Genomic DNA, 57671 nt, shown 5'->3' on the forward strand with positions numbered 1-57671 from the left:
GTTTCGTCCATCCGCTGCTGCAGGATTTGGGATCTCCAGAGAAAATTCGACAGGAACAGGCAGGGAAAGACTGGTATATGCCAGAAAAAGAAGAATTACTGAAATACACTGCCAGTGGGTACATCGAAAAAAATATTCCTTATGAGGAGCTCAAAACAGCTTTAAAACCGAATTTTTCGAAACTGCAACCGGTCGATGTGGATCAGGTTTTATGGAACTTCGGTATGGATCTGCAGATTGCTGACTCCTTCAATACTGCGATGACCGCCATGCTTTCACATCTTCCACCTTTTGAAAATATGGAAGACGTCAATAAAGTCGCGCAGAAAGCAATGAATTTCGCCAATAACCAGCGACTGTGGGCCAATTGCGGCCACACTCCTCGCGAAATATCAAGATTGAAACCATTGTCGCCGCTGTCTAAAGAGCAGCGTCCCGTGGGCGGAAGCGATCAGAAGATGGGACGCAATGATCCGTGTATGTGCGGCAGTGGGAAGAAGTATAAGAAGTGTTGTGGACGAGGGATTTAAAATCAAGATTAATCCAACGCTTTAGAGGAATAAGTGAAAATGCGCAAAGGCAGCCGCCTTTGCGCATTTCGGTGTTTTGGCTTGTTATTTCTCTTTCTTCTTTTTATCCGGCATTAATGGCGCGGTATTATTGGCGACAAAGGGAACCGGCGAAGAAGTTTCGTCATGGCCGTTTTCGTTGTCGTCTAATTCTTCCTGGATGTCCAGGTTGGCTTGTGTGGCTTCCTCTTCGGAACGATGTTTTTTATTGTCTTCCATCTGAATTCCTCCTTACGTCGTTTTAATGGTTGGCGCTGCCAATGGGATTGCGTATTTCACGTCGGCTTCTGATCCGAGCCGATGTGTGTTGAGGCTGAAATGATCAATGGCATTGCCGATGTTTCGGGCCTGTTGCCGCAGGTTGGGATCGACAAATGGGACATAATCGATGGAAATCATGGCTTCTGAAATGTCGATGACGCGGACGGCCTGTTCATCCAGTACAGCCGCTATCTGCAGGAATGTCCATTGTTCACGCGCGGCGATGGAATTGAAATGGTTATGGCCGTTCACGTACAGACCGGCATTTTGTTTATTATTCAAAAGATCCCACATGGGAATATCGGGTGAAATGGAACGTTTTTCTTTGCTGGAGTTTTTAGTGGTGCCGTAAACGGGATGATGGCCAAAGACGAGCAAAGGGCGATTGCCGGAATCTACAACGACATCCGCGAGCCAGAACTGCTGCTCGAGATCTAAGGTTCCGCCCCAGTCTTCATAGTTCTGTTCCTGCGCCGTGTCGAGAAAGGCCAGCACCGCGGAATCAGTCGACAGGGAATGGAAGCGGTCCTGCTTTGTGATCTTCAGGACTTCTTCCCGTGGCAGCGCATAGACATCATGGTTTCCAAGGACATGGACGAACGGTTTCTGGTGCTGGTCGATGATTGTATAGATGCCTTCCAGTTCATCCTGCGTGCCAAAATTGGTCAGATCACCGATCGATACGTAGAGGTCAGCCGGTACCGAGAAAAAATGCGCCATGAAGCTTTCATAAAAATCCTGCCGTTCCCGCTGCGACAATGCATATTCCTCTTTCACCGTCGGATAATGCAAGTCGCCAATCACTGCAATTTTCATGCTTTCTCCAGCTCCTTTCATTCTCTTGCCAACTCCATTATCCCCATTGGATGTAAAGCGTTTGAAACAACCGTGTTAAGAATTGTAAAGGAAATAAAATCGGCGGCTGCCGTCAATTGCAGGCTCGGATTAATTTACAGCCGAATGGGTAAATAAAGAGAAAACGTTTCTATGGGAGGAATCTGTAATGACAAGAAAAGGGACAGGCGGCAGCGGCAATGATTCATATATCGATAAAATTCTTGATAGCGTGAACGAAAAAGAAAATATAGACGGTGAACGCCATCGTCATGGACACAACGAAAAGCATTCAATCGGCAACGAGCATGAAAATGCACCGGACGAGGGCAAAGAAGACGTGCCGACGGAAGATAAAATCATCCGTGATCCGGAGACAGGCGAGGAAACCTTCATAAAAAACGACAATAAGAATTGGAAAATGAAATAGATTAGCATGAAACCGCTTGTGGAGAAAATTCTGCAGGCGGTTTTTACTGTGTATTGTTTAATTCCAGTGGCTGACAGGAATGAGTATAAGAGAAGCATTAGTGGGAGGGGGAACAGAATGAAAATTTACACGATTGGCCATTCAAGCCATTCTAAGGAATTCTTCGAGAAGATGCTCAAGGAGAATTCAATTGAAGTGCTGGCGGATGTGCGGGCTTTTCCCGGCAGCCGCAAATGGCCGCAGTTTTCGAAGGACGTTTTTCCAAAATGGCTGGAGGCTGAGAACATCACCTATCAGCATTTTCCGAAGCTCGGCGGACGCAGGCGCAAGTCGAAGGAAATTGACAACGAAGTTAACGCAGGCTGGAATAATCGTTCATTCCATAATTATGCCGACTATACATTGACGGATGAATTCAAGGAAGGCATCGATGAATTGCTGGCACTGGCATCAGATCGGCGTGTGGCCTACTGCTGCTCGGAGCGGCATCCTTCGCGCTGCCACCGGTTTCTGATCAGCAATTGGCTCGTCGCGAACGGCCATAAAGTTTTTCATATCATTGACGGGAAAGATGAAAGCATCGAGCTGGTTGAACATGAGGTAGGTATGTGGGGTGCAGAGGCTGAGGTGAAGGAAGAGGACGGCGCGGTGGTCGTCTATCCGGAAACCGGTCAGGATGAGGCGGCAGAATAAAACCTTGCAAGCTGGAAGGAAGACGGATTCTGATTTTCGGGTTTATTTGGCATGGATTTAGAGAATACAAAGTAAGGAAGACATCCTACATATGGGTCAAAAAAGATGAATGGAAGGGGACATGAAACGATGAGTATGCAAAATATCCAGACCAACGATTTGGTGAGGGACGAATACGGCAACCATTACCTGGTGGTGGGGACGAACGAAGAGGAAGGCACATTGAAGAATATCCAAGTGTCGAACCTTTGGTACGAGCAGGCTTTCCGTGAGAGTTTCGAAGATGCGAGCGGCGGCAAGTCGGTTGGCATCCAGCTCCAGGAAAAGGTCAATTCTTATATAGAGGAAACGGAGCGCAACGAGCGTCCGATTTATGGCATCCGCGACCTGATCGTCAACAAAATCGACGTGTATGCGGTCGACATCACGAAGCCGCATCCGAATAGCGTGTTATAGAAGATAAATTTTAGGTTTTAAGCCATCTCCGGCAGACTTTCGGGTCTGTTGGAGAGGGCTTTTTTGTTGGCTGGATTTTTGTGGGCGGGAGAAGAAGTTTTATGCGTGCGACACGACACTTTATGCGCGGGAAAAGCCATTTTATGCTCAACAAGATAACTATGTGCTTGAAATGATAAAAATGCTTCTTTCTCCGTAGACTGCCGATTACCAAGGATTCCCTCCACCCAAGGTCAAGCCCCTGTAATGGATGCATTTCGCCAAAACCAGGCGAAATGCGAAAAAGCCCACGCCCTTAGCGGATGGTTTTCGCAAAGCGAAAACCGTCCAATCTTTAAAAGGAAGCTTTCGCGGACCGCGAAAGCTTTTTTCATAACAAAAGCCGTCCCTCAACCAAAGAAGGACGGCTTTTCTCTATCGATTATTCTTTCTCCATACCAACCGCAAACCCGAGATACATCAAAGCGTTGCGGGCTTTGAACGTGGTGGACAGCGCCAGGCGCTCAAGCTCGGCCTGTGTCATCTGATGTTTGCGGAGCTCGCCCGTTTTGGCGATTTCCTCTTGTTTCGTGATGACCTGAACGAAACTGCGTTCCATCTGATCACGCAATTGGAGGGAACGGATCATGGCGAGGTTCTGGGATTCAGAACGCTCGTAGCCGTAGACTTCTTTGGATAACCAGTACAATGCCTTCAGGGCGCTGTTCTTCGTATCGCGGATAAACGGCTTCAACGGATTTTTCGGATGTTCTTCCTCGAACCAGATGCGCTGCATGACCGCGTGCTGGTTCTTCACTTCAAGTTTATAATAATGGTTGATGAATTGAGCGGTTTTATTGAATAACGAGAACGATTCACGGTAAACGGTCTTCAGCTGCTCATTGCGCATCGGCTCGGTTTTGTCGAGCTCGAGTGCGTCATACAATTTCTCGCGGTGCCCCGTGAATTCCGCAATGAGGGAATCCATGAAAGCCTCGAGGAACACGCCGCGGTCTTTATCCTCGCCTTTGTAGCGATAGCGCAGCGTATCGAGTTTCATCGTGCCTTCAGGGTCGACTTCGTTGTCGGGATTGAGCAATAAATGCTGTTTCGCGCACCAGTCGCGATATTCTTTCTCACGGCCTTCGAAAAAGTTCGGCTTATAATTCCCTGTGATATCGACCGGCCCGATTTCACCCAGCATTTTCTGCGCCAATTTGAGGCGGTCCGCATAAAGTGCGCTGCCATTGGCGTCGGTGATTTTCTCCGCACCTTCGCTCAGCAATTCGCGCGCTTTATGAAGCGCATCGGCTTTTTCTTCCTTGCCTGTGAGGAATGTGGAATAAAACAGGAGCCCCCAGCCGCGTTCCGCTTCTTTGCGCTGATAGGAGGGATCGTCATTCTCATGTTCGACCATCTGTTCGAGTACGTGCATTCCGTCCATCGAACGGCCGACATAAATGAGCACTTCTGCATAATTCAGGCAGATCTGATTCCAGATGGTCGGCGGGACCTTGCCGCGGAATTGGAAGAACAGGCTTTCGAACAGGAAAAGCTGACGCTGTTTCATCGGGCTGTTCCATTCATTCTGCAATTGATGGCGGATGCCGAGCTGGCTTGATTCCAATAGGATTGCAAGCGGATAAGCCGCTTGTCCTTCAAGGCGTTTCTTCAGATGGTCAAGTATATCTTGCAGCTTTTCAGGTTCTGTTTTCGTTTTTTGGAAATCCTGCAAAAGCATTTGGGTAGCTTGGTATAATTCTTTCAATTCAAATTGCCCGTAATCATCTGACTGGGCAATTTCCTGTAAATTCGTCATCGGGAAGCCTCCTTGGGTGTATGGTCCTTGGTAAAAAGAGATTCTTGGCGTCACGTTTTCACGTTCACTTACTATTGTAACGAAAAGTTGGGGACAGGTCACCAACTATTATCAGAATTGTGTGGTATTTGTAATGCGCGTTGTCGTCATCAAACTAATTAAGGTATGATAAGTATACATGCACAAGATTCAGTCATCTCAGAAAAATGAATAAGCAAACAGGGGGCCACGATGTGATTAATTTTCCAAAACCGACAGTAGAGCAGTTTTTCCGTACATATACGATTTCTGATTTTGCGGTGAGCCGCGATGAGAAACGATTGATTTTCAGTTCGAATCTGAATGGCAATGTGAATTTATGGGCAATGGATTTGCCGAACGGGTTCCCTTATTTATTCGCGCAGCGAGACGAGTCGGTAAGTTTCATCAAATTCGATCCGGAAAACCGTTTTGTGCTGGCGGGGTATGACAAAGACGGCGATGAAAACCATCAGATCTATGCGCTGCCATATGAAGGCGGACTGCCGCAGCCGCTGATCACGGGTGAGCCGGATGAAAAATATTTCTTTTCCCATTTGAGCGATGATGGCAAACGGGTGTATTACATGACGTCGAACGGTAATCCGACTTACTTGAATACGCGCGTCCGCAACCTGGAAGATGGCTCAGATACGATTTTGCTTGAAGGGGAAGGCGGTGCTACCGAACTTGCGGCTGTGTCCGACAATGAAAAAGCGCTTGTTTATTCGCGTGCCTTCGCTAACACTTACGTAACGTCATTCGTGAAAATCGGTGATGAAACATATAACCTGACGCCGGATGCGTCACAGGTGCATGTTGCGTCAGACCCAGTATTCACTGATGATAACACGATTTATTTCGTAACGAATTTCGACAGTGAATATAATTATGTGGCGAAGTTTGAAATCGATACGAAAGAGTTTTCACGTATAATGTCGATTGAGGATGAAAGCGTGGAAAGCTTGAAATGGCATAAGGAAAGTGAAACATTTTATATCACGACGGAAAAAGGGGTCACCGATTATCTTTACCGTGCGGATCTGAAAATGGAAAATCCGGTGAAGCTGGATGCACCAGCAGCCAGCATCGATAAAGTGGTGGTGACGAAATCAGGTACCGTATACGTATTAGGCCGCAGCGCAACTGTGCCCCATAATATTTTCCATTCGGAAGATGGGGCAGAATGGACGCAATTAACGAAGAATAATGTACTTGGTCTGGAATCCGAAGATATGGTGGAACCGGATGTGGTCACTTATCAATCATTTGACGGGATGGCAATCGAGGCTTTATTATTCAGAGCCAAGCCGGATAACGATAATGGCCATACGATATTCTGGCCACACGGCGGGCCACAGGCAGCGGAGCGTAAAATTTTCCGCTCGATGTTCCAGTGCTTCCTGAACCGGGGGTACACGATTTTCGCGCCAAACTTCCGCGGCAGCACCGGCTACGGTGCGTCATTCGTCAAACTGGTCGAGCAGGACTGGGGCGAAGGGCCGCGCCTCGATTGCCTCGCGGGAATCGAATGGCTGTTTGAAGAAGGCATCAGCGACCGCGATAAATTATTCCTGGTCGGCGGGAGCTACGGCGGCTATATGGCGCTATTGCTGCACGGCCGCCATCCGGAATATTTCAAAGCCGTCGTCGACATCTTCGGCGTATCCGACCTGTTCACGTTCTATAATTCGGTGCCGGAACATTGGAAGCCGATGATGGAACGCTGGATCGGCAACCCGGAACGTGACAAAGAACGCTTCATCAAAGACACGCCGACGACGTATCTCGACGGCATGGTCAAGCCGATGCTGGTCATCCAAGGGGCGAAGGATCCGCGTGTCGTCAAAGAAGAATCCGATCAGATTGTCGCGAAGCTGCAGGAAGCGGGCCGCGACGTGGAATATCTGGTATTGGATGACGAGGGGCATGGATTCTCGCGCAAAGAGAACGAAATTGAAGTTTATAGCCGGATGCTGGAGTTTTTAGGGAAGCATCAGGGGTAGAAACGAATAGATTGTGTGTGGAAACCGGTTCCGGCGGATTCTGATCTGCTGGCATCGGTTTTTTGAGTGGGTGAAAAGCGGAAAGATACAGCTATCTGTTGACGGAATTGATTTGTTTGCGCAGAATCAGATTTATTTGCTTAGAATCGAATTTGTTTGCGGTAATCTGGATTTACTTGCGCAGTGATACTTTTCCGCTTATTAGATAGTCTATTTAAGTATTATTTTGATATTTCTGCCCTCGCACGAATAAGAAAAAGACCCCGCCTAGCGGAGTCTCATCATTCCTGTCATATAATCGCATACGCCAAATCCTAAAACGCTCCCGATCCGCCGCCACCGCCGCCGACCCCTGCTCCGGATCCGGCAACGCCGCCGCTCGCGCTAGCGCTGGTAGTCGTGCCGGCGGAGACGAAGATGGCCGTCATGAAGACCGGGTTCATGACGAAGCTTGAACCGTCCACTTGCGATTCGGCAGCAGTGAAGACGGATGCTTTGCGTTCCGCAGTTTTCTGGTCGCTGCCAAGCAGGTAGGCATAAGCCCGCTGCTTTTCATCTTTCGTCAAGCGGTTCCATTGTTCAGCGGGCAATTCCTGCATCGCCGATTTTAATTTCCGCCAATTGCGCCGCACTTCATGTCCTTCGAATGTAATCGGTGAATAGCCGATCGCAAAGCCGAATGCCAGCATGGCCAGTACAATGGAAGCGGCCATCCACGGGAAGATTTCGTAAATGCCGGTGTAAATGGCGAGACCGATAAACAGCAAGCTCATGGCACCGGCCGTCCAGCGCAGCGCCGGATGCTTCTCGCGGAAATTCTTCGCCTTCACTTCAGCACTGATGCCTTTATTCCATTCAGCGACCGCCTCGTTATAAGCAGCGTGATTGTCCTCGTTCATGGTATATTCCTCGACTTGTTCGAGTGTGAACTCACGGCCGTCGCCGATTTGGTCGAACAACAGCCTGATCAATGTTTCTTCGTGCGCATGATCGGTATTCCGGTCGACCAGTTCGAAATGGTTTTCCGACAGCTGGCGGACATTGCCTTTTCGCATCAGCTCCATGATTGCCGCCGAAATCGCGTTTGGCGACAGGAATGCAGAGTTGGTGAAATAGAGCAGCGCCGGAATGCTCATCGACTCTTTCGGCACGAAAAATTCATACGGATAATTATTAATTTTCCGTTTACGCTGAGCGGCCCGCAGCCATGCGAATAAAATCCCGGCGAGCAATACCGCACCGGCTATCGCGATGGCCGGGATTCCGATAGTCTTGGCGGTTTGCTGATTCTGGGCAAAAATCGCCGCTTCGTTTTCCAGTTCTTCACGGTCTGTCGCCAAGTCATCCCGGATCGTTCCGTCCTGCGCAGTCAGCGCCGGGAAAAGTTCCGGGTTGAAAATTGCGCGGACAGTGACATTCTCCCCGTCCGGCACCTGGCCCATTTCGTAAACCGCGGCGCCTTCGTTGGTGATCATTTCCGTATTATAGGCTTCGTCATAGCCCAGCGCCAGTGTATTATTGGACTCTGCAGGCGGGATGACAGAAATGGTCATGTCACCGTATCCGCTTTCATTGCTTTCATCAATGAATGACCAATAGAACTGGGCGCCATCTTCAAACTTTTCCACTGCACCGTTGATTTGGTAAGTCAGCTCAACTTGAATGGTTTCATCATCTTCACCAGACCGGTAAATCTTATAGACGCCGTCTTCCATCTCGACTTTCAGGGGGTTGTCATTTTCCGTGGCAGAGAAATTTTTGATGGTGGTGCCTGTCTTCTCGATCAGGCCACGCGTGATTCCCTCAAAATCATCTTCAAATTGATAAGTGAAGTTTTCGATTACGTCTGCTGTGCCGTCTTCATTCAATTGCGCATCAATCCGGACTTCCGTAATTTCAAAGTCGACAGCCAGTACTTGTGCCGGTATCAGCAGCATCAGAATGAATGCCAGCAAAAAAGGGAATATTATTCTGCTTTTCATGATTCATCACCTCTTGCATAGTAATACGGGTGACCCGGTTTAAAGTTTCATGATAGTTTGCTCGAAAAACATGGTTGTCGCCGGATGGCTGCTATATAATGCAGGTAAAGGTATTGCAAGAGAGCCGGAAAGAGGGGAAGACAACTATGAAAAAGCGGAAGTTCTTCAAGAAAATCGGATTGTCTGTGGCTGCTGCGGTGCTGCTGTCACCGTTCATGCCGACGCTCGACAAGTCAGGATTCACTGCGGAAAAGGCGGAAGCCGCCGTCACGTTCCCGGACTTGAAAGATTTTAAGGCGGAAATCGAATACCTGACCGGTTTGGAAATTATCCGCGGCTATCCGGACGGCACGTTCCGGCCGGCAGCGAGCATCACTCGCCTGGACGCTGTCCGCATGATTTTACGCGAAATGAAAATTGAGGACCCGGCGGCATCAGATCCCGGATTTTCAGACATGGACAGCAGTAGGGAAGGCTATGCCGAAGTGGCAAAAGCTGTAGAGATCGGTTTCATCAACGGCAAGACCACGAAAGACGGCGAGCGTATTTTTGATCCCAAAGGCAAGCTGACGCGCGCTGAAATGGCGAAAATCCTGACCGAGGCTTATGCGCTCGATGCCAACAATAACGTGAAGTTCGTCGACGTTAGTACGGGGCACTGGGCGAATGCTTATATCAGCCGATTGGCTACCGCTAAAGTGACGGACGGTTTCCCAGGCGGCTACTTCAAACCGGAAAGCAGTCTTGAACGCCAGCATTTCGCGGTATTCATGGCGCGTTTATTGAACCCTGCAAAATTCCAGGCTGGTCCAGTGGTCATTCCGCCACCGCCGGAACCACCGAAGTATCCGGCGCCATCCACGAACACGCCAGGCAAATATGCCGGTGGTCTCCTGGTCGTCAATAAAGTCTATGCTTTGCCATCGACCTATAATCCAGGAATCATCCCGGTTGCCCAAAAAGGTGTCGATGCGATGGTGTCTGCAGCAAAAGCGAATGGCGTCTACTTAAGTGTCATCAGCTCCTATCGTTCGTATTCCTACCAAAAGACACTTTATGAAAATTACGTGAAGCGTGACGGCCAGGCCGCAGCTGACCGCTACAGCGCACGTCCGGGACACAGTGAACACCAATCCGGGCTGGCGTTCGATTTCGGCGGAACGAACCAGAATCATTGGCTGGAATCTTCGTTCGCCGATACGGCAGAAGGCAGATGGCTGGCAGCGAATGCGCATAAATACGGTTTCATCCTGCGCTATCCGAAAGGCAAGGAAAGCATTACAGGATATATGTTCGAACCGTGGCATTTCCGCTATGTCGGTTCCGGTGAAGCGCCGAAAATCAAAGCCAGCGGCAAAACGCTTGAAGAGTATTTGAATGTGAGAGGGAATTAAAGGCATAGTGAATAGTTATCATTAAAAAGCGGCATCCACTCGAATTGGTGGATGCCGTTTTCCGATTGCCCTGAAAAAAGATGTTTTGATGCTGACCGCCCGATTATTTTCCTGAGCGCCCTAATATCGAGCTGAACGCCCGAATATTACGCTGAGCGCCTGATTAATTCCCTGAACGCCCGATTATCAAACTCAACGCCAAATTCTCCCAACGCCGAGTGACTGTCGACTCCAAAAATGGTACAATAGCAGGAAAATGTTCTGTTTTTATTACATAATTGGTATTGAAAACGAAGGAAAGAGTGTAGAGTTATCATGAAATTACCTAAACTTAACAAAACAGCCACCCGAATTTTGACCATTCTCTTCATGGTCGCTTTACCGATAGTGACGTTGATCGTTTCGGAACTGATTGTGCGGCAAGTGTTGACACTGCCGATCGGCCAGTGGTTCGCGGATTTCGACAAACGTGTATTCGTTAACGCGTTCCTCGTCCTGGCATTATTCAACCTTTTCTATATCCTGCCGCGGCGCTGGTTCATGCTGTCGGGTATCATCCTCAGCATACTGCTGCTCGTTTTTGCAGTCGCGAATAAAATCAAGATGGAGCTCCGCAGTTCTCCGGTTGCGCTCGGTGACTTTTATTTATTGGATGAACTGGGCGGCTTCGAATTGCCGGTGGACTTCAATATTCCATTGCTGGCAGTTGCGGGCATTGTATTACTGCTGCTGATCGCGGCGATCTTCCTGGCAGTGCCGCGTATAAAAGAGAATTGGCTGCTGAAGGCAGGCGTCGTTTTATTGTCGGCCTTTTTCCTGTTCGCCTTGTGGACGGATAAACCATTTTCGCCGATGAAGCAGGCGAATTTCCAGACGTCGTGGTGGAAACTTGAAATTGCGCTGATGCAAAACGGCGTACTCGGTAATTTTGTCATGCTGGCGAAAGAAGCAGAAGTGGAACCGCCGGAAGGCTATTCGGTTGATAAGCTCGAAGAGATCGGGGCGGCCTACGAACCGGCTCCGGCTCAGGAAAATTCCGAGAAGCCGAATGTCATTTTCATCATGAGTGAATCGTTCGCCGACCCGTATTTCTTCGGGGAGCAGCATTTCAAGCAGGACCCGATTCCGAATTTCCGTAAGTACTACGATGAATCGCTGCACGGTTCGATGTATTCGTCTGAGTTTGGGGGAGGGACTGCCAATGTGGAATTTGAAGCATTGACCGGTTTCAGCATGCAATTCATGCGCGCTGACTTTGTTCCATATCAATTATTCGTCAAGAAGCCGCTGCCCTCAGCGGCCCATACTTTCCGGAAAGCGGGCTACGAAACCACAGCGATCCACACTTATTTCGGCTGGTTCTACCAGCGTGAATCGGTCTACAAGCAATTGGGGTTCGATCAGTTCATTTCAGGTGATTTCATGGACCTTGACCGTCCGAACGATCCGTCGCAGTCTTTCCCGGAAGATAAGCACATCACCGATTCCACTCTCGAAACGCTGGATTATACGGAAGGCCCTGACTTTATCCATGCGGTGGCTGCGGAAGGGCACGTGCCGTATTGGCAGAAAGAGAAGTCCGATTTTCTGAAAGACGGCACCTTGCCGCCGGAAACCCAGCCGTATTTGAACTACTATACGGCTGTCATCAATAATGTCGACAAGGAGCTCGGGCGCCTTATCGAAAATCTCGAACAGCGCGATGAACCTTCGATTGTCGTATTCTTCGGCGACCATTTCCCGGCGTTTCCGAACGGCAACGAATTATATGGAGCGAACGGTGCAGGCGTGGTGGACGACATGCTGAACGATTATGACGATTACCTCGCTACGCATAAAGTTCCTTATTTCATATGGAAATCCGATGGCAATGAAGCGCGGCAACTCGATTTGTCACCGAATCAATTCGGCCCGATCACGATGGAAATGGCCGGTGTGGAGGGGAATGTGATCACCGCTATTCTTGACCGCATGCGCGAAAAAGATGAGGCAGTCGTTCCTTACGCCCAGTGGCAATCGAAAATGGGCGGTAATACAGAGGAAATGGAAGATTTGAAGATCGTCCAGTATGACTGGCTGCATGGCAAACGCCATATCGCCGATCTGCTGCCGGATATGAAAGTTACAGCTGCACCTGATTATCATCTGGGACTCTATCCGGAAATGACAGTCCAGAAAGTCACAGAAAAAGGCGGCCTCTATGAAATCTTTGTGGAAGGCGCACCGAAGTACGCAAAACTTCTGGTCGATGGGGAGCCGATCGAAGAAATCGCCTGGCGCAAAGCGGAAGAAGGTGTAGCCGCCTTTTCCGTCAGCCAGGATCTAATCGGCGCGGGAGCGGATATCCAATTGGCTGTCCTCAATTCACACGGCGCGGTGCTCAGCAAAACAGAGATGTTCAAGATGGTGACAGTTTTGCAGGAATAATTCAATCGCGTTTACACGCATAATTCAACCCCCGATATCTTGAGAGATATCGGGGGTTTTATCATGTCCATATTTTATTGGGAAGCTTCAATTGTTGCCAGCAGCTGTTCACCTGTAAAAGCACCGTTCGCTGTGATGCGGTCCAGTTCGAAATGGGCATCGGTTTCCCTGTTCACCAGACCGGATTTGACGGTGAAAGCCATTTGATAACCGGCTACTTGGGCGAGACGGATGGTATCCTCCGAATAATGGCCGTATGGATAGGCCAGTGTGACGACATCATAACCCATCTTTTCTTCAATTGTTTTTTTGCTGAGCAGGAGATCTTCAAAAACTCTTTTTTCAAATTCCTCCTGTGATTCTAAGCCGGAGTCATCTTGCATGCGTCCGGCAAGTACGCCTTTTAATTCATTTTCTGCATCAGCTTTCTTATAATGTGAATCCCATGTATGCACCTGGACCATGACCGTGCCTTCCATCGAGCGGGCTTCTGGCCAGGTGAATTTCTCATATTCTTCCGGATGCAAGGTGCTTGGTGTTTCAAAGATTCTGCTGGCAATGACGTTTACCGTCGCTTTCATGCCGAGCTCCTCCAAAACAGGAAATGCTTCTGTATAAACACTTTTATAGCCATCATCAAAAGTGATGAGAATGGGCTTATCAGGCAATTTGGTTTTATTTCTCAGATGATCAGCCAGCTGGTAATCCGTAATGGTTGTAAACCCGGCTTCTTTGAGCGCAGACATCTGTTCCCTGAAACGCAGCGGATCGACACTGATTACATCGTTCCGTTCCTCCAATAAAATATGGTACATCAGAACAGGAATCGATGGAAAAGCCGAAATATCCACAGCCGGTTCAGCTTGCACTTCAGGAACAGCGTCAATCGCAGCCGAGGCCGGAGCGGTATTGTCAGGTGCTTCTATGGTTGTCGCAATATTTTCTTCTTCAATTTCAGGATCCATATGTATCGGCAAAAAGATTAACCCCAATAAGACCAGGAACAAGCAGCCGGAAACATAATATTTTCTCAAATTTTATCCTCCTAAAGCAGAAATTTAAAAACTTCTTAGGCGGATTATAACTTTAGTCATAGGTAAATGTAAACAGTCCACTTGATATATTTGGGATAAATTTGAACTTTTTACACATTCGAAGATAGGGTAGATTGCTTCTAATTGTATGATCCGGATAGAATTCCGCCATTAATATAGATGGAATAAAAGCCCATAAAAAAACGACCGGCTATTTACCCGGTCGATGACATTTCTTATAGATCTTGTGGTTCATAGATGGCAGTTATCAATTGCTTGGAAGACCGGCCATTTGAATAAGTATTCCAGTGGCGGCAAAATCGTTCAATTTTTTCCTGGTCAATCCGGGGATCGACAATATGCTCGATCACTTCGGCCGTACTGGTGACCATCGGGCCAGGGAAGAACAAGTCATTGACTTGCCAGATTCCTTGGGTGCGGTTGTATTCTTCGATATCGTATGTGAAGAAAATCATCTTTTTGCCGAGCATCGAAAATTCAACCGGAATGGAGGAATAATCGGAAACCAATATGTCACTTGCCAGCAACAGCTCATTGATATGCGGATAATCGCTCGCCAGTATGACTCGCGGATGATCCGGTACTTTAGCGGCGGCATGTACTGAAGGGTGCAGGCGGACCAACAGGACGTAATCTTCGTCCAGGGTCTCCAAAAACATTTGGATATCGAATGCCACAGCCATTCGCTGCAATTCGTCTTTACGGAAAGTCGGAGCATACAGCACGACTTTTTTGCCTTTGATTGAGGGGTAGGTCTCCAAAACGTTTTTCAGTCCGGCAGCTTTTAGCTCTTCATCATGATAAAAATCAGTTTGCGGCACGCCTGTATAGAGGAAATGGCTCATGTCGACCTGGAACGCTTCCGAGAAAATTTCGGCCATTTGGCGTGAGCCGACGGGAATGTACTGGAAACGGTCGTATACTTCCTGGAAACGCACTTTAGCGCGTGCGCTCCTGCTGTCTGTTTCAGGGTCGCGCCAGCCGAATTGCTTGATTGCGCCAGCCGCATGCCATAACTGGATGCATTTGACTTCTTTTCGGAATTCGATGACCGACAGGACCCCAGCGTAATTGTCGACAAAGACGTATTTGGATGTCGCCAGGTGGTAGATTGAAAACAAGGTATCTACTATATTAAGTGATTCAAAGGTATAGATTTTTTTATTGGGAGTGGGAATCGTTGAGAACTCCATTTTGCACCTGGTCTGGTTGATAAAAACCAGGCGGTGGTTTCCGGAGGATGCCAGTTCGTTGGCGATGAAAAAAGCGTTATCGCCAAAAGAGGACAGGAACACCGTTTTGTTTTTCAAGGGCAGCAGATTGAATAGGGAAAAAGCGATCTTGAAGAAAAACAGGTATATGGAAATGATCAGTTCGCTTTTCATTGTTTGTTCAGAAGATCCGTTTTGATTTTGGAAGTCGAGATGCCTTCAGTTCTCGGCAGGTACACGACTTCGCAATGTTCTTTCAGTTCATCGAATTTGCCTTCCCAATCAGAGCCCATTACAAAAACCTGCACTTCATTCTGCTGGATGTCATCCACTTTTTGACCCCAATTTGTTTCTGGTATCACTTCATCTACGTATTTGATGGATTCAAGGATCAATTTTCGTTCTTCATAGGAGTGGTAGGCGGCTTTGCCTTTAATATCATTGAATTCGTCAGAAGATAAGCCGACGATCAAATAGTCGCCGAACTCTTTTGCCCGTTTCAGGATATTAATATGCCCGTGATGAATCAAATCAAATGTACCGTATGTTATGACTTTTTTCATGTTATCTACACTCCGCATCTCGTATATGTTTTGCCGCTTAAGGTATAGTATCATCATTCGTCTGCAAAGAAAATATTCCCGCGGCAAATACGATCTCACTCTTATCTGCTGATGGCTTCTTCTGCCATCATCCGTTCACAAATTCCGTCCGTGAATTCAGCCTATTCGCTATTGTATCACAAGGCTTGGAAGAAGAACTATTTTATATTTGAATTGTCCCGCAGCCTTTGGCCATGCTTAAGACAGTGGAAAAGCATTGGTGAATCATTCTGTGAATATCAGTATGTGTTACAAGCAGATGATTCTATTCCCTTATGCTTAAGAAAATGATAAGATGTTTTATTGTTAGTAAAAAATGTTTTTAAGATTTTCTTCAGCTATACTGATTTAGTTTCCTATATAGACACTGCTGAAACATTATTTACATCCTTAGACGAAAATAGGCTGGTTTAGTTTCAGCTTCACCGGATTTCTTCATTATAATAAAGGCTTTGACTAAGGTTCGGTAACGCATGATTTCAGGATTGCAGACAAAAACTGTTTAATACAGATGAAATGAAGGAATATCCATTAAGACGCGTATTTGATTGACATTATTACTCAGAATCGAGGACTGGCAGTGATTAGACGTTTAAAGAACAATGCATTGGTGTTGAAACTATTCCGCATCATTTTCGTCCTTCTCGGTGGCTTGCCGAAAAAAGGCAATCTGGTCATTTTCGAAAGTTTTCATGCCAAGCAATATAGTGACAGCCCCCGGGCCATATATGAATATATGAAAGAACATTATCCGGATTTTCAGCTTGTATGGAGTGTGGATAAGCAGGCAGCACCATTATTCGACCGTTTCGGCGTACCTTATATACGCCGCTTCAGTTTACGCTGGTTCATGGAATTTCCTCGCGCAAAATATTGGATAAATAATGTGCGGCTGCCCAATTGGATGCCGAAGCCGGATGAAACAGTCTATATCCAGACCTGGCATGGCACACCGCTGAAAAAACTGGGCACCGATATAGAAGAAATCCATATGCCGGGGACGGACACGGAGAGCTATAAGCGAAATTTTATCCTCGAAGCGGACAAATGGGATTATCTCGTCTCACCGAATGCCTATTCCACGGAAATTTTCACCCGTGCTTTCGACTATAGCGGCAAAGTCATCGAATCCGGTTATCCGCGCAACGATGTACTGTCGAATTATTCGGATACGCTGCTCAGCAGCATAAAAAAAGACCTGGGTATTCCGGAAGAAAAGAAAGTCATGTTATATGCGCCGACTTGGCGCGATAATGAATTTTACCAAAAAGGCAAATACAAATTTGAATTTCAATTCGATCTGGAGCGGTGGAAACGGGAATTCGGCGATGAATGGGTCCTGCTGTCGAGGATGCATTACCTGGTAGCCGAGAATTTTGATTTCAGTGCTCACGAAGGGATTGTGTATGATGTTTCGACTTATCCTGATATCCGGGATTTATACTTGGTATCGGATCTGTTGATCACTGACTATTCGTCAGTGTTCTTCGATTACGCCATCCTGAACCGGCCGATCGTTTTCTTCATGTATGACCTTGAAAGTTACCGCGATCAATTGCGCGGATTTTACATCGACATCGAGAACGAAGCGCCGGGTCCGATCGTCCAGACTGAAGCCGGGCTATTCACGGCCATCAACGAATTAAAGGACACGGATATCCGGACCCATCCGAAATTCGATGCGTTCAGAAACAAATTTTCCTCATTGGAAGACGGTCATGCTGCTCAGCGAGTGGTAGAAGCCTTCCTCGAGTAGTATGATAAAATATAAGTAGGTGAGGAATTTATATGAAATCAGCTTTTAAAGTATTGCAGGAACAAATTCAATACTTCTATCTTGTCAGAAGGCTTTCGATTTATGAACTTCGCAGCCTGGCAAGCGGAAATTACCTGGGCATGGCCTGGGAAATCATTAATCCCGCAATTCAAATTACAATTTACTGGTTCGTCTTCGGATTCGGTATACGGGAGCGCGAACCGGTCGGTGATATTCCGTATCTTCAGTGGATGTTTGCCGGAATCCTGGTGTGGTTCTTCATCACACAATCCGTCATGAAGGGTTCGAAATCGATATACAGCAAGATCAAAATGCTCGCCAAGATGAATTTCCCCATGAGTGTCATACCAAGTTATGTTATCTTCGCCCAGTTTTATCCGCACTTGATCATCCTGGGATTAGGTATGATATTCCTGCAATTCATCGGCTATCCGGTATCGATCTATTATCTGCAATTGCCATTATATACAGTCGGCCTGCTGGCGTTCCTGTTCAGTTTGACATTGATCACCTCGACACTTGCGACCATTGTGCGGGATGTTCAGATGCTGCTGCAATCCGTTATGCGGATGCTGTTATACCTGTCTCCGATTCTTTGGCCACCGACGCTTTTGCCTGAGAATTGGCAGCCATATATGAAATTGAACCCTTTCTATTACATCATTGAAGGTTATCGGTACTCCTTGCTGGGAGAAGGATGGTATTTCCTTGAAAATCCGATATACACACTCTATTTCTGTGGGGTGGTATTAGTCACCTTCATCATCGGCGCTTATCTGCACGTGAAATTCAGAAGTCAATTTATTGATTTCCTATAAAATGGGAAGTGAGTCATATGCCTAATTCAGTCGAAGTACGAAACGTTTCAAAACGCTATAAATTATATAAGAAAAGCTCTGAAAGGCTGCTCGACCTGTTGATTCCGCATAAAGAATACGGCGAAGCCTTCTATGCTCTGCAGGACGTTACTTTTGATGTTGAACAGGGATCGATCGTCGGCCTGGTCGGCATCAACGGGTCTGGTAAATCGACGCTGGCCAATATCATTGCCGGCGTAATTCCCGCAACAGATGGGAAAGTCGTGAGCAACGGAAATGTATCGCTGATTGCGGTCAATGCCGGTCTGGACAATAAACTCACTGGCCGCGAGAATATTGAATTGAAGCTCCTTATGCTTGGTTTTTCAAAAACGGAAATCAATGCAATGGAAGAAGAGATCATCGAGTTCGCGGAGCTGGAGAAGTTTATCGACCAGCCCGTTAAAACGTATTCAAGCGGAATGAAGTCGCGTCTCGGCTTCTCGATTTCCGTGCGCGTCAATCCTGATATCCTGATCATCGATGAAGCTTTGTCGGTAGGGGATAAAGCTTTTGCGGAAAAAAGCCTGAACAAAATGATGGAGTTCAAAGAACAAGGCAAAACGATGTTCTTTGTCAGCCATTCCATTTCCCAGATGAAAAAGTTCTGTGAAAAAATTCTTTGGCTGGAGTTTGGAGTCGTGAAAGAATACGGACCGGCTTCTGAAGTGTTGGCAAATTACGAAGAGTTCCTGGAGGAATTCAAGAACATGTCCAAAAAAGAGAAAAAGAAATATCGCCAAAACGCACTCGACAGACAATCGAAAATTGCGTCCAAGGCTTGATGGAACCGGCTCCTAAATTGGAGCCGGTTCTTTCTTTTTTCTATTAACAGAGCTTATCCAGAATTGTAAAAAATGCTTAAATATCTTAAAATTCAGAAATTTTATTGACATTTAATGATTTCCTTGATAATTTAATAGTTATTAAGATGCGCAGACACGCAATTTTAATTGATGACTTCAATGAAATTAGGTATATATAACTTATTTCTGGAAATTTAAAGGGATTTAAACAGAGAGTATTGAAAGTAGGCTAGTGAAATCAAGGAGGTCTGGGAAATGATGAAGGTTGACCAGAAGAAGATTCTTGTACTTGGTGGGACCAAACATATGATCAATGTGGTGGAAACCGCTAAACGGATGGGCTTGTCGCCGATTGTTGTCGATAATGTCATCGGTTCGCCGGCTAAGAGCTATGCCGACAAATCCTATAATACGAGCACTGCCGATATTGAAGGCTTGGCGAAGATTGTCCAGGAAGAAGGGGTGGATGGTGTATTCACAGCCTTTGAAGATATAAATACATGGAATGCTGTTGCTTTATGCAAAAAGATGGGTCTGCCGTTTTATGCGACAGAAGAGCAATTGGCAATCACATCAAACAAAGATAAATTCAAGGAAATCTGCCGCCGTTTTGATGTCCCTGTCATCGAGGAGCAAGAATTGGCTGGTGAACTCGAGGAAACAGCTGTTGCATCCTGGGAATTTCCGGTCATCATCAAGCCGGTTGACAGTTACGCCAGTAAAGGGATAACTGTTTGCTACGATATTGAAGAAGTGAAACAGGGTTTTGCAAAAGCGATGGATTTCTCCAAATCAAAGAGGGCTATTGCTGAACGGTTCATCGATAATTCCTACGGTGTTCAAATGTTTTATACTATACAAAACAGCAGCATCATCCTGACTGCAGTTTGCGATCGCTATTTCTATAAGCATTCAAAAGAACATCCGCCATTGCCGACCGCCATGGTATTCCCTTCAAAACACCAGAATCTGTTCATCGAAACGCTGGACGGGAAAATCCGCGATATGATCAGCGGCATCGGAATACAAAACGGCACTGTCTTCATCCAATCCCTGTATGAAGACGGTAATTTCTATATCTATGAAATGGGCTTTCGCCTCAGCGGGGAACAGCATTATCACATCATCAAAAAGCAGACGGACATCAATATCCTTGAAATGATGCTCGATTTCGCCGTCAGCAATCCAATTGATCAATACGATTTACGTGAATTTGATAATGGATCCATGCCTTTGCCATCCTGCAATCTGCCGATTCTGCTGAAAGGTGGAATCATTGGGGAGATCATCGGGCTGGAAGAGGTCAAAGCGATGCCGCAAGTCATTTCATGCGTCATCAATGTGGATCAGGGGGATGAAGTCGTCGTCACCGGTTCCTATACGCAGATGTTCGGACGTTTTAATATTGTCGCTGACACGACAGAAGCACTTTATGAAACGATTGAAAAGATTTATATGACGCTCCGTATAAGCAATCAGGCAGGCGAAGACATGCTGCTGACGAAATTTGTGCCCGAGCCGCTGGCGATCGGAGGAAAATAACGGAGGCTGACAGAAAGCGGTGATGATGCCGCTTCTTTTTTATGGGCTCTCACAGTTTAACCGTTATCCAATCGAACGCTTCCTTTTGAATTATGTGATGATATAATGGAAAACAGCTGTTTAATTGATTGGGAAAAGGATGTACATAGATGAAAAATAAAAAAATGGCCTGGGCATTGGCGATTGGCTGGATGAGCCTGATTTTCATCCTGTCACATCAGCCGGCGTCCGTATCGAGCGGACTGAGTTCAAGCATCACTGAATTTCTTCTCGGTGTAATTACTGAGGTATTCCCGGGAAGCGATGCGCGCGTCGAGGAATTCCATACATTGGTGCGGAAGAATGCGCATTTCATTGCCTATCTGATTTTGGGCGTTTTATTGGTTAATGCTCTTGGAAGCTGGGGGCGATTGACGCTAAAGGTGTTTTTGGCTGCGTTCACCATTGCCGTTTTGTATGCGGCTTCCGATGAATTTCATCAGCTGTTCATCGATGGGCGAAGCGGCGAAGTGCGTGATGTGCTGATCGACAGCGCCGGCGCGGCGGCAGGGATTATAGGATGCTGGGTGGTGGACTTGTTGATTCAAAGAAAGGAAAGAAAAGACTGAATGCACTGTAAAAATAAAGAGTTGAAATAAATTTTAACCCCCATTTAACCTGACGGGAATAACGTATGGTTACAGCAATTCAACCACACGATATCCCAGAAGGGGGCGGTTAATTTGATTGATATATATTTTGAGCCGGACTATGGCCGATTGTATGAAAAAGTGGAAAATGGCACTTTTGAAATTTTTGACTTTGAGCATACCTTCGGAAAAATTCAGCATATGTATATAAAACGTAAAATCCCAGAGCAGATCGATGCCGGGGATTATTATGACATTGTTACACCATATGGTTATGGTGGACCGGTTATCCTGGAGAGCCATGGGGAATACCGTGAGGAATTGGTGCGCGAGTTCCATAAAGCTTTTGCCCGTCATTGTGCACATCAGCGAATTGTCAGTGAATTTATCCGCTTTCACCCTTTATTGGATAATGCAAAAGACTTCCAGGAAGTCTATGATGTCCATTTCATGCGGCCGACAGTCGGAACAAATCTTCTGGCACACAATAATCCGGTGAATGTTGAACTTTCAAAGTCAGCCAGGAAAAATATCCGGCGAGCGTTGAGGGAAGGCGTAAAATACAGAGTTAATGAAAATCCGGATAATCTCGAGGCTTTTAAACAGGTCTATTACACAACGATGAATCGAAAAAATGCAGATGCTTACTATTATTTCAACGATGAGTATTTTGATGCTCTGATAAATACACTTGGGAATTATCTTATCGTCACTGAGGCTTTGTATAAAGGAAAGATCATCGGTATGATGCTGACTTTCAAATACAATAAAATCCTTCACACCCATCTCTCCGGAACATATGAAGAATACCATCATCTTTATCCTGTTTATGTTATGCAATATGCCATTACCCGCTGGGGAAAAGAAAAGGGGTACCATCTGCTTCATGGAGGCGGCGGACTCACCAATAGTCTGGATGACAGTTTGTATCTCTTTAAAAAGCAATTTGGCAAACATGAATCTTCCGGTTTTCAAGTAGGTAAAAAAGTTTGGAACTCTGAAATTTACTCTGCATTATGCAAATTTACCGATGCTAATTCGGATGACGGCTTTTTTCCTGCTTATCGTGCAAAAGCCAGTTGCAAAGTTTAGCGGAGCAGAAATGCAAAATCCCGTACAGACCACATTATCTGTACGGGATTTTGCATATTGAAGTTTTGCTTACCTGACGTAAGTCGTGACATAGGATGGGCGCGGGAAAATATTGGGAACCTTATCGATGCCCTCTGCTGTGCCCCGTTTGGCGTGAGCGCTGCCATAAGCATTCGACTGCTGCCAGTCCTTAAAGGATTTTTCATCTTCCCAAAGCGTGAGGATCACATAAGTATCCGAATTCAATGGACGCAGTACGCGAATCGCCTTGAATCCCGGCTCGTCTTCAATTTTACGGGCGCGGTTGCGGAATCTTTCTTCAAATCGTCCCTTGCCTTCTTCAGTTACCGGAATATTATTGAAAACCGCATAGAATCCGGCATTGATGTCGCCGCTTGCATCGAGGATCTCATAAGTATCGACGTCGCGTAACAACGCTGCACCTTCCGTTTCATACAACAGGACTGCATCCTCACCATTCATGAGGTAAATCAGCCGCGCGTTCGGCATGCTGGCGATATAGCCCATCGCCTGGTCGATATGGCCGCTCCATTTATGTAATTCCATCTCCAAGACCTCCCGATTTCATTTCTTATCATCAATCTTATCTTTTTTATTTCCTTTAGCCAATTTTTTTACCTTAGTTTAACCATTGACGTCTAAAATCAGAAACTAAGCATAATTTCTGATTTTTGACGTCAATTCAAACAGGTGAGGTGAATATAGTGAAGGATATTTATTTCAATCAAGATTATGGGCTGCTTTACGAAAAAATCGAGAACGGAAAATGTGAAATTTATGAATTTCAAAACACGCTGGGGTCAGTCCGCCATTTATTCATAAAACGGGAAATCCCGATCCGGCTGCCGGACGGAGAAAAGTATTATGATCTGACGACGCCATATGGCTACGGGGGGCCGGTCATGGAAACCGCGGACGGAACGGATAAGAGGAAACTGGCACAGGCTTTTGTGCTGGATTTCGGACAGTACTGCAAAAGGGAGAATATCGTCAGTGAATTTGTCAGATTCCATCCGGTGCTGGAGAATGCTGTGGATTTCGGTGAGTTCTATGATACGGCCTTTATGCGGAATACGATCCAGACCCGCCTTGCAGCTACAGAAGATCCGCTTTTGAGCGAATATTCCCCTTCAGTCAGGAGGTATATACGGAAAGCCTTGAAGCAGGGAGTCGAATACCAGGTTTATGTAAATCCGGAAAGTCTGGATAAGTTTCGGGAATTATATCTGCAGACTATGGAACGCAATAAGGCGGATGACTATTATTATTTTGATGAAGATTATTTTAACCAGTGTCTTAACCTGTTGGGGCCTCAATTGGTCATTGTCGAAGTGAGCTGGAAAGGGACGGTCATCGCCATGAGCCTGAATTTTGTCAGCGACGGTGTGCTGCATGTCCACCTGACGGGCAGCCTTGAGGAATACCATGGCCTATATGCGCCGAATATCCTGCAGTATGCCCTGCTCAGATGGGGGTTGGAAAACAATATCAGGCTGATTCATCACGGCGGCGGCCGGACGAATGACCCCGATGATAAATTGTATCTCTATAAGAAGAAGTATGGCCGCGCTCAGGAACTCGAGTTCCATGTCGGCAGGAAAATCTGGAACAGCGAAATCTATGAGCAGCTTTGCAGGGAAGCGGCAGTGGAAGTGGGAAGTTGTTTTTTCCCTGCATACCGGCAGAATCTTCGGGTCAAGGAAGAAGTTAAGTGAAGGTGAAAAGGACAAATTGAAAAACAGCAACCGGGTCTGTCTGCTATAGACCCGGTTGCTGTTTTCATTTGTGTAAAGCGGTCATCCCCGGTAAATCGGAAAATGGCCGGTGTTTGTGTCGGGATCCGCCGCTGTTTTGGCGCGCGAAATCTTTTCGTAGACAGCGGGATTCCGGATTTTCTTGCCGGTCAGGATATCGAGCGGCTCCGTTTTGGTGAAGCCGCTTTTGAAACGGTACAGCGCTTCGGTGCTGGCTCCTCCAAGATGCAATTGCTTCTTGCCGTTGTCGACGCCCCAACGGCAGGCCTCTGAAATCACCAGGCTGTTGGCGGCGAATTTGAAATAGGCCGGGTCATTGGCCGCAAGATGGTAATGGACGTAATCACCGTGATGGACCATCAAAGCCGTTGAAATCCGCGTGCCTTCATGGATTGCGTTGATGATGAATTGATTGCCCGCAAGCGAGCGGAAACTGTCTTCAAGAAATTCTTTGCTGAACAGGTAATATTCCGGAATGCTGTTCCTTTGGGCCATCAATTCATAGATGCGGCAGAAATCATCCAGCGTTTCACCGGTAAAATCATATTCGATGGTTACACCGTTCTTTAAGGCGCGGCGCACTTGCTGACGCGTGCCGGATTTGAACTCATCCATGAAATAATCATCGGTCGATAAATCGACATACATGGCAATGCCGCGTTTATCGATTCCGTAAAATTCACCGAAATGCTGGATATTGCCGATCCACGGATTGAAACGGATATATTCAGCGATAATCCGGTGATCCCGGCAATATTGCCCGAAAGCTTCATCAAATGCCGCTGCCAGTTCCTTCTCGCGCCCAGCCTCGCATTCCACAATAAGCGGGCCATTCAGCCCGAACGGCGTGATCGTATCGAAATATCCGGTTGTGCCCGGCACTATGCGTTTGATGAAAGTGTACTGGATGCGGCCCAGGCTGTGCTCGAACTCAAACACCTGCGCCACTCCGCCGTCCTGGCTTTCGTATGCGCCCGCCCATTCCGGCAAAAAGAAGATATCAGGTATTCCTGTTTTTGTGGTCACACTCAAAATTCCCTCTCCCTTCACCTTGGTTAATGATCAATTTCCATGCTAATGAAAGCGGGTTAAATCTGGGTTAAACGGCTCTGAGCGAATAAAATAAATTCCTTTTTCCCTATTTAACTCAGTTTTAACCTGCTTATCGGATGATGTTCACATATAGTCGGAAAATCCATTGCGAAAAGAGGTCTTGATTATGTCGGAACTATTCTTTACCCAGGATTACGGCAAGCTCTATGAGAAGATGGAAAAAGGGGTTTGCGAAGTATTCAAATTCAGCCATCCTCTTGGCATTGTGCATCATTTGTTCATTAAACGGGAAATTCCGTTCACTTTGGCAGGGCAGAAATATTATGACGTGATCACGCCATATGGCTACGGGGGGCCAGTCATCAAAAATTGCAAAAAGGGAGGGAAAAGCGAACTGGTCCACCAATTCCAGCAGGCGTTTGAAAATTATTGCAGTAAGCAGAACATCGTCTCTGAATTCATCCGTTTTCATCCTATCCTGAAAAACGTGGAAGACTTCCGTGAATTCTACGAAACTGCGTATATGCGTGAAACGACAGGTACCACTTTAAAGGATTACGAAGACCCGGTCGCATCTGAATTTTCAAAGTCCGCCAGAAAAGCAATCCGCAAAGCGCTGAAGGCGGGCGTCGAATACCGCGTAACGGTTAATCCCGCATCGCTGGACAGTTTCAAGGAAATCTATTACGCGACGATGAAACGCCTCAATGCGGAATCCTATTATTATTTTGATGATAGATATTTCGACAATTGCCTGAAATATTTCGGCGACAGGATCGTTTTGGTTGAAGCGCTTTTCGAAGGGGAAGTCATTGGAGCTGAACTGCATTTTCTGTGCGGAAGCTTCATGCATACCCATCTGTCGGGGACGGTTGAGAATTGCAGCCATCTTTCCCCAGTCTATGTGATGACTTATGCAGCTGCCATTTGGGGTAAAGAGAACGGCGTCGACCTGATCCATGCAGGCGGGGGTGTCACCAATAATCCCGATGACACTTTATACCTGTTCAAGAAGAAATTCGGCCAAAACACTAATTTTCAATTTCATATCGGCAAGAAAGTCTGGAATCCTGAAATTTACCAGCTGCTGTGTGAAGAAGGGGGGATCAGAGGAGATGAAGACTTTTTCCCGGCATACCGTGCGAAAACATCGAAACTCTTCCCACAGGAAGATGGCATATTGATCGAGCAATAGGAATTCATGCTTGATAAGAGCTGGGCAGCCATATGCCTGGCTCTTTTTGCGTTTGCCATGAAATAAAACATCGATAATGGATATCCGTGATTCAGGTTATTTTTTGATGGTAAATATTTTTTTGCCGAAAAGAGGATTGTCCGGGGAGTTTTCGAGGTATAGAATAAGAACAAATGTTCTTATTCGAAGGAGGTTGCGGTATGAAGATGGAGGAATTGCCTGAACGGACTATTGCCTGCCTCGATATGCGCAGCTTTTACGCCAGTTGTGCCGCTATCCAGGAAGGGCTGGATCCGCTTGCAGCCCACATCGCTGTCGTCGGCAATCAGGAACGCAAAGGAAGTGTGGTGCTGGCGGCATCGCCGCGGATGAAAAAAGACTTCGGCGTCAAAACCGGCACCCGGCTGTTCGAGATTCCGGACGATCCCCGGATCCGGCTGATTGCGCCCAAAATGGAATTCTTCTTGCGTGTCTCCATGGCGATCACCGAACTCATTACAGAATTCGTTCCGAGAAAGGCCATCCATGTTTACAGTGTCGATGAAAGTTTTATTGACTTTACTGATGTCGGGACGCTGTGGGGAGATGCCGAAATGCTCATCGCCCATATTCAGGACGCTTTGCTGCGCCAGTTCGGTTTGCCTTCTGCAGTCGGTGTGGGACCGAATATGCTGCTCGCTAAATTGGCGCTGGATCAGGAAGGCAAAAAAACGGGCTTCGCCAGATGGACTTATGACGATGTGCCGGAAAAATTATGGCCGCTCGCGCCGCTCAGCGAAATGTGGGGAATCGGTTCACGGACTGAACGCACCCTCAACAGCATGGGCATTTTTTCGGTGGGGGATCTCGCCTGCACCGATATCAAAACATTGGAAGAACGTTTTGGCATTCTGGGGCATCAGCTTTATCAGCATGCAAACGGCATTGATCTGTCTGATCTCGGTTCGCCGATTGTGAGCGGACAGGTCAGTTACGGCAAAGGCCAGATTCTTTACCGCGATTACATAGAAGTGGAAGACATCATGACCATCATCCTCGAAATGTGCGAAGACATCGCCATGCGGACCCGCCAGGCCAGAAGGGCGGGACGCACCATCCACCTCAGTGTCGGCTACAGCAAATCCGCATTCGGCGGAGGTTTTTCCCGTTCCCGTTCCTTGGAGGAAGCCACCAACGAAACCCTTCAGATCTACAAAGTCTGCCAAGTGATTTTCAATGAGCATTTCCAAAATAAACCCGTACGCCAAATTTCGATTTCCATCGGCAATCTGGAAGAGGAATCTTCGATGCAATTAAGTCTTTTTGAAGCGCACAAGTGGGAAAAGCGCCGTCTCGGAGCAGCCATGGACCAGATCCGCAATAAATACGGCTACTCCGCCATCTACCGCGCAGTCTCCGGCACCGAAGCCGGCACCGCCATCGCCAGGACCCGTCTCATCGGAGGACATCAGAAGTAGAGACGTTGTGATAAAAAAATATGTGGACAGAAGAAGCCGGTACAGGAATTAAATTTCCTGTGCCGGCTTTTTAAATGGATAATTTTTGTTAAATTCAAATAATTCTTCATTCCTTAACCTCTTTTTAACCTGCTTTCCTTAACATGAGCCTTAATTATAAAACTATGGTTCTCAAAGGAGCGGTAATATGGAAGTTATTTTCGTCACATTGGGGTATCCCGACAATGGCCGGCATGGCAATCTCTATTACGACCTCATGCAGGAATTCAAACGCAACGGCCACGGGGTCACCGTCGTTTGCCAAACTGAAAAGCGGCATAACCAGCAGACAGAACTGAAGGAAGTGCACGGTGTTCCGGTCCTGAAAGTGCGCACCGGCAACGTCACAAAGACCAACCTGATGGAAAAAGGGGTCAGCACGCTGCTGCTTGAAGACCAGTTCATCAATGCGATCCGCACCTATCTCGTCGGCAAGAAATTCGACCTTATTCTTTATACGACGCCGCCGATCACATTTGAACGCGTTATCAAATACCTGAAAAATATGCACGGCGACGGGATGACCTATTTATTGCTGAAAGACATTTTTCCGCAGAACGCGGTGGATATCGGCATGTTAAAGGAAAACAGCCTGCTTCACAGCTATTTCCGCCGAAAAGAAAAACGGCTTTACGAAATCAGCGATATGATCGGCTGCATGTCGGATGGCAACAGGCGCTTTGTGCTCCAGCAAAATCCGGATATCCCGACAGATAAAGTTGAAATCAATCCGAATTCGATCCATCCGGCAGACAGGCCGCAAAAAGTCGGCCGCACCCATATAAGAAGAAAGCTCGGAATTCCGGAGCATGCGCTCCTGTTCCTTTACGGAGGCAATCTGGGAAAACCGCAAGGCATCGACTACCTGATCCGTTCAATCGACCTTTACCGCGACCAGGATGATGTATTCTTTCTCATAGTCGGTTCCGGAACGGACTATCCAAAAATCGAAAATTATGTCCAGCAGCGAAGACCTTCAAATGTCCGGCTGGAGAAATTGATGGAGAAAGAGGATTACGACAAGGTGGTGGATTCGGCAGACATCGGCATGATTTACCTGGATCGGCGTTTCACGATCCCGAACATCCCTTCCCGGCTGATGGCTTACATGGACCGGGCTAAACCGGTGCTGGCAGTGACCGATCCGTATACCGACCTGAAGGACATCATCCACGACGCGAGATGCGGTTATTATGCGGAAGCCGGCGAGTTGGCGGAATTCAGGGATGCTATCGAACAGGTCAAAAGGGACCGCGGAAAATTGCAGAAGCTCGGCGAGAACGGCCGCCGCTACCTGGAAAAAGAGTTCAATGTAACTGAGTCATACGACATCATCATGCAGCACTTTATCAAAGATGGGAGTGGGGAATATTGTTCAAAGACAAAATATTACTCATCACAGGCGGCACAGGGTCTTTTGGAAACGCCGTAATGGAGCGGTTCCTGTTCACGGATATCAAGGAAATACGGATCTTCTCACGGGACGAGAAAAAACAGGACGATATGAGAAAACGCTACAACAATGACAAATTGAAATTCTATATCGGCGATGTGCGGGATCTGGCCAGCGTGAAATATGCCATGAACGATGTGGATTATGTATTCCACGCAGCGGCGCTCAAACAAGTGCCATCCTGTGAATTCTTTCCGATGGAAGCGGTCAAGACGAATATCATCGGCACCGAAAATGTCCTGAACGCGTCAATCGGCTGCGGTGTCAAAAAAGTCATCTGCCTGTCGACGGATAAAGCGGCTTACCCGATCAATGCAATGGGGATCTCGAAGGCGATGATGGAAAAGGTATTTGTGGCGAAAGCAAAAACCGTGTCTCCGGACAAGACGCTCATCTGCGGCACACGCTACGGCAATGTTATGTGTTCGAGAGGTTCCGTGATTCCGCTGTTCGTCGAGCAGATCAAGGCGGGCAAGCCGCTGACTGTGACGGATCCGCATATGACAAGATTCCTGATGAGCCTCGAGGATGCAGTGGAATTGGTGGTCTTCGCTTTCCAGAATGCGAATGCGGGCGACATCATGGTGCAAAAAGCGCCAGCTTCGACAATAGAGGACCTGGCCCAGGCGCTGAAAGAGCTGTTCAATGCGGACAATGAAGTGAAAATCATCGGTACGCGCCACGGCGAGAAGGAATTTGAAACGCTGCTGACCCGTGAAGAACATATTGTCGCGCAGGATATGGACGGTTTCTACAGGGTGCCAGCCGACAGCCGCGACTTGAATTACGAAAAATATTTCAATAAAGGCGATGAAAAGCTTTCAACTGAAAGGGAGTATAACTCGCATAACACGAAAAGGCTGAGTGTGAATGAAATCAAAAACTTGCTGCTGCAACTGCCGTATATCCAGGAAGAATTGAAGACCATCAATCCGGCGCTGCCGGCTGCAGTCAATTACGGGATTCCAAGTTGAAGATCCTGATCACCGGCGCGGAAGGCTTTGTCGGCAGGAACCTGGCCGCGGAACTGAAGAATCAGGGTTACAAGGATTTATTGCTTTATTCCAGGAAGAATACAGCCGCCGATCTGGAACGGTACACACAGGAATGTGATTTCGTCTTCCATTTGGCGGGTGTCAATCGCCCGGAAAAAGAAGAAGATTTCCTGAAAGGCAATCATGTGCTGATTACAGAATTACTCGCGCTGCTGAAAACCCACGGCAACCCGTCACCCGTCGTTGTCACTTCGTCCATCCAGGCGGAACGGGATAATCCATATGGCCGCAGCAAAAAAGCGGGGGAAGACGCGGTTTTCGAATATGCGGCGCAAACCGGAAGTGATGTCTTCGTATACCGGCTGGTGAATTTATTCGGCAAATGGAGCCGTCCGAATTATAACTCGGTGGTTGCGACTTTTTGCCATAACATCGCCCGTGATCTCGAAGTGCAGGTGAATGACCCGGAAGCGGAGCTTCAATTATGCTATATCGATGATGTGCTGGAAGAGTTCAAGCGGGCACTGGCCGGCCACCCGTCACGGGATGGGCAGTTTTGCCGGGTGCCGGAAACGTATAAGATAACCGTCGGTGAACTGGCTGGCAAACTGCAATTCTTCAAAGAAAGCCGCCGGAATCTGGAGCTTCCGGATATGAAAGACGCATTGACGAAGAAATTATACAGCACTTATTTAAGCTATTTGCCGGAAGACGGCTTCTCCTATCAATTGAAGGTGAACCGGGATGACAGGGGATCATTTACGGAATTTCTTCGAACCAAAGGGCACGGCCAGGTCTCGGTGAACCGCTCCAAACCGGGCATTACGAAAGGCAACCACTGGCACCATACGAAAAACGAGAAATTTCTGGTGGTAAGCGGTAAAGGTGTCATCCGCTTGCGTAAAGTCGGATCGGATGAGGTCATCGAATATTTTGTTGATGGCGAAAATATGGAAGTGGTCGATATACCGGTCGGCTACACACATAATATCGAAAACCTGGGAGACACCGAAATGATCACGATCATGTGGGCAAATGAGCTGTTTGATCCGGAAAGGCCGGATACGTATTATATGGGGGTTTAGCATATGGAGAAATTGAAGGTCATGACAGTGGTGGGCACAAGGCCGGAAATCATCAGGCTATCGGCAGTCATCAATAAACTCGAAGCTTCAGAAGCCATCGACCATATCCTTGTCCATACCGGACAAAATTATGATTACGAATTAAATGAAGTATTTTTCAAGGATTTCAACCTCCGCAAACCGGATCATTTTTTGAATGCCGCAAATGGAGCGGCGATTGAAACGATCGGCAATATTCTGGTGAAAATCGATCCGGTTCTTGATCTCGAGAAGCCGGATGCATTCCTGGTGCTTGGCGATACCAACAGCTGCTTATGTGCGATCGCCGCCAAAAAGAGAAAAATCCCTATTTTCCATATGGAGGCAGGGAACCGATGTTTCGATCAACGTGTTCCGGAAGAAACCAACCGGAAAATTGTAGACCACGTGGCGGATATCAATCTCACTTACAGCGACATCGCCCGTGAATATCTGCTTCGGGAAGGGTTGCCGGCAGACCGTATCATCAAGACGGGAAGCCCGATGTTCGAAGTGCTGGAGTCGCGGAAAGCGGAAATCAGCGAATCAGACATTCACGAGAGACTGAAACTTGCTAAAGGACAGTATTTTGTCGTTTCTGCTCACAGGGAAGAAAACATCAATTCGCCTGAAAACTTCGAAGCTCTTGTGGAAAGCCTGAATGCGGTAGCGGAAAAATACGGGATGCCGGTTATCGTGAGCACACATCCGCGGACCCGCAAAATGATTGAAACGGAAGGTACGGAATTTCATCCCTTGGTGCAGACTGCGAAACCGCTTGGATTCATCGATTACATCAGTCTGCAGATCCATGCCAAAGCAGTGCTCAGCGACAGCGGCACGATCAGTGAAGAATCATCCATTCTGGGATTGCGGGCATTGAATATCCGGGAGGCGCATGAGCGGCCGGAAGCGATGGAGGAAGGCAGTGTCATAATGGCGGGACTGCAAATGGAACGGATACTCCAGGGATTGGCAGTGCTCGAGACACAAGAGCTGCAGACATTGCGTCTTGTGCCGGATTACAGCATGCCGAATGTATCAGACAAAGTGCTGCGCATCATTCTTTCTTATACAGATTATGTAAATCGGACAGTATGGCAGAAGAACAGTGGTAAAGGGAGGGCGTTGGCGTGTATCGAGTGAAGGAATTGCTTCGTAAGTTCGCACAGAATTCAACCTATGGAAAAAAGCTATGGACGTTTCTTGTAAAAGTGAAGCAAATTGTCCACAACGACCGCAGATTCCGGAGGCTTCCACGGAACATGACGGTTGCGCAGTTCATCGAACAATTGAATAGAAAAGGCTGTCGCTACGTCATACTTCGATGGTTCGAAGATCTGCCCCATGTCGAATACGGAGGGGATATCGATCTTCTCGTCCACGACGATGACGCGGTTATACTGGACAGCATTTTGACCTGGTCGCCGCGAAAAGGTGGTATCCCCTGCGATGTCTACAGTGTCAGCGGATTACCAAGTTACTCCTATAAAGAGATAGCCTATTATCCGCCTGCCGTCGCCCAGCAAATGCTGGAGCGGGCGGTCCTGCATGATTCCGGCGCAAAAGTCCCTTCTGAAAATGACTATTTTTACAGTCTTGTATTTCACGCGCTTTACCATAAAGGGTATGAATCGGGGTTATCGGAAGACGGCATCCAAGCGCCGAAAGTAAACGATCCCGGCCATGATTTTCAGGGGATCCTGGCCAAGATGGCAGACCAGCAAGGTGTGGCAGTCGATATCAATATGGCTGCACTTGATGAACTATTGGAGGAAAAAGGCTGGCGGCCGACATTGGATATGCTCGAGAAATTGGGCCATGACAATGAGTGGTGCGCAAAATTAGCCAATGACATTTTAAAGGATATGCCCAATGTGCCAGGGCTTGCAGTTTTTATCATCCGGGAGGCGGCTGCGTCACCGTCGGATGAAAAAGATGTAAAAGAAGAACTCGAAAAGCATGGTTTTCAAATTGTCAGAAGCAAAAAATTGAACGAGCAGGAAAAGCAGCATGCCGCTCAGCAATTACGCGGCGGAAACTGGGGAGAGAAATCCAGCGTACTGTCGGGAGGCTTACCCGCGACGCTTGTCACAGCAATTGATTTTGAACCGATCGAACCGTCGAGTGAACTGAAGAACAAATATCCGCTGCTTGATAACCGGCGGATCGCGGATGTCAAAAAGAATATGCGGGAAAAATACTTCAAGAACATTATCCATTCGAGTGACAGTTCGAGACAGGCCGCGCATTATCTTGAAACGGTGATGCCGCATGAAACCGCTGAAGTGCTGGAAGCGGCCAGGAAGGAATTGGCCGGCCGCCAATCGGCATCTGTCGGAATTTTAGCAGAAAAAACTTTGTGAAAAATATAAGGAGGTTCGCTGATGAAGATTGCGCTGGTGTGTCCGTCGAATATGCTGTTCATGCCATATGTCGGTAATTATACAAAAGTGCTGGATAGTGCCGAGATTGATTATGACGTCATCAACTGGGACCGAAACGGCACAGAAAATCCGGACAATCCAATGACGTTCCGGGACAAGAAAACTGCTCTGCAAAGGGGATTTCTGGATTATCTTAAATTCCGCAACTTCGCACTCGGGATTCTGAAAAGGAATGACTACGATAAAATCATCATCTTCGGAATCCAATTATCTTATTTTTTGAAATCTTATTTATTAAAAAAGAAAAAAGGCAATTATATCCTGGATATACGGGATCATAACCGGATCCTGAAAGCTTATGATATCCGGAAAGTGGTGGAAGGGTCGGCATACACGGTCCTTTCTTCACCGGGATTTAAAAAATGGCTGCCGGACAGCCAAAAATACCTGATCAGCCATAACACGACCATCGACAATGTAGAAGAGCTGCAAGATTGCGCAAACACTTTCCTCCAGAAGGATAAAGTGAAAATCGCTTTTATCGGCGCATTGTCCGATCTTCAGGTAAATATCGATTTCATCAATTCCGTCAAGGACTGCAATAAAGTTGAACTTGTCTATCACGGAGAAGGGCTCTTCAATAAAGACCTGCAGGATTATATTTCGCGCAATAAAGTCGGGAATGTGGCATTGACTGGCCGTTATACAAAAGAACAGGAAAACGGCCTTTATAATGATTCGGACCTGATCCATGGTTTGCGCTATAACGAAAACATCAATTGCAAAACGCTGCTGCCGAACCGGCTCTATAACGCAGCCTTACATGGAAAACCGCTCATTGTAGCTGAAGATTCCTACCTGGCGGAGCTGACACAGCAATATGGACTCGGCCTTGTTGTCGACTCATTGGCGGACCTTGAAAAGAAAGTCGGCAATTATTTGGCGGAATTCAATTTCGAAGAATACAAAGAAAAACGAAAAGCTTTTTTCCAGAAAGTCGTGGAAGATAATCTGCTGTTCAGGGACAGCGTCAACAAATTCCTGGAATTCTAAAAAACTTCTCCAAGAAATGGCAGGGCTGGCTATGATCATATACATTGCATTCTTAAGTGTCATATTCGGATTATTGCTGTTCGAACTGGTGGCTACATGGAAGATGTCCTATAACGGAAATTTATCGCTTGATAAAGGGAGTTTTGTGGAACCTTCGCCTTTGGCTGAAGGAGCTGCGCAGCATTCTCCGCAGAAAACGGATGGCAGCTATACAGTGACGCTGATTCTGGCATGGACGGTGATTTTCCTCTTTTCATCCCTTCGGTATAACGTCGGATGGGATTACGAGGCTTATTACGCCACTGTCCGTTATAACCTGGTAACGAACATCGTCAGCAACGGAGAACTCGCGACCATCTTCCTGATTGAACTTGCCAGGGATATGAATATGACCAACCTGTATTTTTTCCTCAATTCATTAATATTCATTACGCTCGTGGCTTTGACAGTGAAAAGGTACAGCCAGGATTACTGGATCAGCATCATTTTCTTTGTCTGCTTCCCGTTGTTCTTCCTGAATTCCCTGAGTGTGATCCGGCTCTTCACAGCTCTCGCCATTACGTTCTATGCGTTTAAATTCATCGAGCGGGGGCAATTGCTGCGCTATCTGATTGCTGTGGCATTAGCGGGCATGTTCCATGCTTCGGCGTTTATCGCGATAGCTTTCTATTTTATCCGCAACGTCAAACTGGACATTGTGAAACTGGTGCTCGTGCTGCTGGCTCTTCCATTTGTCGGCCGGGCGATCAACTCATTCATCGTCGCATATTTGCCGACTTATGCTCCCTATACGGAGGCGGCGGGGGGACAGGAAGGGACCAAGGCCATTTTCGTTCTGCTGTTCATCGGCATCGCAGCTTTGTTCTTCCGTGACAGGATCCTGGAAAATGACCGCATCGCCAATATGTATTTCAACTTCTATTTTGTCGGACTCGGCATTTACCTGATGTTCTTTTCACAAGGGACAATGGGGCATCGCTTATCGCTGTACGGGACGTTCTTCTCGCTCCTGCTGATTCCAAAAATCGTCTCCTTATTCAATCTCGACAGCAATAGGGTTCTGTTGAAAGTGGGGATCTCCCTTTTCAGTATTGTGATTTTCCTTTATATCGTCTATGTCGGTTCAGCCACCTATGTTCCGTATAAAACGATATTCCAGATAAGGTATTAAAATCCAGATGAATTTGGAAGGTGTGAGGAATGTGCCGAAAGTTTCAGTGATAATGCCTGTATATAATAAAGCCGAAAGACTCCGTTTCAGCATCGAATCGGTTCTTAAGCAGACATATAAGGATTTCGAACTGATCATGATCAATGATGGATCGACCGATAACAGCCATGAAATCGCCATGGAATACAAAAGGAAGGATTCGCGAATCGTTTATTTCCGGCAGAAGAACCAAGGTGTCTCAATCACCCGCAATAACGCGATCGATCTGGCGAGAGGGGAATATATTTCATTTTTGGATGCCGACGATGTGCTGCATCCTGATTTCCTGTCGAAGATGGTCTGGAAGGCGGGCGGAGAAAACGTCTGTTATTGCGGTCATTCCTTTGTGACGGCTAAAGGCAGGAAAAAAGCCCGTATTCATTTCGCGGAAGGCGACATCCTTGAAAAATTCCTGCTTAATTCATGCAATCCGCATTTGAATTCCTGGCTGATCAAAAAAGAGTTTCTGGATAAATTCGGCATCCGCTTCAGTCCGGGGGTCAGTTGGGGGGAAGATATGATTTTCTTCTCGAAAGTCCTGACAAATGAAATGAAAGTGCTGGCAGTCCATGACTACCTCACCGAATATCATATTGGCCAGCCAGGAAGCCTGAGTGAAAATTCGATGGACAAAATCACAAAGGATATTGAATGGATGGATACGGTCAAACAATATATCTGCAGCAGGGTAAAAGATCCCAAAAGGAGAAGCGATGCGATTTCAGCGATTGATTCCTATCGCATTGCCGGTGCCATCCTATACAGGCTGGAGCGTAACAGGAACCTCCTGGATAAAGAGGATCTGAAGGAGCTTTTCAGCAGTTATGAGGATTTCATCCGGATTTTCAATCTGTCGAATGGCATCAGAAGCATCAAACTTATGCTGGTCTACCTGAAAATGCGGGTCCAACTTTTGTTTTAGGCGGCTTGTCCGTTAAGGAAAGGAGGGGATGGGATGAGACGGCTGTCCAATTATTACACACAAAAAAAACAGCTGGTTGCGGGTTTTGACAAGAGAAAGGAATTTCTGTCATCCGGCAGCTATCAGTTCGATGAATCGATGACTTACATCCATCTGGATGATATTGAAACTTCGAGGAAATCAAAAGAACTGTTCAGCCATGGCCTTCACATCATCAATTTCGCCAATGGCGGATTTTTTGTGAAAACAGCAGTCACCAAAGTTCTCCGGTTTTATTTCAATAAGAAGCTCTTTAATGACCGGAAAACGAAAGAAGCTTACAATGGCACGGTTTATCTGCCAGGCGGCAATGGCAAAGACGTGAAAATCTTTGATTTTGACCAGAATGAAGTGCTGATCACATACAGCGACAGGGAAATTTTTCAGCAAAAACTGGACACTTACAGCCAGTTCAGGAATTGGTTTCCGATTCCTCCAATCATCGATAAAGATGAAAAGAGGAAACTGATCATTGAACGCTATATCGATTATAAAAGCAGTGAACAATGGGATGACTACGATACCAAATTTATCGTCAATGAAGTATTCCGCCGCTACCTCGAGTATTTCAAGGAAACAGGTGCAAACGACAAGGCGGACTGGGTGCCGTCGATTGAAATCAGGAGTTTGCTTCCGGCGAACAGCGTGTTTTTGGAGGAAATAGAAGGGGGCATCAGCCAAGGGTTGTCTGAAACACCGCTGCCGATGCTGCCTGTACACGGCGATTTATGGTCGCCAAATATTCTGATCGATAAGGAAGATTCGAAAAAAATCTTTTTCATCGACTGGGAAATGGCAGGGGATATGTATTTCTTCTACGACTTTTTCGTCTTCATGTGGAATGAAGCGATCATCAATAAGAATTATTCCTTTATCCGGTATTACATGGAAGGCGATTATGATTCGTACTTCGATCATGCTTTCGAGTTGTTCGGACTCGAATTCGATAAGGGCCGAAAGCAGGAATACCTGAACATCTTCTTCCTGAATATGTACGTGAGAAGATGGCTGGACGCGGATGACAGGTATTTGGAATGGGTATGGGGCGAATACCGGAAATTCATGGAATATGTGATTTCACTCGATGCGCTGCCTGATATGCCCAGGCGAACATAACGAATTTCATGATAGAGAGCGGACGTGAGCGGACTATGAAAAAAACAATCATTGCCCTAATGGCTGTCACCATCATGGTGAAAATAGCAGGCCTGATAAAGGAAATCGTATTTTCCTATTATTACGGGGCTTCCAATATAACTGATGCTTATATTATCTCTTTGACAATTCCTGCAGTCATTTTTGCACTGATAGGTGCAGGCATCGCTACCGGCTATATCCCGCTTTATAATAAAATCGACAGCGAAAAGGGGAAAGAGGCAGCGAACGAATTCACGAACAACGTCCTGAATTTTGTCATGCTGCTGTGTACAGTCATCGTGGTTGTGGTGTTCATCTTCACCAAGCCATTGATTTTCCTGTTCGCTTCAGGTTTCCAGGGGGAAACACTCGAAATGGCGATTCTGTTCACAAGGATCAGCATCGTTTCCGTTTATTTTACCGGCATCATTTATATCATTGACGCCAATCTCCAAGTCAAAGACGCCTATAAAATCCCACAGCTTGCGGTCATTCCCATGATTCTGATCACTATTGCTTCAATTGCAGCCAGCGCAACTTATGGCGTCTATATTTTAGTTTATGGCAGTGTGCTCGCCGTCATAGTACAGGCTTTGATCGTTATCGTATATGCTTATAAAAAGGGATACTCCTATAAGCTCAAAGTGAACTTCAATGACTTTTACCTGAAACGGATGATTTACCTGTCACTGCCGGTCATCATCGGCTCTTCCGTTCTTCAGGTGAATAAAATCATCGACCGCACACTCGCATCGCAAATAGCGGTCGGAGGAATTTCCGCTTTGAATTACGCTTATAAAATCGAAGGGTTCATCACCGGGATTTTCGTCATCTCAATTGTCACGGTCATGTATCCGAACATCTCAAGGATGGCAGTCGCCAAAAACTTCAAAGGCATGAAAAAAGCATTATCCGAGGCTGTCACCGGCATCAGCCTATTCGTCATTCCGGCGACGATCGGAGCAATCATATTCGCGAGACCGATCATCGTGCTGATGTTCGGCCGTGGGGAATTTGGTGAAACGGCGATAGCCATGACTTCCATTTCACTGGTCTTCTATTCTGTCGGCATGATCGGAGTGGGTATCCGCACAACTTTGGTGAAAGCATTCTATTCATTGGAAGACACGCGGACACCGATGATCAACTCATCGATTGCCGTCGTACTTAATATCATCTTGAACATTGTGCTATCCAGATTTCTCGGCATTGGAGGACTTGCCCTTGCGACATCGATTTCTGCACTGGCGGCAACAGGACTCATGTTCTTCAGCTTGAGGCGGAAAATCGGCGCACTGGGGGCAAAGCAGATGGTCGTTTCATTTGCCAAGATCGGTTTTGCCTCCATTGTCATGGGCATCGGCGCCAAACTTATTTTCGAAACGCTGACTCCGGCAATTCACCAGAACATCGCGCTGCTGCTGTCGATTGCCGCAGGCGCGGCCATCTATTTCACAGTGATACTTTTCATGAAAATTGATGATGTCACGGTTATCGTCAATGAACTCAAGAAGAAATTCCGTAAAGCGGATCCAGTTGTTGGGCAAGGGAAAATATAAGAAGCCAGGAGGAAAAAAATATGAAAATCAGAAAAGCGATTATTCCAGCTGCAGGTCTTGGGACTCGATTCCTGCCAGCGACTAAAGCATTGCCGAAAGAAATGCTGCCGATTGTCGATAAACCGACCATCCAGTATATCGTTGAAGAAGCGATCGCTTCAGGTATTGAAGATATCATCATCGTGACGGGTAAAGGCAAGCGGGCGATCGAAGATCATTTCGACCACGCCTATGAGCTAGAAGATACACTCCGCAATAAAGGCAAGCTCGACATGCTGGATTCCGTTACGGAAACATCCCAAGTGGAAATTCATTACATCCGCCAAAAACAGCCGCTTGGTTTGGGGCATGCGATCTGGTCAGCGCGTAAATTCATCGGAAATGAACCTTTTGCAGTATTACTCGGTGACGATATCGTAGTCAATGAAGAGCCGTGCCTTGCACAATTGATGGATCAGTATGACAAAACGGGAAAAAGCATCATCGGCGTCAAACAGGTTCCTGAAGAGGAGACGAGCCGTTATGGAATCGTCGATCCACTGGAACGGGACGGCAAACTGATTAAAGTACGCAATTTTGTTGAAAAACCGGAGGCGGGCACGGCCCCATCCAACTTTGCGATTATGGGCCGCTATATCCTGGATCCTGAGATTTTCGATTACCTTGGCGAACATAAAATCGGCGCAGGCGGTGAAATCCAGTTGACCGATGCCATTCAGCGCTTAAATGAAAAACAGCAAGTTTACGCGTATGAATTCGACGGCCAGCGTTATGATGTGGGGGAGAAGTTCGGCTATATCGAAACAACCATCGAATTTGCGCTGAAACGTCCAGAGCTGCGTGATAAATTATTGGAACTTTTCGATAAAAAATTAAACGAATCATTATTACTGAGAGAGTAAAAGTATTTTTTAAGCAATGAAGTTGGGCAATTGGCTTGGAGGAGGGAAGGATCCTGCATGATGAAAGAAAATTTAATAATTGGTGTTATTGGATTAAGGTTTGCCGGCTTGCCGATTGCCAATGACTTTGCCAAAAAATATCCCGTCCTGATATACGATATGGAAGAGGAGTTTGGTGGAAATCCGCAAAGTGGACATGCCTCTTATAAGTTATTGGACGGATCCACAATTGAAATTCTGGTGGACCCGGAAAGGCTGTCGGAAGCAGGCTTACTGATTATTGCGGTGCCTGTCACCATCAGTGTCAGCAAGCATCCTGATATGTCTCTGCTGTTGAACGCTTGCCAGGTTGCCGGCTCCCACATGAAAAAAGGCGCCGTCGTGATTATTTCATCAGCTGTTTATCCGGGAGTAACTGAAGAGAAGTGCATACCAGCTTTGGAACGTTATTCCGGTATGGAAGCGGGCAAGCAGTTTTTTGTCGGCTTTTCTCCAGATGATCTGCGGGAGCAGACGGATAGCCCAGCTGCTTCTAAACCCCCCAAAGTCATTGCTGGGCAAAACACTGCAGTGTTGGATTATATCACTGACATCTACGAGGATATATTCGGGAACAAGGTTCATAAAGCGGTATCAATCCGAGTCGCTGAAGCAGCTGAACTTGTCGGTACGGTGCAGCAGACTGTCAATACAGCTTTAATGAATGAACTGGCGGCGATATTCAAATTGATGGAAATAGACACACAGGACGTTTTGCGCACAGCAGCGGTCAAAAAGGATTTTTTGAAATTCAGCCCTGGCTTCAGCAGTAATTATGGTAAATCACAGGATTCCTATCAGCTGACTCACCGTGCGCTTGCAGTCGGCCATCACCCTGAAATCATCCTTTCGGCATTGCGGGTCAATGATGGAATTGGCCAAACCATCGCCAATGCCATCATCAAAGAAATGAACCAGCTCAATTTGCCGCTCCAGTCAGCAGCGGTCGTGGTGCTCGGCGTCACCAATAAAGAAGATTCTTCCGGAATCGAGAAATCCAAAGTCTTCGACATGATCGAGGAATTGCAGCAATTCGGCCTTCAAATCCAAGTGGCTGACAGTCTGGCGAATCCGGAGCAAGTGGAGCTTGAATTCGGTATACGACTGACACCGTGGGAGGAGCTCTCACCCGCAAATGCTGTGATCTTGGCTGTACCACATAAAAAAATTCGTGAAGCCGGATGGAAACCGATTAAAAAATTACTGAAAAATGATACCTGTATCGTTTTTGACATCAAAAGCGTATTGGATAAAAAGAGCAAACCGGAATCCTTGAATCTCTGGAGACTGTAGAAACTGGAAAAAGGGGAGGTCATGCAATTGGTTGCTGAAAATATACGGTCTGCACAAAAAAGGCGCTCCATATGGTCCATTCACATTGGACGTATAGTTGAAGTCTTCTGCTCATTCCTGTTGCTGGTTCTGCTTTCACCGCTTTTTGCCCTTATCGCCATCGCTGTAAAAGCCGAATCAAAAGGACCTGTGTTCTTCACTCAGAAACGCGGAGGCAAAGAAGGGAAGCATTTTCTTATTTATAAATTCCGTACCATGTATAAAGCGAATGTGGACATCCATAAAGTTTTGGTCGAGAACGATCCGCGCATTACAAAGGTGGGGAATATACTGCGGAAAACAAGTCTCGATGAGCTGCCGCAGCTTATTAATATCCTGAAAGGCGACATGTCTTTTATTGGCCCGAGGCCTACAGTCACCGGCCAAACGGATAATTACAACGAGTATCAGATGCAGCGGCTGGAGGTAAAACCTGGCGTGACGGGGTGGGCGCAGATCAGCGGCCGCAACCTGCTGACATGGGACGAGAAAATTGACCTGGATATTGAATATATCCGTAAAAAGAGCTTCCGTATGGATTTATATATCCTCATGAAAACGTTCATCAAAGTCTTTAAATCCGATGAAGTATATATTGCACCCAAACCTGAAGAAAAATAAGGCAGGCACATACCGGAGTCCACCGGTACGTGCTTGCCTTATTCGTTTAAAGGGTATATGGATAAAGAATATGTCATTTATATATAGAAGAAACTACTTGATCGGAGGGAGGTGCAAACCATGGAGACCATACTTGCCATCTGCATCGGCCTTGCTTTGAGCGCGACAGTGGGCTTTCGGATATTCACGCCATTATTGATAACCGGTATATTTGTAAGAGCCGATTGGATTACTTTGTCCGAAGGCTTCAGCTGGATCGGCAGCACGCCGGCATTGATCGCTTTTGGCGCCGCCACCTTATTTGAAATTGCCGTGAATTATATACCGGCAATCGGATCCTTCATGAAAGTGCTTGCTACACCACTCGCGGCAATCGCGGGAATCTTGCTGACCGCTTCTTTCATCGGAGATATGAATCCGCTGCTCGAATGGAGCATCGCCATCATCGGAGGCGGAGGTGTCGCGACTGCATCTCATACAGCAGTCACCGCTGTGAAAGGCGTCAGCGAAGCGGCATTTCTCAGTCCCGCTGTTGCGGCGGCTGAAGACGCTACTGCAACATTGGTGCCGATATCGATTTTTCTTATTCCATTTTTAGCAATTATATTCGTGGTGCTGATTCCACTTTTGATTTTCAGATTCTACAGAAAGCGGGAGCAGCGGAGCGTCTAGCTCAGAGAGTAGTTACTCGACCCCATGAATTAATCGCAAGCTGCACCCAACTGTAAATTCCCATAAAAAAGCCAGGCAAATCGCCTGGCTTTTTTACTTAATGTCTTCATCATCGTGGAATGATCAGCACCTGTCCAATGCGCAGGAAGTTGACATTCGTGATGTTATTGGCGGCAGCGATTTTTGCAACAGTCGTGTTATACCGTAAGGCGATGCTGTAGAGGGTGTCGCCTGCTTTAACCGTATATTTGACTGTTGTGGCTGGCGGCGGCGCTGTGCTTGTGCCTGGAATCTTCAGCACTTGTCCGATGCGAAGCAGGTTGACGTTCGTGATATTATTGGCGGCTGCAATTTTAGCGACAGTTGTGTTAAAACGCTGGGCGATGGAATAAAGCGTATCGCCGGCTTTTACAGTATAGGTTGTTGAAGTGGCTGGCGGCGGTGCGGTGCTTGTGCCAGGGATTATCAACACTTGCCCGATTCGCAACAGATTGACATTGGCGATATTATTGGCGGCCGCAATCTTGGCTACCGTTGTGTTGAAGCGCTGAGCGATGGAATACAGCGTATCGCCCGCTTTAACGGTATAAGTTGTGCCTCCGCTTGCAGGAGGAGATGACGGCAAGTTCAGCATTTGGGAAACAGTGACGAACGAATAGCCTTTTGCTTTCAATTTAGTGATGATGTTCGGCAGTGCAACTGGAGTACCAGGGGCCCCGGCGCCTGTATGCATCAGCACGATTGAGCCAGGAACGATATTGTTCACCACTTTATTGGTGATGGTGGTGGCGGAATCACCGCGCCAGTCGATGGTATCGATATTCCACTGGATGGTATAGCCATAGCCCGCTGCTCCCACACCGGCAAGTACATTCGAATTCACTGAACCGTATGGAGCCCGGAAAATAGGTTTGGTCGTTTTTCCGGTCAGATTTTTGATGATCGTTTCAGTACGGTCAAGCTGTGACTTCATCTGGGTGGCTGACAAGGTGCGAAAATCCGGGTGGGAATAGGAATGGTTGCCGAGTTGATGTCCTTTGGCGGCAATATTCCGGATAAACTGCGGATGATCTTCCGCTCCTGATCCCGTAAGGAAAAATGTGGCTTTGACATTATGCGTCGACAGGATGTCCAGGATTTTATTGGTGTTTGTTCCATCAGCTCCGTCATCGAATGTCAGCGCAACGACTTTGCTGGATGTATTTCCTTTGGTTATATAACTCGAACTGGCTGCATCTGATTGACCGTTGAAGGAAAATAAACTGAATAGAACCAATAACATGACTGCCGCAATTTTGCCGATTCTCGTGCCCACAAAACTCACCCCTTTTTTATTTACACTAATAAAAAATTAGCGTATGTATAAAATTCGTGAGCAATATAGTCTATGTATTTGCATAATTATATGGATAGGTGAAAGTATATTAGGTCATAACCATTATATCACATACAGTATGAATAGAACATAAGTAGTTAGATTTTTCTGTTAATTTAATTACTGTTAAATCGGATTGTTTGAATTAAAGCATTCATGACAAATAATAGGTAAAAAGCTTGATTTATTGTTACATTTGTTGTAATATAATTGTAATATAAAAGCTGACAGCAATTAAGATGAACTTAAGATAAATAGAAAGCTCACTATTGTTGCTAGGCTGTACTTACAATTACATTGAAAACTGCAGCTGTGTCAGTATGACACAGCTATTTATTTTTGTAAGAATAATCTACTGGGGGAACAGTATGTACTTGCGTGTTCTTATAATTTTTTTCATGACTTTGTTAATTCCATTTACAGTGAATGCGGCGGACTCCGTCAATGATTTTAATGTGAAGATAATGCCTGCCGAAGGACAGCACAGTTTTTCGGAAGGTTATTTCCATGTGGATTCCGAGCCAGGCAAAGAATTGTCGCTCGAATTCCGGATAACCAATAACAGCTCGGAGCCGCTCAATCTATATGCGCAGGCAGTCGACGCCCATACCGCTGACAAAGGCGGCATTTTATACAGCGCTGATATTGGGGAAAAAGAACAGGACCAGTTTTATATCTCTGAGCTGGTGGAAGTCCAGGAAACGATCAGTGTCGCCCCTGGCTCCGTGGAAACGGTCCATTTACACCTCGCTGTACCATATACAGCCAGCGGGACGATTCTCGGCGGCATCATGCTGACGGCTGTGGATGCTCCAGATGATTTATCGATGGATTCCATGAATAAAGGCGGAAGCAATTACACATTCGAACAGCCGGGACAACGGTTGATGGCGATCAAAGTCAATCTTCCTGAAAAAGCGGCTTCCGGGTTTTCGGTGGGTGAAGCTAAATTCGAAGCTTTGGACAATGACTTGAATATTAAATTGAACAATGGCAAGCCATCGGTTCTGGAAAACGTTCAGGGAACCTATTCAATCATGGATAAAGAAGGCGAAGTGCTTGTCAATGGCGTCATCAAAACGTTTGCCATGGCACCGCATTCCAAGATCAATTATCCAATCGATTTGGAAGGCAAGCGACTTGAAACAGGAAAATACGTCCTGATGATTAAAGGGAAGGCCGATGAAAAGGAATTCTTTGCCGAAGAGAAATTCACTGTAACCGAAAGCAAGGAAGCGGGAATCGTCAGCCAGACTGAAGATGCTGCCACACCTTTTAACCGGGAAAACATCTCCCGCGCTGTTGCAATCGCATTGGTCAGCATATTCCTGCTGCTGCCGCTGCTTTTGAAATGGGATCGCAGCAATGAAAAAAAGACCTTCATGAAATTTTCGGGAAAAAATAACATCTGATTCTTGGCTGCATCTGACTTGTTCAGGTGCAGTTTTTATTTTTATTAATATTATCGGGAAATAGGGTAAACTGAAGAAAAGGGGGAATTTGAAATGACACATCGCGTCAAGAAAGAGCAATTGGTGGCGACCTTTTCAATCGTTGGTGCCGACCCGAAAACCGGGGAAGTGGGAGTTGCTGTCCAATCGAAATTCCTGGCTGTCGGAGCCGTTGTTCCATGGGCAAAAGCGAATGTCGGCGCGGTAGCGACACAGTCCTGGGCCAACACAAAATTTGGGCCGGAAGGGCTCGAGCTTCTCGAGCAGGGGCTGTCGCCGGATGAAGTGATCGCCAAACTGGTAGCCGACGATCCCGACCGCAACCTTCGGCAAGTGGCTGTCATTAATGCGGCGGGCGAAGCCAGTGCATTCACAGGCGAAGAATGCTTTGACTGGGCTGGCCATAAAATCGGCAAGCACCATTCGGCCCAGGGCAATATCCTGGTCAGCGAAGAAACCGTCACGGCAATGAGCCGTTCGTTCGAACAATCCACCGACCCGCTTGCTGAACGCCTCATCAAAGCCTTGGCCGCAGCCCAGCATGCCGGCGGCGACAGCCGCGGCAAGCAATCGGCAGCCGTTTATGTATTGCAGGAAGGCGCGGGTTACGGCGGCTACAATGACGTCAAAGTGGACCTCCGTGTCGACGATCATCCCGAGCCGATCGAGGAGCTTCTGCGCCTTTACGAACTTCACAAAATCTTCGGCGAAAGCACCGATGAACAACTCGACATCGAAGGCGACCTGTTCGAGGAAATCAAAGGCCATCTGGTCCGCCACGGCCTGTTGGAATCGGCTGACCACGCCGGCTATAATGACACTGTCAAAGAAGCATTGAAGACGTTCACCCTGCGCGAGAACTTCGACGACCGCTGGACGGAAGAGCGTCTCATCGACGAAGTCGTGCTGGAGCATTTGAGGAAATAAAAGATTAGAAGACTAAATGATACATTAAAAATAATGGATCTCATCGAAGGACCGGTTGGCTTGTGGGCTGATCGGTTTTTTCTAGTTTGGAATGGGAGGTGTTTTTTCGTTCTGGAAATATTTTCTTTAAATATTTCATCGTAAATCTGAGGTGCGGGTTGGAAGCTTTGAGGTGCGGCTTGAGCCATTTGGGGTGCGGTTAGAACCGCTTGAGGTGCGGCTTGAGCCATTTGGGATGCGTTTAGCTATGATTGAAGTACTTTTTTAGTCAATCCGTCGAATTTTTAAGACGTTATAAAAATATAGTTTAATATTTCCAGGCTAAAATTGCTTATTCATTTCCAAAAAATAAAACCACCTATCCATTCCAATCACCTATCAACCCACACTTCAGATTTCCACTCTCCTAACAATCCCCACCCAAAATCACCCCACAAAAACAGGAGCCCTCCGACCGGAGGGCTCCATCAATCCATCATTTGAACTTGAATTTATTCGCATTCTCAACTTCAATCTCTATCTATCTTAAACTCCTACTTAACTTCCTTGCGTCTGAACTTGGCTGTCACTTCATAAACAATCGGTACGATCACCAATGTCAGTAAAGTGGAGCTGATCAAACCGCCGATGACTGTGATGCCGAGTGCCTGGGAGATCAACCCGCCGCCATCGCCTTCTGCGCCAATGGCAAGAGGGATGAGCGCGCCGATTGTCGCCAGCGCCGTCATCAGGATCGGACGTAGCCGCGTGACGCCGCCTTCAAGAAGTGCCTCGCGAGTAGTCAGGCCCGCTTGTTCCATGTGGATGACGCGGTCAATCAGGACAATCGCGTTGGTGACGACGATGCCGATCAGCATCAGGACACCGATCAATGCATTGACACTCAAGGCTTCTCCCGTAATCCATAATGCCACCAAGACGCCGATTACAGTGAATGGCAATGAAAACAGGATGGCAAACGGTGCAAGGGCCCCGCCGAATGTGACAACTAACACAAAATACACAATCGCGATGGCTGCAAGCATTGCAAGGCCAAGCTGCGAGAATGATTCGTTGATCTGTTCAGTGACACCGCCGTGGTCGATGGAAACGCCGGCTGGCAGATCAAGCTCCTCGACTTCTGCATCAATTTCCGTTGTGATTTCAGCTGCGTTATTGCCGAGTACTTCCGCTGACAGGGAAGCGAACATTTGGCCATCACGCCGGTTGATCGTGTCAGGAGATTTTCCTTCTTCGACTTCCATGACATCACCGACTGTAACTGTCGTTCCCAGTGCAGTTGGAATTTCGATGCCGGTTACATCATCGATATCTCCATACTCAGTTTCTTCCGATTCTACATATACGTTGATTTCTTCATCTTCATATTGAACGGTCGTCAAGACAGGAGCTTCGCCCACATCGCTCAGCGCCATGCCGATTTGCGCGGCAGTCAAGCCGTTTTCGCTTAAGGCCTGCTGATCCGCGACTAATGTGAATTGGTCATAGGCTTCAGTCAGACTCGACTCCGTATTTTCCAGTCCTTCATGCTGTTCCATGATCGGCTGGATCTGATCAATGGCTGTCTGGATGTCTTCGATACTGTCGCCGTAGACGAATAATTCAAATCCGCTGGCGCCCATTGCCGCAAAGTCCATGCTGGCCCATTCGCCGGCTTCAGTAGAAGCATTCAAATCGTCGATCAATTTTGTGCTTTCGTCGCTGAAGTTTTCAAAATCCGAATCATATTCGATATAGAATAAAGCGGAATTATCTCCGCCTCCGCCCATCGCAGCCATCGGATTGCCTCCGCCGAGCGAATACTGGTACGAAGTGACACCTTCACGGCCGCTGATTGCGTTTTCCGCTTCGAGTGCGATTGTTTCCACGTCTTCACGTGTCTGTCCGGGTTCAGGGCTATATGTGGCCATGACCATTTTCTGCTCCTGTTCCGGAAGGAAAGTGACACCGATGACAGGCAATAGGAACATGCTAGCGGCAAGCAGCACAGTCGCTCCGCCGAAGGTGATGATCTTATGATTCAATGACCATTCCAGTACGCGTTTATAGCCGGCTGCCATTTTGCCTGGTTTGTGTTCTTTTTTCGAGGTTTTATTGCCATCAAGGGTATTCAATTGCTTGCTGTACATCAAATGCGCCATCATCGGAACAATCGTCACGGCTACAAGCAATGAAGCAGATAAGGCAAAGACCATTGCCAGTGCGAATGGCAGGAATAATTCACCGATCTGTCCGCTGACGAGTGCAAGCGGCAGGAACACCGCAATCGTTACGACAGTGGATGAGAAAATCGGCAGGAACATTTCGCGTGTTGCCTCACGGACCAGCTCTTTGCCGCGCAGTTTTTCACCCGGCAAAGCCATGCGGCGGTAGATGTTTTCAATGACCACAATGGAGTCATCGATAACCCGCCCGATTGCGACAGTCAATGCGCCGAGTGTCATGATATTCAAAGTAATGTCCATTTGGTTCAACAGGAATATTGCCATCAATAAAGACAAAGGAATCGATATGATGGAAATCAGCGTCGTTTTAAAGCTGCGCAAGAACAGCAATATGATGACAACAGCAAATAAGATTCCGAAGAAGGCTTTGCTTAGCATCGTTTCAACTGACTGCTCAATGGGTTCACCCTGGTCAAACGTTGTCGCAACTGTTAAACCATATTCTTCTTCAACATCGGCAATGATGTCTTTGACAGCATTTACAACTTCGACCGTATTGGCATCCGGTGCTTTAACGACGGAGATGCCGATCGACTCTTCACCGTTTGTGCGGGAAATCGATTCCGCTTCACTGATGACTTCGATGTCAGCCAGTTCACTTAGAGCGACAGTCGGAATACCAGCTGCGGCAGGAGTCTGGGGTGCAGCTGGAACTTCCGACGGCGGTGCATTCGGTGTCTGACCGGGAACTGCAGGTGTTTCACCAGGTGCCCCGGCGCCAGGCGTCTGTGCCTGCTGCGGGATTGCCGGAATCTGCAGATTGCGGAGATCTTCGACTGTTGTAATATTGCCATCGATGACCAGATTTTTCACTTCGCCACCGAATTCAGTCAAGCCGAGCGGGAAAGTAAGATTGGACCCCTGGATCAATTGCTGGATCGTTTCTTGTGTCAACCCGTATTGGGCCAGCGCTGTTTCATCGAAAGTCATGCTGACTTTCTGCATGCGCTGGCCGGACACTTGCGCATCAGATAAGCCTTCGACACCTTCAAGCATCGGGAGGACATTATCTTCCACGCTGGCAGTCAATTCTTCCAGTGAACTGCCGGAATCACTGATGCTCAATGCCAATATCGGGAAAGCATCAATACTTAAACGTGAAATCTGTGGTTCATTGGCTGCATCCGGAAGTGAAATTTCCGACAAGGCATCTTCCAATTCGCGCGTGGCTTCATCCATATCCACTTCAAAATCATATTGGACCTGGATCGTTGAAGCGTTCGCCATGGATGTCGATGTCGTCAACTCCACACCATTCATATTCTGGATCCGCTGTTCGAATGGAACAGTGATTTCATCCATCACTTCATCAGGTGCAGCGCCAGGGTAGACGGTTACAACGGTAACTGCCGGCAAAGTGATGCTCGGAATCGATTCCTGCTTCATCGTCAATCCCGCGTAAAGTCCTGCCACGACGACCATGATGGTCAAAATCCAGATGGCGAACTTATTATTTAATGAAAAATCGATAATTTTCTTCAACTATGACACTCCTCAACGATGATTCTTCAATAGAAGAACTTCTTTTTCAATTTGTTTTTCCTGCGACAGATAATCCGTCAGCGCTTCAATGAGAAATTCGCGCGGCTCATCCTGCTGCAGTTCCTGGCGCAATAAATCCAGGGACGCCAGCATTCGTTCCGTGTTTTTCGAATAAAGCTTGATCTTTGTTTCCATATCCCCGAAAAGGCTGTCAATTGAAAAGCCGATGTCGTCCGTTTTCGTGAAAACAGCTTCCATCTCATCGAGCTGCAGAGTGATCGCTTCAATAGAAGAAGCGATGAAACGGCTCAATTTGTCGATGGACAATTGCCTGTTTTCCAGAATGATCGTAATCAGATATTCCTTTTGGATTCCTTCGACTACAGTCGTAAGATCTTCCAAGAACGGCTCGATGCGCTGTCCGAATGCGTCAAGCAGCATTTTCTTGTGGAATTTTGATGATGAACTGCGCATTTCCTGCATCAGGGCTGTCAATTGTTCATTGCCGTCAGTCGGCATATCTTTGAACACCATGATAAAGAAGTCCCTGTCTGCCAAAATACTTTCCAGCTCATACGCCAATTTCTTTGCGAAAGCATTTTTGGGGGAAAGATCTTCTTCGATTTCCAAACGTTCCAACCCTTGCAGCGTCTCCGCCTGATAACGTTTCAAAATACTTACCAGCAAACTTTCTTTGGAATCATAATGCTTGTAGAATGCGCCTTTTGAGATGTCCACGGCATAGGCAATCTCCTGAACCGATGTCTGATGGAAACCTTTTATGGAAAAAAGATGTACCGCCGCATTCATCAATTCCTGTTTTTTATCCATCGGATCCCTCCTTGAAACTATACGGTCACTAAAAGTGACCGATTGGTCATGGGATTAATCATAAAGTTATTAAATGCCGAAGTCAATTTGGTGGAACCGAACAGATATGAAGATTTTGTGACTTAGCTACCGGCTTTTATTGTCAATGAAGTAATTGAATAGAAGAATTCAGGTATTTCTTTAACTGACGGGTTCAGATTCGGCAATGAAAGAATAGTTTCCTGCCAAAAAGGGTAATCCATAAACATAAGAAATGTGGAAACTCAGGAAGGGGACTGCTGATGGCACAAAAACTGTTTGATGATCCGGAAGTGGTGACGAAGGTGGAACAGCCTTATGCCGCGATACCGATAATCAGTGAAGTTTTGGAGCGTGAAGAGATTGCCGCCTTGGTGGAGGAAGTCTACAGCTGGCTCAAACGCAGAAAAATTGAACCGGATGGCAAACCCTTTTGCCGTTATTGGGTGATGGGCGGAGTCGAAGAGAAATTCAATTTCGAAGTTGGCGTCCCTATTGTAAAAATGATTACAGGAGATGACCGTGTTGTGGGGAGCTTCATCCCAGGAGGTTCTTACGCTGCTGCTGTGCATAGGGGATCTGCGGATTATATTGAAGATTCTTCCTATGCATTGGAGAAATGGGCGGAAGATGAAGGACTGGAACTCGATAAGCGCTATGAGGGAGACACGGAAATCTGGAATGGCCGCTTCGAATTCTTTCCGGTTATTCCGGAAAAAGGAGCCATCCTGAATGACGAAGGTATGGAAATAGCATTTCTGCTGATGCGTGACGACGCAGCATGAATTAAAACAGTAAAAAGCACCGTCCCCCTTATATGGGGCGGTGCTTTTTGGCGGGCAAATTTCGGCTAATCGGGCACAGTCGCTTTTCCTTATTGTCCAGACTCCTGTGGCCCAGCTCTTCGGGTCATAAGCCAGCCCAGCTGCATGGCAAAAGACGCCATTTCGCTGGTCTGTCTTATGCCTTTCAGAGCTTAACGGGCACAGTCGCTTTTCCATGTCCAGACTCCAACGGCCAGCTCCTCGAGTCGTAAGCCACTTTGGCTGTGCGGCTGAAAAGACGCCGCTTCGCCAAATCGTCTTACGCTTGTCGGAGCTGAGCGGCCGTTTCCGCTTTTCTTTGCTATTTCCCAGGAAATATCCCTTAATTTTTATGCCTGGCTCTGGCAGTCGTATAGAAATACAGCATATCGGTCATGCGCATCCTTTGCTTTTTCAGGATGTTCATCGAGACGTTCACATCAATATGTATGTTCCACTGGTCATAATGGATACGGGTTCTGTTCTGGCCCAGCGATTCGAACCGGTTGTCATGATTCAGGATCCAGACACAGTCAGGATGTGTCGGCGAATGCGTAGGGTAACCCGATAACCCTTCCCATATGAATAAGGTGATTTTTTTATAATGCTTCAGATTGTGCCGATTCGCTTGGATGCGGCCTTCATAAGTTGATGCGGACAGCATGCATGCTTTATCAATCAGCGACAGAACCGAGTCGCGTGAATAATACACGCCATGCTTCGTTACAATTTTTGATTTCCGTTCAGTTTCAAATGCGGATAGAACGAATAACACGGATTGATCGATAAAGTATTCATTTTGTCTCTCCAACAACTCACACCTCTTTCTGATTACATGAAAATTCTACCATTCAAAAGTTTTCCAAGCAATACCATTTATCAGAAAATAGTATGTTTTTTGACAATTCGTTTGAGTAAACAAAAAGTTTCCGTATCTTATACTCACAGTTTGGCTAGAGCAAACTGTTTTCCGAGTGATTAGCTATAAAAAATAGTCTGCACTATTCTGTACTTACCCGGGAATAACCGAACGTTTAAAAGGAATAAAACATGGAAGAATTTATTGGAATGGACGATTTTGATAAAGTGGAAGCGCAATACGCGCCGATGATTTCAGCGCTGATCCGTAAGATGCATATCTACCGTGACCATGAACTTTACCGGCAGGTCGGTAAAGTGGCGCTTTGGCAAGCATGGCTGCGGTTCGACGGGGAGAAGGGGGATTTCACGCCGTTTGCTTTCAGAACGGTGCATGGTGCCCTGTTGGATGAATTGTCGCGTGAAGGCAGATATGCAAAATTATTCAAGTTGTCGGATGGCGGTGATTTTGATGAGCTGGAAATGCCGATATATGACGATAAACTGCCAGAATGGGTGCAGGAGATTCCTTTGAAAGAGAAGGAATGGAATTTATTGAAGGAATTATTCGTTGAGGATAAAGCAATCAGGCAGCTGGCGGAGCTGTACGGTATTTCCGTAGCAGGCATGAAAAAGAAGAGAGCCCGTCTGCTGGAGAAGATTAAGGAAAGTGAAGCATTCCTGAACCGCGATTAAAAGGCGGACAATATTTATTTGCGGAAAAAAGTTTCTTGTTCAATAAATTCATGTATAATAAATTCCGCATAAGCCCTTACGAAAGCAGGTGGAAGTTTTGTTCGAAATGATGACCGGCATGATCAATAATATATTCTTCATCATTTTCCCGATTGTGCTGTATCAGATGATGGCGGGGGCTGGGAAACGGAATTTCTTTGTCGATTATCGCATAACAATGACCATACTGTTTTCGATATCCATCATATTATGTATGGTTTTCCCTTATCAATTCCTGACAGATGAATATATATTCGATTTGCGGCAGGTACCGATGATTGTCGGCGCATTATATGGCGGACCCGTCATTTCAGCAGTCCTGTTTCTCGTTTCGGCGATCGGGCGGATCCTTATCGGCGGTGATGGGATGTATATCGCCATCCTTAACCAGTTTATAATTGCAGCCGGCGTGCCGTTTATCCGTCCAGCATATATACGGATGGGCCGCGGAATGAAAGTCGCGACTGTTTTCATCATTTCCATCCTTTCTTTGTTGTTCAATATGTTCGCGGGTTTCCTTTTGTTCGGGGATCCGATACATGACATCATCGGCATCTGGCTCATGCTGATGCTCAACCAGGGATTGTTGATTGTTCTGACAGCATTGCTGATCGAACACATTGTCCGGCAGGAATTATTGCTGAATACATTAATGAAACATGAAAAGCTTGAAAGTGTGAGCCATTTTGCGGCAGCGGTTTCCCATGAATTGCGGAATCCGATGCAAAGTATCAAAGGGTTCATCCAGTTGATGCAGGCTTACGATTACAGCCGCGACAAGCAACTGGAGTTTCATGAAACGATTCTCAGCGAAATTAACGCAGCGGAAGGGCTGATTGATGATTATCTGATTTACGCCAAGCCGGTGTACGGGGAGCTTGACCGTATGTCAGTCAACGATGAAGTGTGCGGTGTGATGAAGCTCTTGCGTCCTTATGCCAACAGTTTGGATGTCGAGCTGTTCTGTCATCCTGCAGAAACGGATATTTATATCCGCGGGGACCGGCAGAAATTCCGGCAGGCGATGGTCAATATCATTCGCAACGGCGTGGAATCCATGCCAAATGGCGGGGATGTCATCGCTCGCATTAAGGTGCAGCCGGCAAAAGTGGCCGTGGAAGTGGCAGACCGGGGAGTAGGCATGACAAAAGAAGAAGTCGAGCGTTTGGGTGAGCCGTATTTCTCGAATAAAATCAAAGGGACTGGCCTGGGCATGATGGTTACATACAGCGTCATCCATCAGATGAAAGGCACCATCATCGTCAACTCTGAAAAAGGATTGGGCACCGTATTCAAATTAGTGTTCCCAAGGTTGGATTAAAACGAAAAAACCGGCTGAGAAAAGTGAATTTTCTCAGCCGGTTTTTTTGTTCCGTTAATTATCAGCTTTTTCTTTCAGCAGCTTAACAAATGGCAGGACAGACTTCTCTTTCATTTTAGCCTCGAACATGATGTCGGCATCAGTACCGCCGAGCAATGTCAGCAGCTCTTCGAAATCACGCTCGGACACGAGGTCATGGTGCCGAAGGTCAGTGAATCCTTCCTTACCCGTACTGATGTGGATTTTCGGTGTCCCGTAGCCTTCCCAGGTTGCTAATATTTCCGCGAAATCAACAGCGGTGCCATCATTATTGCAATTGTGATGATGAATATCGAAACAGATAGGGACTCCGCAAAGTTTGTGGACATCCAAAACATCACGTATCGTAAATGTTTTGTCATCATTTTCAAGGCGAATCCGTTTCCGGATCCGTTCAGGCAATTGCATATATGTATCGGCGAATTGCTGTTTCGCTTTTTCCTTATCACCATATGCGCCGCCTGTGTGGACGATGATGTCGTTGCCGCCCATCAGCGTAATGAGCTTTTCATGATAATCCAGATCCTGTATGGATTTTTCGACCACTTCCGCTTTAGGTGAATTCAGCACCGTATACTGCCCTGGATGAACAGACACCCGCATCTGATGGGTCTCGACAATATCCCGTATTTGCCCGGCAATAAAAAGGAAGTCCGGATCTTCCCACCAGATCCAGTCATTTACCGGGTGCGTGGAAAGTGGCACAATCGAACTTGATGCCCTGTAGAAATAAATATCATTGGCCAGATTCCAATTGATGATATCCAATGTTGTCTGCATATTCTTCAGCGTCAACTCTTTGATTTTACCGACACCTTCCGCTTCAGCTGTCGCCACCCGTAATGTCCGGAAAACTGTCTTCAATTCTGTATTCATGCATGCATACCCTAATCTCATTCGATTCAACTCCTCGAACTATGTATACCCCGATCTCCGTTACATTATCCGTGCCTGAGGGTATACTTAATAAAAATTAGAGATGGAGGGTCTATTGCATGAGAGCAGAAATTACACAGATGGCCAAAGGATATAAAGCGGTATTTGAGCGCGAATTGGCACACGGGTCCGATAAAGTTTGGAGCATGCTGGCCGATAACAGCCGTTTGAAACTTTGGTTCGATGAACTGCGGATCGCAGAAGCGGGTGAGGACGGCAAAATGGTTTTTGATATGGGGGAAGGCAATAATGAGGAATTGGCAATCACTGATTATGAGGAAGGGCGAGTCCTTGCATTTGAGTGGTGGGATGACCGTGTGCGTTTTGAAGTGACAGAGGAAGATTCCGGCAAAACGCGATTGCGGCTTGTGGAAACAATCGACCGCATCACTTCCCAAACTGCCAAAGATCTCGCCGGCTGGCATGTCTGTCTGGATGTGATCGAAGCGATATTGGATGAAGAAGAGATAAATCGTGAGGAAGAGTGGCAGCATTGGCATGAAGAATATAAACGTCTGCTCGACAGCATGACTGTTGAATTCGAATAAAAACAATTGAGGTGCCCGGCCATTGTGATGGACGGGTTTTCATTTGGATTAATTTTCCATTTAAATTTGTCGAGGTGCGGAAATTGGTCCACGAGGTGCGGAGAAAGCGTTTTGAGGTGCGGTTATCGAAGTTTGAGGTGCGGTCAGCCGATTTCCACACAAAAAAAAGGAACCTGCAGAAGGTTCCTTTTCGATCTCACTTGGTCTTAGCCTCCGCCACATCAGTTTTATGGAAACTGTCGAGCAACACATAGCCGAATACAATACCGGCTGTATAAGCGATGGTAGTCAGACTCGTTTGGCTAGTCATCATGAAAGAAGGGATCGCAGCTCCGATGGAAGTGTATGGCAAAAAAGTCATCACAACAAAATAGAGAGAGGGAACGCCGACAGCGAGAAATTTAAACCAGTCGAATCCTCTGAACTTCTGCTCCTTCCTTTCCAGCAGAAATCTTGGAAGTCGCATCAGGAAACCAAGTATGACAGGGAATATGGCTACAAATAAGACCCGTGGAAACAGCTCGTAGGTTTCTCTGGCGGTTTCAACAATATTTGCCTCAATAACTGTACCGATATATACGATGAAAACAATCGCTAATGTCCATGCGAAATAATACACAAACCTTTTCAAATGACTCACCCCCTATATGATTTCAATCTATAAACAGCTTATATAGAAGGTACGGATTAAAAGTCAGATAGTTTCACTGTTATGCAGATTCATCAGAATCTTATAAAAT

The 57671-nt window shown here is 46.7% G+C and carries 51 protein-coding genes (1 of these 51 only partly in view); 36 read left to right on the forward strand and 15 right to left on the reverse strand.

Translation table 11 applies throughout. The annotated features are described in order from the left end of the window. On the forward strand, positions 1-530 hold the 3' portion of the coding sequence (locus CXF70_RS10610) for a plasmid pRiA4b ORF-3 family protein (protein WP_101802640.1). 883 nt of this gene lie to the left of the window's left edge; the window shows 530 of its 1413 coding nt (coding positions 884-1413); the start codon falls outside the window, past its left edge; the stop codon is at positions 528-530. A gap of 84 nt (positions 531-614) precedes the next feature. Here the strand turns inward: CXF70_RS10610 and CXF70_RS18195 are convergent, their stop codons facing one another. Then, the gene (locus CXF70_RS18195) at positions 615-788 is read right to left on the reverse strand and encodes a hypothetical protein (RefSeq protein WP_158241186.1); all 174 of its coding nucleotides are present in this window, start codon (positions 786-788) and stop codon (positions 615-617) included. 12 nt (positions 789-800) lie between these two features. Then, complete coding sequence (locus tag CXF70_RS10615) at positions 801-1646, reverse strand: metallophosphoesterase family protein (protein WP_158241187.1); 846 nt, start codon at positions 1644-1646, stop codon at positions 801-803. Positions 1647-1833: 187 nt separating this feature from the next. On the opposite strand from CXF70_RS10615, the gene CXF70_RS10620 reads away from it, so the two are divergent. The 3 genes from CXF70_RS10620 to CXF70_RS10630 all read left to right on the forward strand — a co-directional run bounded on the left by CXF70_RS10620 (position 1834) and on the right by CXF70_RS10630 (position 3243). Beyond that, on the forward strand, positions 1834-2094 hold the full coding sequence (locus CXF70_RS10620) for a hypothetical protein (protein ID WP_101802642.1): 261 nt from the start codon (positions 1834-1836) through the stop codon (positions 2092-2094). Positions 2095-2211: 117 nt separating this feature from the next. Further along, on the forward strand, positions 2212-2787 hold the full coding sequence (locus CXF70_RS10625) for a DUF488 domain-containing protein (protein WP_101802643.1): 576 nt from the start codon (positions 2212-2214) through the stop codon (positions 2785-2787). 129 nt (positions 2788-2916) lie between these two features. After that, positions 2917-3243, forward strand: coding sequence for a hypothetical protein (locus CXF70_RS10630; protein ID WP_101802644.1), 327 nt, complete (start codon positions 2917-2919; stop codon positions 3241-3243). A gap of 421 nt (positions 3244-3664) precedes the next feature. Here the strand turns inward: CXF70_RS10630 and CXF70_RS10635 are convergent, their stop codons facing one another. Beyond that, positions 3665-5041, reverse strand: coding sequence for an LA2681 family HEPN domain-containing protein (locus CXF70_RS10635; protein WP_101802645.1), 1377 nt, complete (start codon positions 5039-5041; stop codon positions 3665-3667). A 233-nt stretch (positions 5042-5274) separates the two neighbouring features. Here CXF70_RS10635 and CXF70_RS10640 point away from each other — a divergent pair, with 233 nt between their 5' ends. Further along, entirely contained in the window at positions 5275-7065 is a 1791-nt protein-coding gene (locus tag CXF70_RS10640; RefSeq protein ID WP_101802646.1) for a S9 family peptidase, read from the forward strand. A gap of 314 nt (positions 7066-7379) precedes the next feature. Here the strand turns inward: CXF70_RS10640 and CXF70_RS10645 are convergent, their stop codons facing one another. Further along, entirely contained in the window at positions 7380-9047 is a 1668-nt protein-coding gene (locus CXF70_RS10645) for a DUF2207 domain-containing protein (RefSeq protein ID WP_101802647.1), read from the reverse strand. Between the two features lie 146 nt (positions 9048-9193). Here CXF70_RS10645 and CXF70_RS10650 point away from each other — a divergent pair, with 146 nt between their 5' ends. Then, on the forward strand, positions 9194-10441 hold the full coding sequence (locus tag CXF70_RS10650; RefSeq protein WP_101802648.1) for a D-alanyl-D-alanine carboxypeptidase family protein: 1248 nt from the start codon (positions 9194-9196) through the stop codon (positions 10439-10441). Positions 10442-10756: 315 nt separating this feature from the next. Continuing rightward, entirely contained in the window at positions 10757-12868 is a 2112-nt protein-coding gene (locus tag CXF70_RS10655) for an LTA synthase family protein (RefSeq protein ID WP_101802649.1), read from the forward strand. A gap of 74 nt (positions 12869-12942) precedes the next feature. Here the strand turns inward: CXF70_RS10655 and CXF70_RS10660 are convergent, their stop codons facing one another. The 3 genes from CXF70_RS10660 to tagD form a co-directional block, all read right to left on the reverse strand. Next, positions 12943-13902: a polysaccharide deacetylase family protein gene (locus CXF70_RS10660; protein ID WP_101802650.1), complete on the reverse strand. Its 960-nt coding sequence runs from the start codon at positions 13900-13902 to the stop codon at positions 12943-12945. Between the two features lie 236 nt (positions 13903-14138). Continuing rightward, on the reverse strand, positions 14139-15308 hold the full coding sequence (locus CXF70_RS10665) for a CDP-glycerol glycerophosphotransferase family protein (protein ID WP_101802651.1): 1170 nt from the start codon (positions 15306-15308) through the stop codon (positions 14139-14141). Continuing rightward, positions 15305-15697 (reverse strand): glycerol-3-phosphate cytidylyltransferase, encoded by a 393-nt coding sequence (tagD, locus tag CXF70_RS10670; protein ID WP_084244484.1) that lies wholly within the window; start codon positions 15695-15697, stop codon positions 15305-15307. The genes CXF70_RS10665 and tagD overlap by 4 nt, the downstream gene beginning before the upstream one ends. A 619-nt stretch (positions 15698-16316) precedes the next feature. On the opposite strand from tagD, the gene CXF70_RS10675 reads away from it, so the two are divergent. The 6 genes from CXF70_RS10675 (at position 16317) to CXF70_RS10700 (ending at position 22439) form a co-directional block, all read left to right on the forward strand. Continuing rightward, positions 16317-17492 carry a CDP-glycerol glycerophosphotransferase family protein gene (locus CXF70_RS10675; protein WP_101802652.1) on the forward strand — a complete coding sequence of 392 codons (1176 nt, stop codon included), beginning with the start codon at positions 16317-16319 and terminating at the stop codon, positions 17490-17492. Between the two features lie 32 nt (positions 17493-17524). Then, positions 17525-18331, forward strand: a complete 807-nt coding sequence (locus CXF70_RS10680; protein WP_101802653.1) for an ABC transporter permease — start codon at positions 17525-17527, stop codon at positions 18329-18331. Between the two features lie 17 nt (positions 18332-18348). Then, on the forward strand, positions 18349-19155 hold the full coding sequence (gene tagH / locus CXF70_RS10685) for a teichoic acids export ABC transporter ATP-binding subunit TagH (protein WP_101802654.1): 807 nt from the start codon (positions 18349-18351) through the stop codon (positions 19153-19155). Between the two features lie 276 nt (positions 19156-19431). Further along, complete coding sequence (locus tag CXF70_RS10690; RefSeq protein ID WP_101802655.1) at positions 19432-20718, forward strand: ATP-binding protein; 1287 nt, start codon at positions 19432-19434, stop codon at positions 20716-20718. Between the two features lie 149 nt (positions 20719-20867). Next, the gene (locus CXF70_RS10695) at positions 20868-21326 is read left to right on the forward strand and encodes a VanZ family protein (protein WP_101802656.1); all 459 of its coding nucleotides are present in this window, start codon (positions 20868-20870) and stop codon (positions 21324-21326) included. Positions 21327-21440: 114 nt separating this feature from the next. Continuing rightward, entirely contained in the window at positions 21441-22439 is a 999-nt protein-coding gene (locus tag CXF70_RS10700) for a GNAT family N-acetyltransferase (RefSeq protein ID WP_233208608.1), read from the forward strand. Between the two features lie 69 nt (positions 22440-22508). Here the strand turns inward: CXF70_RS10700 and CXF70_RS10705 are convergent, their stop codons facing one another. After that, positions 22509-23006: an antibiotic biosynthesis monooxygenase family protein gene (locus tag CXF70_RS10705; protein WP_101802658.1), complete on the reverse strand. Its 498-nt coding sequence runs from the start codon at positions 23004-23006 to the stop codon at positions 22509-22511. Between the two features lie 158 nt (positions 23007-23164). Here CXF70_RS10705 and CXF70_RS10710 point away from each other — a divergent pair, with 158 nt between their 5' ends. Continuing rightward, complete coding sequence (locus tag CXF70_RS10710; RefSeq protein WP_233208609.1) at positions 23165-24175, forward strand: GNAT family N-acetyltransferase; 1011 nt, start codon at positions 23165-23167, stop codon at positions 24173-24175. Between the two features lie 81 nt (positions 24176-24256). On the opposite strand, the gene CXF70_RS10715 is transcribed toward CXF70_RS10710, so the two are convergent. Continuing rightward, the gene (locus tag CXF70_RS10715) at positions 24257-25240 is read right to left on the reverse strand and encodes a GNAT family N-acetyltransferase (RefSeq protein WP_233208616.1); all 984 of its coding nucleotides are present in this window, start codon (positions 25238-25240) and stop codon (positions 24257-24259) included. A 193-nt stretch (positions 25241-25433) separates the two neighbouring features. Between CXF70_RS10715 and CXF70_RS10720 the strand changes: the two genes are divergently transcribed. The 16 genes from CXF70_RS10720 (at position 25434) to CXF70_RS10790 (ending at position 43382) form a co-directional block, all read left to right on the forward strand. Then, on the forward strand, positions 25434-26462 hold the full coding sequence (locus tag CXF70_RS10720; protein WP_101802660.1) for a GNAT family N-acetyltransferase: 1029 nt from the start codon (positions 25434-25436) through the stop codon (positions 26460-26462). Positions 26463-26662: 200 nt separating this feature from the next. Continuing rightward, entirely contained in the window at positions 26663-27919 is a 1257-nt protein-coding gene (locus CXF70_RS10725; protein WP_101802661.1) for a Y-family DNA polymerase, read from the forward strand. Positions 27920-28106: 187 nt separating this feature from the next. Then, positions 28107-29390 (forward strand): glycosyltransferase family 4 protein, encoded by a 1284-nt coding sequence (locus CXF70_RS10730; RefSeq protein ID WP_101802662.1) that lies wholly within the window; start codon positions 28107-28109, stop codon positions 29388-29390. Continuing rightward, positions 29330-30385 carry a polysaccharide biosynthesis protein gene (locus CXF70_RS10735; RefSeq protein ID WP_101802663.1) on the forward strand — a complete coding sequence of 352 codons (1056 nt, stop codon included), beginning with the start codon at positions 29330-29332 and terminating at the stop codon, positions 30383-30385. Before CXF70_RS10730 ends, CXF70_RS10735 begins: the two co-directional genes overlap by 61 nt. Then, positions 30382-31491 (forward strand): capsular polysaccharide biosynthesis protein CapF, encoded by a 1110-nt coding sequence (locus CXF70_RS10740; RefSeq protein ID WP_101802664.1) that lies wholly within the window; start codon positions 30382-30384, stop codon positions 31489-31491. The genes CXF70_RS10735 and CXF70_RS10740 overlap by 4 nt, the downstream gene beginning before the upstream one ends. 3 nt (positions 31492-31494) lie before the next feature. After that, positions 31495-32655, forward strand: a complete 1161-nt coding sequence (gene wecB, locus CXF70_RS10745) for a non-hydrolyzing UDP-N-acetylglucosamine 2-epimerase (RefSeq protein ID WP_101802665.1) — start codon at positions 31495-31497, stop codon at positions 32653-32655. Beyond that, complete coding sequence (locus CXF70_RS10750) at positions 32643-33875, forward strand: hypothetical protein (protein WP_101802666.1); 1233 nt, start codon at positions 32643-32645, stop codon at positions 33873-33875. Before wecB ends, CXF70_RS10750 begins: the two co-directional genes overlap by 13 nt. A 21-nt stretch (positions 33876-33896) precedes the next feature. Further along, the gene (locus CXF70_RS18200) at positions 33897-34949 is read left to right on the forward strand and encodes a glycosyltransferase family protein (protein WP_158241188.1); all 1053 of its coding nucleotides are present in this window, start codon (positions 33897-33899) and stop codon (positions 34947-34949) included. A 31-nt stretch (positions 34950-34980) separates the two neighbouring features. Next, positions 34981-36120 (forward strand): EpsG family protein, encoded by a 1140-nt coding sequence (locus CXF70_RS10755; RefSeq protein ID WP_158241189.1) that lies wholly within the window; start codon positions 34981-34983, stop codon positions 36118-36120. A 31-nt stretch (positions 36121-36151) separates the two neighbouring features. Further along, complete coding sequence (locus CXF70_RS10760) at positions 36152-37081, forward strand: glycosyltransferase family 2 protein (protein ID WP_158241190.1); 930 nt, start codon at positions 36152-36154, stop codon at positions 37079-37081. A gap of 33 nt (positions 37082-37114) precedes the next feature. Further along, positions 37115-38236 (forward strand): phosphotransferase, encoded by a 1122-nt coding sequence (locus CXF70_RS10765; RefSeq protein ID WP_101802669.1) that lies wholly within the window; start codon positions 37115-37117, stop codon positions 38234-38236. A 35-nt stretch (positions 38237-38271) separates the two neighbouring features. After that, positions 38272-39816, forward strand: coding sequence for a murein biosynthesis integral membrane protein MurJ (gene murJ, locus CXF70_RS10770; RefSeq protein WP_101802670.1), 1545 nt, complete (start codon positions 38272-38274; stop codon positions 39814-39816). Positions 39817-39836: 20 nt separating this feature from the next. Beyond that, on the forward strand, positions 39837-40718 hold the full coding sequence (gene galU / locus CXF70_RS10775; protein ID WP_101802671.1) for a UTP--glucose-1-phosphate uridylyltransferase GalU: 882 nt from the start codon (positions 39837-39839) through the stop codon (positions 40716-40718). A gap of 57 nt (positions 40719-40775) precedes the next feature. Further along, a complete protein-coding gene (locus CXF70_RS10780; RefSeq protein ID WP_101802672.1) occupies positions 40776-42050 on the forward strand; it encodes a nucleotide sugar dehydrogenase in 1275 nt (424 codons plus the stop codon). 27 nt (positions 42051-42077) lie between these two features. Further along, a complete protein-coding gene (locus tag CXF70_RS10785; protein ID WP_233208610.1) occupies positions 42078-42710 on the forward strand; it encodes a sugar transferase in 633 nt (210 codons plus the stop codon). Positions 42711-42830: 120 nt separating this feature from the next. Then, positions 42831-43382 (forward strand): DUF4126 domain-containing protein, encoded by a 552-nt coding sequence (locus tag CXF70_RS10790; RefSeq protein WP_101802674.1) that lies wholly within the window; start codon positions 42831-42833, stop codon positions 43380-43382. A gap of 109 nt (positions 43383-43491) precedes the next feature. Here CXF70_RS10790 and CXF70_RS10795 read toward each other — a convergent pair whose 3' ends face one another. Then, positions 43492-44697, reverse strand: a complete 1206-nt coding sequence (locus tag CXF70_RS10795; protein ID WP_233208611.1) for a LysM peptidoglycan-binding domain-containing protein — start codon at positions 44695-44697, stop codon at positions 43492-43494. Between the two features lie 428 nt (positions 44698-45125). Here CXF70_RS10795 and CXF70_RS10800 point away from each other — a divergent pair, with 428 nt between their 5' ends. After that, the gene (locus CXF70_RS10800; protein WP_158241191.1) at positions 45126-46169 is read left to right on the forward strand and encodes a WxL protein peptidoglycan domain-containing protein; all 1044 of its coding nucleotides are present in this window, start codon (positions 45126-45128) and stop codon (positions 46167-46169) included. Positions 46170-46262: 93 nt separating this feature from the next. Further along, positions 46263-47135 (forward strand): DUF1028 domain-containing protein, encoded by an 873-nt coding sequence (locus CXF70_RS10805; RefSeq protein ID WP_101802676.1) that lies wholly within the window; start codon positions 46263-46265, stop codon positions 47133-47135. 533 nt (positions 47136-47668) lie between these two features. Here the strand turns inward: CXF70_RS10805 and CXF70_RS10810 are convergent. Both CXF70_RS10810 and CXF70_RS10815 read right to left on the reverse strand, forming a co-directional pair. Beyond that, complete coding sequence (locus tag CXF70_RS10810) at positions 47669-50842, reverse strand: efflux RND transporter permease subunit (protein WP_101802677.1); 3174 nt, start codon at positions 50840-50842, stop codon at positions 47669-47671. A 12-nt stretch (positions 50843-50854) separates the two neighbouring features. Then, on the reverse strand, positions 50855-51673 hold the full coding sequence (locus CXF70_RS10815) for a TetR/AcrR family transcriptional regulator (RefSeq protein WP_101802678.1): 819 nt from the start codon (positions 51671-51673) through the stop codon (positions 50855-50857). Between the two features lie 281 nt (positions 51674-51954). Between CXF70_RS10815 and CXF70_RS10820 the strand changes: the two genes are divergently transcribed. Then, on the forward strand, positions 51955-52476 hold the full coding sequence (locus CXF70_RS10820; protein ID WP_101802679.1) for a GyrI-like domain-containing protein: 522 nt from the start codon (positions 51955-51957) through the stop codon (positions 52474-52476). Between the two features lie 361 nt (positions 52477-52837). Here the strand turns inward: CXF70_RS10820 and CXF70_RS10825 are convergent, their stop codons facing one another. Continuing rightward, complete coding sequence (locus CXF70_RS10825) at positions 52838-53305, reverse strand: competence protein ComK (RefSeq protein ID WP_101802723.1); 468 nt, start codon at positions 53303-53305, stop codon at positions 52838-52840. Positions 53306-53544: 239 nt separating this feature from the next. Between CXF70_RS10825 and CXF70_RS10830 the strand changes: the two genes are divergently transcribed. Together CXF70_RS10830 and CXF70_RS10835 are read left to right on the forward strand one after the other, a co-directional pair. Next, complete coding sequence (locus tag CXF70_RS10830; protein WP_233208612.1) at positions 53545-54048, forward strand: sigma factor; 504 nt, start codon at positions 53545-53547, stop codon at positions 54046-54048. A gap of 106 nt (positions 54049-54154) precedes the next feature. Further along, positions 54155-55408 carry a sensor histidine kinase gene (locus CXF70_RS10835; RefSeq protein WP_233208617.1) on the forward strand — a complete coding sequence of 418 codons (1254 nt, stop codon included), beginning with the start codon at positions 54155-54157 and terminating at the stop codon, positions 55406-55408. A gap of 54 nt (positions 55409-55462) precedes the next feature. Here CXF70_RS10835 and uvsE read toward each other — a convergent pair whose 3' ends face one another. Beyond that, positions 55463-56344: a UV DNA damage repair endonuclease UvsE gene (gene uvsE / locus CXF70_RS10840; protein WP_101802681.1), complete on the reverse strand. Its 882-nt coding sequence runs from the start codon at positions 56342-56344 to the stop codon at positions 55463-55465. A 98-nt stretch (positions 56345-56442) separates the two neighbouring features. Between uvsE and CXF70_RS10845 the strand changes: the two genes are divergently transcribed. Continuing rightward, positions 56443-56931, forward strand: coding sequence for an SRPBCC domain-containing protein (locus CXF70_RS10845; RefSeq protein WP_101802682.1), 489 nt, complete (start codon positions 56443-56445; stop codon positions 56929-56931). Positions 56932-57127: 196 nt separating this feature from the next. Here the strand turns inward: CXF70_RS10845 and CXF70_RS10850 are convergent, their stop codons facing one another. After that, positions 57128-57562 carry a hypothetical protein gene (locus CXF70_RS10850; protein WP_101802683.1) on the reverse strand — a complete coding sequence of 145 codons (435 nt, stop codon included), beginning with the start codon at positions 57560-57562 and terminating at the stop codon, positions 57128-57130. Positions 57563-57671 lie beyond the last annotated feature (109 nt).

Origin of the sequence: Planomicrobium sp. MB-3u-38 (genome assembly GCF_002836425.1) — a bacterium.
GTDB lineage: Bacteria > Bacillota > Bacilli > Bacillales_A > Planococcaceae > Planococcus > Planococcus okeanokoites.

Excerpts from the sequence above, each read along its gene's own strand:
- CXF70_RS18195 (WP_158241186.1), bottom strand. The coding sequence starts at position 788 with ATGGAAGACAATAAAAAACATCGTTCCGAAGAGGAAGCCACACAAGCC.
- CXF70_RS10615 (WP_158241187.1), bottom strand. The coding sequence starts at position 1,646 with ATGAAAATTGCAGTGATTGGCGACTTGCATTATCCGACGGTGAAAGAG.
- CXF70_RS10620 (WP_101802642.1), top strand. The coding sequence starts at position 1,834 with ATGACAAGAAAAGGGACAGGCGGCAGCGGCAATGATTCATATATCGAT.
- CXF70_RS10625 (WP_101802643.1), top strand. The coding sequence starts at position 2,212 with ATGAAAATTTACACGATTGGCCATTCAAGCCATTCTAAGGAATTCTTC.
- CXF70_RS10630 (WP_101802644.1), top strand. The coding sequence starts at position 2,917 with ATGAGTATGCAAAATATCCAGACCAACGATTTGGTGAGGGACGAATAC.
- CXF70_RS10635 (WP_101802645.1), bottom strand. The coding sequence starts at position 5,041 with ATGACGAATTTACAGGAAATTGCCCAGTCAGATGATTACGGGCAATTT.
- CXF70_RS10645 (WP_101802647.1), bottom strand. The coding sequence starts at position 9,047 with ATGAAAAGCAGAATAATATTCCCTTTTTTGCTGGCATTCATTCTGATG.
- CXF70_RS10650 (WP_101802648.1), top strand. The coding sequence starts at position 9,194 with ATGAAAAAGCGGAAGTTCTTCAAGAAAATCGGATTGTCTGTGGCTGCT.
- CXF70_RS10655 (WP_101802649.1), top strand. The coding sequence starts at position 10,757 with ATGAAATTACCTAAACTTAACAAAACAGCCACCCGAATTTTGACCATT.
- CXF70_RS10665 (WP_101802651.1), bottom strand. The coding sequence starts at position 15,308 with ATGAAAAGCGAACTGATCATTTCCATATACCTGTTTTTCTTCAAGATC.
- tagD (WP_084244484.1), bottom strand. The coding sequence starts at position 15,697 with ATGAAAAAAGTCATAACATACGGTACATTTGATTTGATTCATCACGGG.
- CXF70_RS10680 (WP_101802653.1), top strand. The coding sequence starts at position 17,525 with ATGAAATCAGCTTTTAAAGTATTGCAGGAACAAATTCAATACTTCTAT.
- tagH (WP_101802654.1), top strand. The coding sequence starts at position 18,349 with ATGCCTAATTCAGTCGAAGTACGAAACGTTTCAAAACGCTATAAATTA.
- CXF70_RS10690 (WP_101802655.1), top strand. The coding sequence starts at position 19,432 with ATGATGAAGGTTGACCAGAAGAAGATTCTTGTACTTGGTGGGACCAAA.
- CXF70_RS10695 (WP_101802656.1), top strand. The coding sequence starts at position 20,868 with ATGAAAAATAAAAAAATGGCCTGGGCATTGGCGATTGGCTGGATGAGC.
- CXF70_RS10705 (WP_101802658.1), bottom strand. The coding sequence starts at position 23,006 with ATGGAATTACATAAATGGAGCGGCCATATCGACCAGGCGATGGGCTAT.
- CXF70_RS10720 (WP_101802660.1), top strand. The coding sequence starts at position 25,434 with ATGTCGGAACTATTCTTTACCCAGGATTACGGCAAGCTCTATGAGAAG.
- CXF70_RS10725 (WP_101802661.1), top strand. The coding sequence starts at position 26,663 with ATGAAGATGGAGGAATTGCCTGAACGGACTATTGCCTGCCTCGATATG.
- CXF70_RS10730 (WP_101802662.1), top strand. The coding sequence starts at position 28,107 with ATGGAAGTTATTTTCGTCACATTGGGGTATCCCGACAATGGCCGGCAT.
- wecB (WP_101802665.1), top strand. The coding sequence starts at position 31,495 with ATGGAGAAATTGAAGGTCATGACAGTGGTGGGCACAAGGCCGGAAATC.
- CXF70_RS18200 (WP_158241188.1), top strand. The coding sequence starts at position 33,897 with ATGAAGATTGCGCTGGTGTGTCCGTCGAATATGCTGTTCATGCCATAT.
- CXF70_RS10755 (WP_158241189.1), top strand. The coding sequence starts at position 34,981 with ATGATCATATACATTGCATTCTTAAGTGTCATATTCGGATTATTGCTG.
- CXF70_RS10765 (WP_101802669.1), top strand. The coding sequence starts at position 37,115 with ATGAGACGGCTGTCCAATTATTACACACAAAAAAAACAGCTGGTTGCG.
- murJ (WP_101802670.1), top strand. The coding sequence starts at position 38,272 with ATGAAAAAAACAATCATTGCCCTAATGGCTGTCACCATCATGGTGAAA.
- galU (WP_101802671.1), top strand. The coding sequence starts at position 39,837 with ATGAAAATCAGAAAAGCGATTATTCCAGCTGCAGGTCTTGGGACTCGA.
- CXF70_RS10780 (WP_101802672.1), top strand. The coding sequence starts at position 40,776 with ATGATGAAAGAAAATTTAATAATTGGTGTTATTGGATTAAGGTTTGCC.
- CXF70_RS10790 (WP_101802674.1), top strand. The coding sequence starts at position 42,831 with ATGGAGACCATACTTGCCATCTGCATCGGCCTTGCTTTGAGCGCGACA.
- CXF70_RS10800 (WP_158241191.1), top strand. The coding sequence starts at position 45,126 with ATGTACTTGCGTGTTCTTATAATTTTTTTCATGACTTTGTTAATTCCA.
- CXF70_RS10805 (WP_101802676.1), top strand. The coding sequence starts at position 46,263 with ATGACACATCGCGTCAAGAAAGAGCAATTGGTGGCGACCTTTTCAATC.
- CXF70_RS10815 (WP_101802678.1), bottom strand. The coding sequence starts at position 51,673 with ATGGATAAAAAACAGGAATTGATGAATGCGGCGGTACATCTTTTTTCC.
- CXF70_RS10820 (WP_101802679.1), top strand. The coding sequence starts at position 51,955 with ATGGCACAAAAACTGTTTGATGATCCGGAAGTGGTGACGAAGGTGGAA.
- CXF70_RS10830 (WP_233208612.1), top strand. The coding sequence starts at position 53,545 with ATGGAAGAATTTATTGGAATGGACGATTTTGATAAAGTGGAAGCGCAA.
- CXF70_RS10835 (WP_233208617.1), top strand. The coding sequence starts at position 54,155 with ATGATGACCGGCATGATCAATAATATATTCTTCATCATTTTCCCGATT.
- uvsE (WP_101802681.1), bottom strand. The coding sequence starts at position 56,344 with ATGAGATTAGGGTATGCATGCATGAATACAGAATTGAAGACAGTTTTC.
- CXF70_RS10845 (WP_101802682.1), top strand. The coding sequence starts at position 56,443 with ATGAGAGCAGAAATTACACAGATGGCCAAAGGATATAAAGCGGTATTT.